The 55,509-nt window shown below is 60.9% G+C and carries 53 protein-coding genes and 2 pseudogenes (1 of these 55 cut by a window edge); 21 read left to right on the plus strand and 34 right to left on the minus strand.

Annotated elements, in window-relative coordinates:
• Positions 1-89: 89 nt before the first annotated feature.
• A complete protein-coding gene (hmpA, locus tag AC1RAC_RS07720; RefSeq protein ID WP_492616469.1) occupies positions 90-1,271 on the minus strand; it encodes an NO-inducible flavohemoprotein in 1,182 nt (393 codons plus the stop codon).
• 147 nt (positions 1,272-1,418) lie between these two features.
• Between hmpA and norR the strand changes: the two genes are divergently transcribed.
• Positions 1,419-2,966, plus strand: a complete 1,548-nt coding sequence (gene norR, locus AC1RAC_RS07725; RefSeq protein ID WP_054921562.1) for a nitric oxide reductase transcriptional regulator NorR — start codon at positions 1,419-1,421, stop codon at positions 2,964-2,966.
• Between the two features lie 52 nt (positions 2,967-3,018).
• On the opposite strand, the gene AC1RAC_RS07730 is transcribed toward norR, so the two are convergent.
• The gene (locus AC1RAC_RS07730; protein WP_236453818.1) at positions 3,019-3,957 is read right to left on the minus strand and encodes a DMT family transporter; all 939 of its coding nucleotides are present in this window, start codon (positions 3,955-3,957) and stop codon (positions 3,019-3,021) included.
• Between the two features lie 136 nt (positions 3,958-4,093).
• Between AC1RAC_RS07730 and AC1RAC_RS07735 the strand changes: the two genes are divergently transcribed.
• Positions 4,094-4,969: a helix-turn-helix domain-containing protein gene (locus AC1RAC_RS07735; protein WP_054896966.1), complete on the plus strand. Its 876-nt coding sequence runs from the start codon at positions 4,094-4,096 to the stop codon at positions 4,967-4,969.
• Here the strand turns inward: AC1RAC_RS07735 and AC1RAC_RS07740 are convergent.
• The 7 genes from AC1RAC_RS07740 to AC1RAC_RS07770 all read right to left on the minus strand — a co-directional run bounded on the left by AC1RAC_RS07740 (position 4,966) and on the right by AC1RAC_RS07770 (position 15,160).
• A complete protein-coding gene (locus AC1RAC_RS07740) occupies positions 4,966-7,461 on the minus strand; it encodes a LuxR C-terminal-related transcriptional regulator (RefSeq protein WP_236453821.1) in 2,496 nt (831 codons plus the stop codon). The two genes, AC1RAC_RS07735 and AC1RAC_RS07740, sit on opposite strands and share 4 nt — an antisense overlap.
• A 697-nt stretch (positions 7,462-8,158) precedes the next feature.
• The gene (locus AC1RAC_RS07745) at positions 8,159-9,517 is read right to left on the minus strand and encodes a DUF1329 domain-containing protein (protein ID WP_492616470.1); all 1,359 of its coding nucleotides are present in this window, start codon (positions 9,515-9,517) and stop codon (positions 8,159-8,161) included.
• Positions 9,518-9,544: 27 nt separating this feature from the next.
• Positions 9,545-11,335 carry a DUF1302 domain-containing protein gene (locus AC1RAC_RS07750; protein WP_014719872.1) on the minus strand — a complete coding sequence of 597 codons (1,791 nt, stop codon included), beginning with the start codon at positions 11,333-11,335 and terminating at the stop codon, positions 9,545-9,547.
• Between the two features lie 479 nt (positions 11,336-11,814).
• Positions 11,815-12,726 carry an SDR family oxidoreductase gene (locus tag AC1RAC_RS07755; RefSeq protein WP_034128734.1) on the minus strand — a complete coding sequence of 304 codons (912 nt, stop codon included), beginning with the start codon at positions 12,724-12,726 and terminating at the stop codon, positions 11,815-11,817.
• Between the two features lie 118 nt (positions 12,727-12,844).
• Positions 12,845-13,747 (minus strand): alpha/beta fold hydrolase, encoded by a 903-nt coding sequence (locus AC1RAC_RS07760; protein WP_054921550.1) that lies wholly within the window; start codon positions 13,745-13,747, stop codon positions 12,845-12,847.
• The gene (locus AC1RAC_RS07765; protein ID WP_054896970.1) at positions 13,747-14,529 is read right to left on the minus strand and encodes a class II aldolase/adducin family protein; all 783 of its coding nucleotides are present in this window, start codon (positions 14,527-14,529) and stop codon (positions 13,747-13,749) included. The genes AC1RAC_RS07760 and AC1RAC_RS07765 overlap by 1 nt, the downstream gene beginning before the upstream one ends.
• A gap of 175 nt (positions 14,530-14,704) precedes the next feature.
• Positions 14,705-15,160, minus strand: a complete 456-nt coding sequence (locus tag AC1RAC_RS07770) for a flavodoxin (RefSeq protein ID WP_014719876.1) — start codon at positions 15,158-15,160, stop codon at positions 14,705-14,707.
• 129 nt (positions 15,161-15,289) lie between these two features.
• On the opposite strand from AC1RAC_RS07770, the gene AC1RAC_RS07775 reads away from it, so the two are divergent.
• The gene (locus tag AC1RAC_RS07775) at positions 15,290-15,757 is read left to right on the plus strand and encodes a PAS domain-containing protein (RefSeq protein ID WP_054896971.1); all 468 of its coding nucleotides are present in this window, start codon (positions 15,290-15,292) and stop codon (positions 15,755-15,757) included.
• 58 nt (positions 15,758-15,815) lie between these two features.
• Positions 15,816-16,421: a hypothetical protein gene (locus tag AC1RAC_RS07780; protein ID WP_198791551.1), complete on the plus strand. Its 606-nt coding sequence runs from the start codon at positions 15,816-15,818 to the stop codon at positions 16,419-16,421.
• Here AC1RAC_RS07780 and AC1RAC_RS07785 read toward each other — a convergent pair.
• The gene (locus AC1RAC_RS07785; RefSeq protein ID WP_127881027.1) at positions 16,375-17,373 is read right to left on the minus strand and encodes a MerR family transcriptional regulator; all 999 of its coding nucleotides are present in this window, start codon (positions 17,371-17,373) and stop codon (positions 16,375-16,377) included. The two genes, AC1RAC_RS07780 and AC1RAC_RS07785, sit on opposite strands and share 47 nt — an antisense overlap.
• 213 nt (positions 17,374-17,586) lie before the next feature.
• Between AC1RAC_RS07785 and AC1RAC_RS07790 the strand changes: the two genes are divergently transcribed.
• The 6 genes from AC1RAC_RS07790 to AC1RAC_RS07815 are packed head-to-tail and all read left to right on the plus strand — an operon-like array spanning position 17,587 to position 20,510.
• Positions 17,587-18,144, plus strand: coding sequence for a putative antibiotic biosynthesis monooxygenase (locus tag AC1RAC_RS07790; protein WP_034128740.1), 558 nt, complete (start codon positions 17,587-17,589; stop codon positions 18,142-18,144).
• A 57-nt stretch (positions 18,145-18,201) separates the two neighbouring features.
• Positions 18,202-18,912 (plus strand): dihydromonapterin reductase, encoded by a 711-nt coding sequence (gene folM, locus AC1RAC_RS07795; protein WP_492616471.1) that lies wholly within the window; start codon positions 18,202-18,204, stop codon positions 18,910-18,912.
• A gap of 20 nt (positions 18,913-18,932) precedes the next feature.
• Positions 18,933-19,493 (plus strand): GTP cyclohydrolase I FolE, encoded by a 561-nt coding sequence (folE, locus tag AC1RAC_RS07800; protein ID WP_003194072.1) that lies wholly within the window; start codon positions 18,933-18,935, stop codon positions 19,491-19,493.
• A gap of 2 nt (positions 19,494-19,495) precedes the next feature.
• Positions 19,496-19,867 (plus strand): dihydroneopterin triphosphate 2'-epimerase, encoded by a 372-nt coding sequence (gene folX, locus AC1RAC_RS07805; protein WP_492616472.1) that lies wholly within the window; start codon positions 19,496-19,498, stop codon positions 19,865-19,867.
• 15 nt (positions 19,868-19,882) lie between these two features.
• Positions 19,883-20,179, plus strand: coding sequence for a DUF1244 domain-containing protein (locus AC1RAC_RS07810; protein ID WP_032879544.1), 297 nt, complete (start codon positions 19,883-19,885; stop codon positions 20,177-20,179).
• Entirely contained in the window at positions 20,172-20,510 is a 339-nt protein-coding gene (locus tag AC1RAC_RS07815; protein ID WP_054896975.1) for a HopJ type III effector protein, read from the plus strand. The genes AC1RAC_RS07810 and AC1RAC_RS07815 overlap by 8 nt, the downstream gene beginning before the upstream one ends.
• Before the next feature lie 167 nt (positions 20,511-20,677).
• On the opposite strand, the gene trxB is transcribed toward AC1RAC_RS07815, so the two are convergent.
• Positions 20,678-21,640: a thioredoxin-disulfide reductase gene (gene trxB / locus AC1RAC_RS07820; protein WP_010206474.1), complete on the minus strand. Its 963-nt coding sequence runs from the start codon at positions 21,638-21,640 to the stop codon at positions 20,678-20,680.
• A gap of 294 nt (positions 21,641-21,934) precedes the next feature.
• Here trxB and cysZ point away from each other — a divergent pair, with 294 nt between their 5' ends.
• On the plus strand, positions 21,935-22,699 hold the full coding sequence (gene cysZ, locus AC1RAC_RS07825; protein ID WP_236453827.1) for a sulfate transporter CysZ: 765 nt from the start codon (positions 21,935-21,937) through the stop codon (positions 22,697-22,699).
• A 54-nt stretch (positions 22,700-22,753) separates the two neighbouring features.
• A complete protein-coding gene (locus AC1RAC_RS07830) occupies positions 22,754-23,956 on the plus strand; it encodes a glycosyltransferase family 4 protein (RefSeq protein WP_034128746.1) in 1,203 nt (400 codons plus the stop codon).
• Here AC1RAC_RS07830 and AC1RAC_RS07835 read toward each other — a convergent pair.
• From AC1RAC_RS07835 to rplU, 7 genes are all read right to left on the minus strand, one after another.
• Positions 23,925-25,028: an NADH:flavin oxidoreductase gene (locus tag AC1RAC_RS07835; RefSeq protein WP_034128747.1), complete on the minus strand. Its 1,104-nt coding sequence runs from the start codon at positions 25,026-25,028 to the stop codon at positions 23,925-23,927. The genes AC1RAC_RS07830 and AC1RAC_RS07835 overlap by 32 nt on opposite strands.
• Before the next feature lie 193 nt (positions 25,029-25,221).
• Complete coding sequence (locus AC1RAC_RS07840) at positions 25,222-25,704, minus strand: glutathione peroxidase (protein WP_054896977.1); 483 nt, start codon at positions 25,702-25,704, stop codon at positions 25,222-25,224.
• 102 nt (positions 25,705-25,806) lie between these two features.
• On the minus strand, positions 25,807-26,271 hold the full coding sequence (locus AC1RAC_RS07845; protein ID WP_003194082.1) for a CreA family protein: 465 nt from the start codon (positions 26,269-26,271) through the stop codon (positions 25,807-25,809).
• Between the two features lie 16 nt (positions 26,272-26,287).
• Positions 26,288-27,406, minus strand: coding sequence for a glutamate 5-kinase (gene proB, locus AC1RAC_RS07850; RefSeq protein ID WP_019817476.1), 1,119 nt, complete (start codon positions 27,404-27,406; stop codon positions 26,288-26,290).
• A 109-nt stretch (positions 27,407-27,515) separates the two neighbouring features.
• A complete protein-coding gene (gene cgtA, locus AC1RAC_RS07855) occupies positions 27,516-28,739 on the minus strand; it encodes an Obg family GTPase CgtA (protein WP_003194084.1) in 1,224 nt (407 codons plus the stop codon).
• A gap of 192 nt (positions 28,740-28,931) precedes the next feature.
• Positions 28,932-29,189: a 50S ribosomal protein L27 gene (rpmA, locus tag AC1RAC_RS07860; RefSeq protein WP_003176049.1), complete on the minus strand. Its 258-nt coding sequence runs from the start codon at positions 29,187-29,189 to the stop codon at positions 28,932-28,934.
• 34 nt (positions 29,190-29,223) lie between these two features.
• Entirely contained in the window at positions 29,224-29,538 is a 315-nt protein-coding gene (gene rplU / locus AC1RAC_RS07865) for a 50S ribosomal protein L21 (RefSeq protein WP_007950961.1), read from the minus strand.
• 239 nt (positions 29,539-29,777) lie between these two features.
• Between rplU and AC1RAC_RS07870 the strand changes: the two genes are divergently transcribed.
• The 3 genes from AC1RAC_RS07870 (at position 29,778) to AC1RAC_RS07880 (ending at position 31,676) form a co-directional block, all read left to right on the plus strand.
• On the plus strand, positions 29,778-30,746 hold the full coding sequence (locus AC1RAC_RS07870; protein WP_003194086.1) for a polyprenyl synthetase family protein: 969 nt from the start codon (positions 29,778-29,780) through the stop codon (positions 30,744-30,746).
• Positions 30,747-30,916: 170 nt separating this feature from the next.
• Positions 30,917-31,258: a zinc ribbon domain-containing protein YjdM gene (locus AC1RAC_RS07875; RefSeq protein ID WP_034128750.1), complete on the plus strand. Its 342-nt coding sequence runs from the start codon at positions 30,917-30,919 to the stop codon at positions 31,256-31,258.
• Positions 31,259-31,418: 160 nt separating this feature from the next.
• On the plus strand, positions 31,419-31,676 hold the full coding sequence (locus AC1RAC_RS07880) for a PA4570 family protein (RefSeq protein ID WP_005791321.1): 258 nt from the start codon (positions 31,419-31,421) through the stop codon (positions 31,674-31,676).
• Between the two features lie 60 nt (positions 31,677-31,736).
• Here AC1RAC_RS07880 and bamJ read toward each other — a convergent pair whose 3' ends face one another.
• Positions 31,737-32,354: a BamJ family beta-barrel-assembly machinery protein gene (gene bamJ / locus AC1RAC_RS07885; protein WP_492616473.1), complete on the minus strand. Its 618-nt coding sequence runs from the start codon at positions 32,352-32,354 to the stop codon at positions 31,737-31,739.
• Between the two features lie 255 nt (positions 32,355-32,609).
• Here bamJ and AC1RAC_RS07890 point away from each other — a divergent pair.
• Both AC1RAC_RS07890 and AC1RAC_RS07895 read left to right on the plus strand, forming a co-directional pair.
• A pseudogene (locus AC1RAC_RS07890) lies at positions 32,610-33,674 on the plus strand (methyl-accepting chemotaxis protein); the annotation flags it as partial.
• A 258-nt stretch (positions 33,675-33,932) separates the two neighbouring features.
• A pseudogene (locus tag AC1RAC_RS07895) lies at positions 33,933-34,529 on the plus strand (methyl-accepting chemotaxis protein); the annotation flags it as partial.
• A 75-nt stretch (positions 34,530-34,604) separates the two neighbouring features.
• On the opposite strand, the gene AC1RAC_RS07900 reads toward AC1RAC_RS07895, so the two are convergent.
• The 5 genes from AC1RAC_RS07900 to AC1RAC_RS07920 form a co-directional block, all read right to left on the minus strand.
• Positions 34,605-34,973 carry a glyoxalase superfamily protein gene (locus tag AC1RAC_RS07900; protein WP_054896979.1) on the minus strand — a complete coding sequence of 123 codons (369 nt, stop codon included), beginning with the start codon at positions 34,971-34,973 and terminating at the stop codon, positions 34,605-34,607.
• A gap of 76 nt (positions 34,974-35,049) precedes the next feature.
• A complete protein-coding gene (locus AC1RAC_RS07905) occupies positions 35,050-37,497 on the minus strand; it encodes a dermonecrotic toxin domain-containing protein (RefSeq protein WP_492616474.1) in 2,448 nt (815 codons plus the stop codon).
• A 113-nt stretch (positions 37,498-37,610) separates the two neighbouring features.
• Positions 37,611-39,089 (minus strand): N-acyl-D-amino-acid deacylase family protein, encoded by a 1,479-nt coding sequence (locus AC1RAC_RS07910; RefSeq protein WP_054921533.1) that lies wholly within the window; start codon positions 39,087-39,089, stop codon positions 37,611-37,613.
• A gap of 1 nt (position 39,090) precedes the next feature.
• Complete coding sequence (locus AC1RAC_RS07915) at positions 39,091-39,951, minus strand: MurR/RpiR family transcriptional regulator (RefSeq protein WP_186527653.1); 861 nt, start codon at positions 39,949-39,951, stop codon at positions 39,091-39,093.
• A gap of 20 nt (positions 39,952-39,971) precedes the next feature.
• Positions 39,972-41,321: a GntT/GntP/DsdX family permease gene (locus tag AC1RAC_RS07920; RefSeq protein WP_232104138.1), complete on the minus strand. Its 1,350-nt coding sequence runs from the start codon at positions 41,319-41,321 to the stop codon at positions 39,972-39,974.
• Positions 41,322-41,564: 243 nt separating this feature from the next.
• Here AC1RAC_RS07920 and AC1RAC_RS07925 point away from each other — a divergent pair, with 243 nt between their 5' ends.
• Positions 41,565-41,939 (plus strand): lysozyme inhibitor LprI family protein, encoded by a 375-nt coding sequence (locus tag AC1RAC_RS07925; RefSeq protein ID WP_054896984.1) that lies wholly within the window; start codon positions 41,565-41,567, stop codon positions 41,937-41,939.
• A gap of 121 nt (positions 41,940-42,060) precedes the next feature.
• Here the strand turns inward: AC1RAC_RS07925 and AC1RAC_RS07930 are convergent, their stop codons facing one another.
• From AC1RAC_RS07930 to AC1RAC_RS07945, 4 genes are all read right to left on the minus strand, one after another.
• On the minus strand, positions 42,061-43,506 hold the full coding sequence (locus tag AC1RAC_RS07930) for a SulP family inorganic anion transporter (RefSeq protein WP_089042347.1): 1,446 nt from the start codon (positions 43,504-43,506) through the stop codon (positions 42,061-42,063).
• A gap of 197 nt (positions 43,507-43,703) precedes the next feature.
• Positions 43,704-44,597 (minus strand): NAD-dependent epimerase/dehydratase family protein, encoded by an 894-nt coding sequence (locus AC1RAC_RS07935; RefSeq protein WP_198791557.1) that lies wholly within the window; start codon positions 44,595-44,597, stop codon positions 43,704-43,706.
• 103 nt (positions 44,598-44,700) lie between these two features.
• Positions 44,701-45,597 carry a LysR family transcriptional regulator gene (locus AC1RAC_RS07940; RefSeq protein WP_057975038.1) on the minus strand — a complete coding sequence of 299 codons (897 nt, stop codon included), beginning with the start codon at positions 45,595-45,597 and terminating at the stop codon, positions 44,701-44,703.
• 42 nt (positions 45,598-45,639) lie between these two features.
• Positions 45,640-46,404 (minus strand): sulfite exporter TauE/SafE family protein, encoded by a 765-nt coding sequence (locus AC1RAC_RS07945; RefSeq protein WP_492616475.1) that lies wholly within the window; start codon positions 46,402-46,404, stop codon positions 45,640-45,642.
• Between the two features lie 185 nt (positions 46,405-46,589).
• Between AC1RAC_RS07945 and AC1RAC_RS07950 the strand changes: the two genes are divergently transcribed.
• A complete protein-coding gene (locus tag AC1RAC_RS07950; RefSeq protein WP_089042344.1) occupies positions 46,590-47,504 on the plus strand; it encodes a LysR family transcriptional regulator in 915 nt (304 codons plus the stop codon).
• Positions 47,505-47,519: 15 nt separating this feature from the next.
• Here AC1RAC_RS07950 and AC1RAC_RS07955 read toward each other — a convergent pair whose 3' ends face one another.
• Together AC1RAC_RS07955 and kynU are read right to left on the minus strand one after the other, a co-directional pair.
• Positions 47,520-48,947: an amino acid permease gene (locus AC1RAC_RS07955; protein ID WP_034128766.1), complete on the minus strand. Its 1,428-nt coding sequence runs from the start codon at positions 48,945-48,947 to the stop codon at positions 47,520-47,522.
• Between the two features lie 132 nt (positions 48,948-49,079).
• Positions 49,080-50,330 carry a kynureninase gene (gene kynU / locus AC1RAC_RS07960; RefSeq protein WP_054896989.1) on the minus strand — a complete coding sequence of 417 codons (1,251 nt, stop codon included), beginning with the start codon at positions 50,328-50,330 and terminating at the stop codon, positions 49,080-49,082.
• A 144-nt stretch (positions 50,331-50,474) separates the two neighbouring features.
• Between kynU and AC1RAC_RS07965 the strand changes: the two genes are divergently transcribed.
• A complete protein-coding gene (locus AC1RAC_RS07965) occupies positions 50,475-50,948 on the plus strand; it encodes an Lrp/AsnC family transcriptional regulator (RefSeq protein ID WP_003176072.1) in 474 nt (157 codons plus the stop codon).
• A gap of 60 nt (positions 50,949-51,008) precedes the next feature.
• Here AC1RAC_RS07965 and catA read toward each other — a convergent pair whose 3' ends face one another.
• The 3 genes from catA to AC1RAC_RS07980 are packed head-to-tail and all read right to left on the minus strand — an operon-like array spanning position 51,009 to position 53,408.
• Complete coding sequence (gene catA / locus AC1RAC_RS07970) at positions 51,009-51,938, minus strand: catechol 1,2-dioxygenase (protein ID WP_492616476.1); 930 nt, start codon at positions 51,936-51,938, stop codon at positions 51,009-51,011.
• Positions 51,939-51,977: 39 nt separating this feature from the next.
• The gene (catC, locus tag AC1RAC_RS07975; RefSeq protein ID WP_054921514.1) at positions 51,978-52,268 is read right to left on the minus strand and encodes a muconolactone Delta-isomerase; all 291 of its coding nucleotides are present in this window, start codon (positions 52,266-52,268) and stop codon (positions 51,978-51,980) included.
• 12 nt (positions 52,269-52,280) lie between these two features.
• Positions 52,281-53,408 (minus strand): muconate cycloisomerase family protein, encoded by a 1,128-nt coding sequence (locus AC1RAC_RS07980; protein WP_034128800.1) that lies wholly within the window; start codon positions 53,406-53,408, stop codon positions 52,281-52,283.
• A 114-nt stretch (positions 53,409-53,522) separates the two neighbouring features.
• Here AC1RAC_RS07980 and AC1RAC_RS07985 point away from each other — a divergent pair, with 114 nt between their 5' ends.
• Positions 53,523-54,398: a LysR family transcriptional regulator gene (locus tag AC1RAC_RS07985; protein ID WP_492616477.1), complete on the plus strand. Its 876-nt coding sequence runs from the start codon at positions 53,523-53,525 to the stop codon at positions 54,396-54,398.
• 143 nt (positions 54,399-54,541) lie between these two features.
• Here the strand turns inward: AC1RAC_RS07985 and AC1RAC_RS07990 are convergent, their stop codons facing one another.
• On the minus strand, positions 54,542-55,509 hold the 3' portion of the coding sequence (locus tag AC1RAC_RS07990) for an AraC family transcriptional regulator (protein ID WP_060764185.1). The gene runs 25 nt beyond the window's last position; 968 of the gene's 993 nt are visible here — the last part of the coding sequence; its start codon lies off the right edge, out of view; the stop codon is at positions 54,542-54,544.

The following is a 55,509-nucleotide window of genomic DNA, read 5'->3' on the forward strand; positions in this document are numbered from 1 at the left end:
GGGCAAGCCCGGCTCCCACATTGGAATGCGATCCTCTGTGGGAGCCGGGCTTGCCCGCGATAATGCCGATAGGGTCAATTGGCCAAATTCTATTCCAGCGCCGCCGCCGGGCCAAAGAACTCATAGCGCGCCTGCTTCTCCGGCACACCCAGCGCCTTGAGATGCCGCTTGATCGCCGCCATGAAGCCCTTGGGGCCCAAGAAGTAGGCATCAATATCACGCTCCTCAGGCAACCAGGCCGCCAGTTGCTCCTGGTTAAGCATCCCGACCTTGTCTGCCGCCGGGCTGATGCCGTCATCCTCGGCGTAGCAGTAGAAACGCTTGAGCTGCGGATGCTTGGCCGCCAGGGTGTCCACCCAGTCACGGAACGCATGCACCCCGCCGTTACGGGCACAATGGATGAAATGCACCGGGCGCTCGGTTGCCAGGGCGGCTTCGAGCATCGGCAGCGTGGGCGTAATGCCTACCCCGCCGCTGATCAGCACCAGCGGTTTATCACTGGCGGCCAGGGCGAACTCGCCCGACGGCGGGAACAGGTCAATGGTCGCGCCGACATTCATCTGGTCGTGCAGGTAATTGGAGACCCGCCCGCCCGCTTCGCGCTTGACGCTGATGCGGTACAGCCCGGTGTCGGTGAGGGCCGACAGGGAATAGTTGCGACGCACTTCCTCGCCATCGAGCACCAGTTTCAGGCCGATGTACTGGCCGGGCGCTGCGGCCAGGATCGGGCCGTTGTCCACCGGCGCGAAGTAGAAGGAGATGATCTCGTCGCTCTCCTCCACGCGCTTGACCAACAGGAACGCCCGCGCCCCCCGCCAGCCGCCGGGCGCCTGGGCTTTTTCGTCGTAGATGGCCGCTTCGGCGCCGATCAGAATGTCCGCCAACTGGCCATAGGCCGCACCCCAGGCGCTCATGACCTCGGGGGTGGCAATCTCGCTGCCCAGCACTTCGGAAATAGCCCGCAGCAGGCAGGCGCCAACAATGGGGTAATGCTCCGGCAGAATCTGCAACGCCACGTGTTTGTTGATGATCTTGGCCACCAGGTCGCCCAGTTGGTCCAACTGGTCGATATGCCGCGCGTACATCAGCACGCCATTGGCCAGGGCGCGAGGCTGGTCACCACTGGCCTGGTGGGCCTGGTTGAACAGTGGGCGGACTTCGGGATACTCGGACAGCATCATGCGATAGAAATGCGTAATCAGCGCTTCGCCGCCGCTTTCCAGCAGGGGCACGGTAGATTTGATGATTGCACGGTCTTGGGCACTAAGCATGGGAGACTCCTGGCTCTTCTTACTGATTGCCTTATAACAGTCAGTAATCATGCCAACTTATAAATCCTTTATTTTCAACAAGTTAAATATTTTGTAGTCAGTATGACCTCCTACACTTTATAGTCATAAGGACTACAAGGAGTCATTATGACTGCACAACCCCTGCTCACCACCTTGCTGCCGCTGGTCGCTGACCTGTCCCGGGACTTGCCCGAAGGCGAGCGCTACCGGCGCCTGCTGCAAGCCATGCGTGCACTGCTGCCCTGCGACGCCGCCGCGTTGTTACGCCTGGACGGCGAGTGGTTGGTGCCGCTGGCCGTGGACGGCTTGAGCGCCGATACCTTGGGGCGACGCTTCAAGGTCAGCGAACATCCGCGCTTCGAGATCCTGCTGAGCAGCCCCGGCCCTACCCGCTTCGACAGTGACAGCCAATTGCCCGACCCCTATGACGGCTTGGTCGCCGGTTTGCACGGCCAGTTGGAAGTCCACGACTGCATGGGCTGCCCGCTGTTTATCGACGACCAGCCCTGGGGGCTGCTGACCCTGGACGCCCTCGATACCGAGCGCTTTGAACGGGTCGAGCTGGACGCCCTGCAAGCCTTCGCCAGCCTCGCCGCGGCCACCGTCAACGTGGCTGAACGCATCGAGCGCCTGGCGCTGCGGGCCGAAGACGAGCACCAGCGCGCCGAGATCTATCGCCAGGCCAGTGGCCAGCAGCCCAAGGAAATGATCGGCCAGAGCAAAGCGCACAAGCGCCTGGTCGAGGAAATCAACCTGGTCGGCGGCAGTGACTTGACCGTGCTGATTACCGGCGAAACCGGGGTCGGCAAGGAATTGGTGGCCCAGGCGATCCACGCCGCCTCCTCCCGCGCCGACAAACCGCTGATCAGCCTCAACTGCGCCGCCCTGCCCGAGACCTTGGTAGAGAGCGAACTGTTCGGGCATGTGCGCGGCGCCTTTACTGGCGCGTCGAACGAGCGCCGGGGCAAGTTCGAACTGGCCAATGGCGGTACCTTGTTCCTGGATGAAGTGGGTGAGTTGTCGTTGACCGTGCAGGCCAAGTTGCTGCGCGTTCTGCAAAGCGGCCAGTTGCAGCGCCTGGGGTCGGACAAGGAGCACCAGGTGGATGTGCGCCTGGTTGCTGCCACCAACCGCGACCTTGCCGAAGAGGTGCGCAATGGCCGCTACCGTGCCGACTTCTACCACCGTTTGAGCGTCTACCCACTGCAAGTGCCAGCGCTGCGCGAGCGCGGGCGTGATGTGCTGCTATTGGCGGGGTTCTTCCTCGAACAGAACCGCTCACGCATGGGCCTGGGCAGCCTGCGCCTGACCGGAGATGCCCAGGCGGCCCTAACGGCCTACAACTGGCCCGGCAATGTGCGCGAGCTGGAGCACTTGATCGGACGCAGCGCGTTGAAAGCCCTGGGCAACTGCCGCGAGCGCCCCAAGATTCTCAGCCTGAGCGCCCTGGACCTGGACTTGCCCGACGTGACTGCGGCTGCGGCCGAAGAGGCACCGGCCCCTGCCCTCCCGGTGGTCAGCGGCGACCTGCGCCAGGCCACCGAGCATTACCAGCGCCAACTCATCAGCGCCTGCCTGGAACGCCATCAGCACAATTGGGCCAGCGCCGCCCGCGAACTGGGCCTGGACCGCGCCAACCTGGGGCGCATGGCCAAGCGGCTAGGCCTCAAGTGATCGGTGATCGTTCCCACGCTCCGCGTGGGAATGCCTCACCCGACGCTCCGCATCATGGCCTCGAGAGCGGACGCGGAGCGTCCCGAGCGGTATTCCCACGCAGAGCGTGGGAACAATCGCGCGCACGGGCCTTACGAAACACCAGCACATTCCCCAGCATCACCAGCACCAGCCCCATCAACGCCGGCGCCGTCCACTGGTAACCCTCGGCCACGGCCGACACATTCAGCGCCACCACCGGAAACAGCACCGTGCAATACGCCGCTTTCTCCGGCCCCATGCGGCCCACCAGGGTGAGGTAAGCGGTAAAACCAATCACCGAGCCTGGGATCACCAGGTACCACAGCGCGCCGATATACCGCGCGCTCCAGTCCATCTCGAAGGGAATACCACGCACTGCGCAATAGGTCGCCAGCATCGCTGCCCCATAGGCCATGCCCCAGGCATTGGTGGTCAGCGGCTTGAGCCCGGCCTTCTGCTGCAGGCTCGATAGCAGGTTGCCCGCCGAGAAGCACAGGGTGCCCAGCAGGGCCAAGCCCAGGCCCAACAAGGTTTGCGGGCTGGCGGTATGCCCAACCAGCTCCGGCCAGAACAAAAAGCCCAGCCCCAGCAACCCAAGCGCCCCGCCCATCAGCACGTTACGCGCCACCCGCTGGCCGAAAAACACCCGGGCATTGAGCGCGTTCCACAAGGTCGCCGTGGAGAACACCACCGCCACCAGGCCACTGGGGATCCATTGGCTGGCGGTGAGAAAGCACATGAAGTTGACGCAGAACAGGCACAGCCCCTGCGCCAGGCAGATCATGTGCCCGCGCCGGTTCATCACCTGCAACTTGCGGCTGAGCAGCAACAGCACGAACAGCACCAGAGCGGCCAGGCCGAAGCGATAGACAATCGACACAGGAATCGCGACCACGCCCAACTGCCATTTGAGGGCGATCCAAGTGGTGCCCCAGATGAGCACCGTGAGTAGATACAGGAAAAGATTCATAGCCGGCTCCGTCGATTGAGCCACAGTGTGGCCTTCAACCCCGTGCAGGCTCTTGCACATTCTTGCGCTTTTGTCGGGCGATGGGCTCACAGCGCCAGCCGTGGAGCGTAGGATGCGGGGTGTCGGAGACCACACCATGCCAGAGCTGCAATCGCTGCACGTCTTCCAAGCCCTCAACCGCTCGCCCCACGCACGCCTGCAAGCCTGCGCCGAGCTCGGTGACGGGTTGGCTGCGGCCGTGTGGAGCAACCACCATGACGCCCAGGATTACCAAGCCCCCAGCCATCACACCTTGTCCTGCTACATCGGGGGTGGCACGGGCACCTTTCGGCGTGATCAGCCGGGCCTCAAGGGCGGCCCCGACAAACTGTGCATCCTGCCGGCCGAGCATCAGTCGGCCTGGGTGATCAATGGCGATATTCGCCTGGCCCACCTGTATTTCAGCCCGGAACAATTTGCCCTCGGCTGCGTCACCCTGCTGGACCGGGAGCCACGGGAGTTGCACTTGCGCGAGGGCACCTTCCTTGAAGACCCATTCCAGGCCCAGCGTTTTCGCCAGTTGGTCAGCCTCAACTGGCACGAGCCCGGCGAGCGCCTGCTGACCAGCAGCCTGGCCCACGAACTGCTCAGCCATACCTTGCTCAACCAGGTCGGCGCCCGCGAAGGCTTGCGCTTGAAAGGCGGGTTGGCCGCGCACCAACGGCGGCGGTTGGTGGAGTACATCGATCAACATATGGAAGACGCCATCAGCCTCGGCCAGTTGGCCGCCATGTGCGCGCTGTCCGAATACCATTTCGCCCGAATGTTCCGCCAAAGCTTCGGCGTGCCGCCCCATCAATACCTGCTGGCACGGCGTCTGGCGCGAGCGAAAAACCTGCTGCGCAGCAGCGTTTTGCCGATCAGTGAGCTGGCCTTGCTGTGCGGTTTTTCCAGCGCCAGTCATTTCAACCAGCGCTTTCGCCACGCCATGGGCGCCACGCCGGGCCAATACCGCCAGGCATTCTGCGCCTAGACCATCAAGCCCAACGTCTTCGCCTTGGCCACCGCCTGGGTGCGTCGCTCTACCCCGAGTTTGCTGTGGATACGCCGCGCATGCGTCTTGACGGTATGTAGGGAGATATACAGGCGATCAGCGATTTCCAGGTTGGAGTTGCCCAGGGCGATCAGTTGCAGCACCTCCAACTCACGCTGGCTCAGCGGGTTCTGCGCCGCCCCGGCAGGCGCGGCCTGGGGCTCCAGGCCCAGCTCACTCAAAAGTCCCGGGGCGCGTAAACGCAACTCGCGGACCGCCTGCTGCACCTGGCAACGCTCTGCCAGCGCCAAGCCAGCTTGCAGCGACCGACGCGCCAACGCCGGGTCGCCAAGCTGCCAGGTCACTTCACCCAGCACCAGGTGCAATTCGGTTTCCAGGCAAAGCATGCCGCGTTGCCGTGAGGTGTCGAGCAAGGCATTGAGCCGTGCGATAGGTTGCTCGGCACAGCCCAGCTTGACCTCGGCCAGTACCAGCAAATATTCCAGGCGCGGGATCAGCTCCAAGGTGGCCGGCGGTGCCTGCTTGGCGCAAGGCCCGCGAAAGTGGCGCAACACCCGGCGCACGGCTTGCACCGTCAATTCGGCGCGGCCTTGCTGCAACCAGAAGTGCCCACTGACCAACAGCAGTACCGCACGGTACACCGTGTCGGGCACATGGCGCTGCTGCATCAGGCGTTCGGCGTCGCGTAATTGAATGAAGGCCTGCGCGTAGTCGCCACGATTGGCCGCCAATAGCGACAGGCCCAGAAAGCCGTACAGAACGCGCTTGTCCTGGCTCTGCAGGCACATGCTCAAGCCGGCCTCGAAACATTCGGCGGCCAGGCCGTCCTGGCCCTGACGCAAGGCCAGATGCCCGCGGCGCAGAACAATACGCCCCACCAACGGCCCGGCGTTGAGCCGTTGCCCGGCCAACATCGCTTGCACCGTTTCCAACAGGCTTTGCGCCCGGTACGGCGCGCCACGCTGCTCCAGCAATTGGGCGTGGTCCAACTCCAGCAGGGCCTCCAATACCAGCGAACCGTGGACCCGGGCCAGGCACAGCGCTTCACGGTTCAAGCGTTGGGCGGCCTCCAACTCACCGCGCAGCAAGGCTTGCTGGGTCAGGCCCGAGAGGCACATCAGGCGCGATGTCCAGGCGCTGTCGGGCAACGCTTGCAGGGCTTCGAGAAAGTGCTCGCGGGAGCGTTCGGCGTCGCCGCTCAAATGCAGCAACCAGCCCCACTGCGCCTGCCAGCGCGCCAGCAGATAGCGCTGCGCGGCGGGCGTCGGTTGCGGGGCGAACCGGGCCAGTTGGTCGATGCACAAGGCCGCCTGTTCGAAGCGCCCGGCAAACAACAACGCGGCCGTGAGCAGCCCCACCAGTTGCGCCGACCCCAACATCAATTCATCGCCCTGCTGTTCATGCAGGCGCAACAGCAACACGGCGTTCTGCTGGCGAAACAAATCCTCGAAACTGAAGTGCTGCAACAGGCTCACCGCCACTTCATATTCCTGCGCCAGCAACGCCTGCTCGAACGCGGCCTGGCAGTCACCCTCGGCGCTGAACCATTGGCACGCGCGTCGGTGCCAGGAGCGTTTGGCCGGCCAGGGTTCGTCGCGCAGCAGTCGCGCCAACGGTGGGAAAATGTGGAGCCAGTCGCTGGTGTCTTCCCAGGGCTGGATAAACGCACCCAGTGCCTGCAATTCGCGCAAATGCTCAGCGCCGTCACCACCACCGAACAAGTACTCACACAGGTTCAGGTTGAAACGCGGCAGATGGGCCAGCACGCGCCAAGCCTCAGCCAATGGCGCCGACAAGGTGTTGAACAGCTCATGCTGCAGGTAATCGAGCAGGGTCTTGTCGGGGTGGCCGTCGCCCAACAAGGCGATACGCACACCGGCGCACCAACCGGCGCTGAACTGCATCACGCTGTCGACGCTATGCCCCGGGGCGAGCAGTTGCTCGACTTCCTCAGCGCTGAAAAACAACTCGCTGCACTCCAGCAACTCATCGTCGAGCAACAGGCGTGGCCAATTGCACAACGGGCGCCGTCGCGCGCCCAGCCACCAGGTCAACTGCGGGCTGCCAGCGGCGAGCAAACGGTCCAGCAGCGCATCCAGCTCAGGCGCAGGCGAGCGACAGAAATCATCCAGAAACAACCACGTGGTGTGTGGCCAACGGCCCAAGTCGAGCAATAACGTGGCTTCATCCACAAACGGCAAGCCAAGCTGCTGCGCCAGCCGTGCGCAGAATTCCAAGGGGCTGAGCGCGGCACCGTTGAGTGGCATCCACACCACCTGACAGCCCTTCGGCGCCTGCAGCGCACACTCGGCGAGCAACGCGCTCTTGCCACTGCCTCCCGGTGCGCACAGCAACCTTACCCGCGCCTGCGCCGTCAGCAGAGGCACAGTCAGCCGCGCACGCAACGCATGGTGGGCGGACAGCCGTGGCATAAATCCAGGACGGTCCAGGCAGCGGGTCATGGCGGTCATTGCTGCATCCTGCTGTTTTTATTGTTGCGTCACCCTAGACCTGTGGTTGGCGGTTGTTGAAGAAGTATTCAGCGGGTTGATTGAAGACCATAAAAACCAAGGTATACGCCCTTCAGTGTGGGAGCTGGCTTGCCTGCGATGACCATAGGTATCTACATAACTCTGTAAGCTCAACGGTAACCACGATGCGAAGCGAGCCGCTCTTGATCTGCTTTTGATCTTAGGCGCCCCGTTAAACCACGCTGGCCGGAATTCGACAGTGATTTGGGGGGGTAAACCGGCAGGGATGCCGGTTTAGCCGCCCCGCGCCATGGATGGCGCGTGGCGGCGGCCCCCCAAATCACTGGCGGATTACGGGCACACCGAGCCTAAGCGAGGTGCCGAGTGGTGGGGCAAGAGCGTTTTGCTTACTTTTGCGCTTTTCAAAAGTGAGCCGCTGTAAAAGCGGAACCCTAAGTGGCCGTTACCGCAGGAATGGATATGTACTCGGTATAGCTGTGTCGGCTGGAAGGCCGTCATCGCAGGCAAGCCAGCTCCCACATTTGGATCCTGGGGTGTCAGGTAGAGATGCGTCTGCTGTCAGGCCGTCACGGGAGCAAGCTCGCTCGCCACAGGTCCAGCGTCGCCCCAAAGTTGTGTAGATACCTATGGCCATCGCAGGCAAGCCACACATTTTCAACCTCACTTAGGTGTGGAATCAGCGAACGCCCTCCGATCTCAGTGCAGCCGGGGTGTAGTCCGCCGCCTTGGCCGCGAAGCCGAACACGAAGCTGCTCTTCTCCTCGTTCTTCATGCCCAGCGCGATGTAGCGCCCTGCAATCAGGTCGTACAGGGTTTCCACGGTGTAGGCCGGCACCTGGTGGTCGTAATAGAACTGCGCATGGCCTTCGGCAACGCGCCACAGTTGGCCGCGGCCGTCGTAGTGGTCCACCAGGGCGACTTGCCAGCTGTCTTCGTCGATGAACATATGGCGTTTGGCATAGATGTGCCGCTCGCTGGGCTTGACGGTGCCGACCACTTCCCACACGCGGTGCAACTCGTAACGGGTCAGGTCCTGGTTGATATGGCCGGCCTTGATGATGTCGTCGTACTTGAGGCTCGGCGAATCGAGCTTGTAGCTGTTGTAAGGGATGTACATCTCCTTCTTGCCCACCAGTTTCCAGTCATAACGGTCGGGTGCGCCGGAGAACATGTCGAAGTTGTCGGTAGTGCGCAGGCCGTCGGAGGCGGTACCCGGGCCGTCGTAAGACACCTGCGGTGCACGCCGCACACGGCGCTGGCCGGCGTTGTAGATCCAGGCCAGGCGCGGTTCCTTCACCTGGTCGAGGGTTTCATGCACCAGCAGCACGTTGCCCGCCAGCCGCGCCGGCGCGGTGACCGACTGCTTGAAATAGCTGAGCACGTTGGCGGCCTTGGCCGGGTCGATATCCGGGATGGCTTGCGGCACCGCTACTTCTTCTTCGAAACGGATCGGCGTGTAGCTGCCATTGGTCTGGGGCGTGGCCTGGGTGATGATGCGCCGCAGGTTGCCGCCGTGGTAACGGGTGATGTGATTCCACAGCACCTCGACGCCATTCTTGGGGATAGGGAACGCGTAGTAACGGTTGCCGGTGAAATTCTCCAGGCCGTTGCCATCGTTGATCGCCTTCACATTCAGGGCGCTTCGCTTGATCGACTCGTAAATGTCCGCCGGCAAGTTGACCGTGCGGTGGCTGGGGTACACCGGGATCTTGTAGGTCTCGGGGTAGCGCTTGAACATCGCCACCTGGCCGTCGGAGAGTTTGTCCTTGTACTTGTCCACCGTGGCGGCGGTGATCACGAACAGCGGTTTTTCGTTAGCGAAGGGGTCGGAGAGGAAGCCCTTGCTGTCCACCGTGCCGGCGTTTTTGGGGATGCCACCGGTCCAGGCGGGGATCGAGCCATCGGCATTGCCGGCTTTTTCGGCGCCGACCGGGGTCAGGGAAGTGCCGAGCTTGGCTGCTTCTTCGGGCGATACCGCCGCCATTACGTTGGCGGCCAATACGCTCAGGGCCAACATTGCAATCATCTTACGCATAGGGTCTTGTCCTTCTTTTAAGCCAGATCAGAAGTTCACGCCAAAGCTGAGGGCGAGGAAGTCGCGGTCGGTCAGGGTGTTGTAGTCACCGCCAAAAAAATCGGTGTAGCTCAGGCTTGCGGTGTAGGTGCTGCGATAGTCCGCATCCACGCCGACGCTGATGGCCTTGGCGCCTTTGTTGAACAGGCCGTTGGGGCCGTAGCCCGCGACGTCATGGGACCAGGACAGGTTGGGCTTGAGGTTCACACCGGCAATCGCGTTGTTGTAGTCAAGGATCGCCCGCGCCCGGTAGCCCCAGGAGGTGGAGGTGACGAAACCGTCGGTGTCACCTTGAAAACCGTAGGCGCCGTACACCGAGTCTCGGCCATAGCGCAGTTTGGTTTTGTCTTCCAGGCCCGCGACGTGCACCACCGCCGCTTCGCCCACCAGGGTCAGGCGCTCGGCGCCCAGTACCTGGTCGAAGAACTGGGTCATGGTGCTCTGGATCTGGGTGATTTCCTTGCGGCGATAGCCTTTGTTGTCATCGCCGAAATTGCTGCGGATGGGTGAGGCGAGTTGGCCCGCAATGGGGTTGACCAGGGCCAGGGTCAGGTCGGTGGTGTTGAGCTGCACCGGCGCATTGGGCCGATAGCTGATTTCGCCGGTCCACGCCGTGCCCGTGGGCAAGGTGGTGGAGAAACTGGCGCCGAACAGGCGGATGTCTTCCGGGTAATCCAGGTAGTACTGGCCGCGGCCGAGCATGGTGCTTTGCGCCAAACCGCCCCCGGAACCGGGCGCCAGGGCGTTAGCGGTGTTGATGATGCGCCCGATGGTGGCCAGGTTAGTATTGGCGGTCAGGGTGCCGACGGTCGGTGTGCGACTGTGGTAGTTCATGAAGTACAGGCCGTATTCAGTGTCATCGCCCAGCCAGCGCAGGGCTGCGCCGAATTGGCCGGAGTCGCGCGCATCGCGGTCACCGGCACGCCGCACAATCACACCTTCATTGGTCACGCCAAACCCTTGGCCAAAGGCAGCCGCCACCGGTTGTAGCGGTCGGATCGCCGGGCTGCCCACGGTGTAGTTATTGGTGCAGCCATCCGCCGCCACGTCCCCGCCGAAGAAGGTGCCGCAGTTGTCGAGCACCGTCTGGTCCCATTCCAGTTGATAGAAACCTTCCACGGTCAGTTGATTGGTCAGGCTCTGGGAGGCAAACAGCATGTTCACCGGGATCAAGCCTTCCTTGATCTCGGCACCGGGCCTGCGGAACGCCGACACGTCGATCGGGTTGATGCTGTTGATGGAGTTACCGATGAAGGTACTTTCGCCCCAACTGACCACCTGCTTGCCGGCGCGCACGGTGCCGGGCAGGTCGCCCAGGGAGTAGTTGTGGTAGACGAAGGCATCGAGGATCTGCGCACCGCTGGACTTGGCGCCTTCCTTGCGGTTGTGGTCGCTGATGGGCTTGAACTCGCGGTCTTCGTCCTTGAGCTCGAAGTCGTACCAATACTTGCCACGCACGAATACCCCGGTGTCGCCGTACTTCAACTCAAGGTCGTGCAGCCCCTTGAAGATCTTGGAGAAGGTCTCGCCCTTCTTGAAGTTGAGGCGCCCGTCATCTCCGGTGGACGCCTGGCCCGTCCCGCCATTGACCGTGCCGACCAGGCTTTTGTCGGCATCGCGCATGCCCCAGCTGGCGCCGACCGACAGCGAGGAGTCGAACTGCCCTTCGATCTCGCCGATGTTGAACGAAACAGCCTGCGCCTGGGCACAGCAGCCCAGCGCAACCGCAGTGGCCAGCGCCTGTGGCGTGAAGATGGCGCGCATTATTGTTTTTGTCATGCGTCTTCCCCGGTGAGTGACAGAAGGCTCCACCCTACTGCCGCCCTTGAGGGGCGATAAGCGCACCAAGGAGGTATTCGTGTTGTCGCTCGAAAGGATGACGGGGTTCTCTGGCCGGCGCTGGACCGGGCCATGCATGCGATGGATGAAGGCTTATCAGAGGCATCGATGGTGCCGGGCAATTATTGTCGATTTGGTAACAGTCCTTGTCCCGAACTGCTATTACTCATTCTGTTACAACCGATTATTCTTGCCTGGCTTTCAGGGCAAACGGCCCGCTCCCGCATTGGGGAGAAAAGCTGATTTATAACGGATTGATCCTGTAATCAGTCTGTTCCCGGTGTTCACTGACGTTGATTTGTCGCTCCTTGATCCAACGTCTTACTTCGGCCGCTGCCTATGCAGCGGCCTTTTTTATGCCTGCAATAAAACGGGGCGTCATCGACGCCCCGTGGGATTCATTGATTTACCGGCAATGATCAGAGGCTGAACTTCTGCAAGTTGGCCATCATTTCCTTCAGCGCCTCAATATTGTCCTTGGGGTGCGCAGCCCCTTCGAAATCGCAGATCTGCTGCCAGTGCGCGGCCACATCCTCCGGCGAAAAACCGGCCTCGGGATCAAAACCCACACCCAGGCTGCGCTCCCAACGGGTCTTGCCGATCCAGCCGCCACCCACTTCAAACAAGCCTGCGGTTTCCTCACAGGCGTCACTGCCCAGGTACACCACCAGTGGGCTGACCAGTTCCGGCTTGAGGCGCTCGAACACCTGCGGCGGGATCAGCCCTTCGGTCATGCGTGTGCCACCGGTGGGGGCAATCGCGTTGACCAGGATGTTGTTCTTGCGCCCTTCCAGCGCCAGGGTACGCGTCAAGCCATACAGGCCCAACTTGGCCATGCCGTAGTTGGACTGGCCGAAGTTGCCGTAGATACCGGACGTCGACGCCGTGAAGATCACCCGGCCATAACCCTGCTCGCGCAAATGCGGCCAGGCGGCGCGGGTGACTTTGTAGGCGCCTTCGACGTGCACCCGGTAAACCAGGTCCCAGTCGCTGTCATCCATTTTATGGAAGGTCTTGTCGCGCAGGATGCCGGCGTTGTTGACCACCACGTCGACCCGGCCGAAGACATCCAGTGCGTTCTGTACGATCTTGTCGCCGTCGGTGACGGAGTCATGGTTGGCTTCCGCAATGCCGCCCGCCGCGCGGATCTGCGCCACCACCCGGTCGGCCGCCGAGGCGTTGGCGCCCTCGCCTTGGGTTGACCCCCCCAGGTCGTTGACCAGCACTTTGGCCCCGTGCCTGGCGAACAGCAGCGCATGGGCCTGGCCCAAGCCACCACCGGCGCCGGTGACGATCACCACCTTATCCTGGAACTGCACTGACTCACTCATACCGAACTCCGCTGGCGACAATGGGAATAGGCAGAGTGTCACGCAAGCAGCCTTTGGTCACAATAAAGACGGCCAGGGCTGAATGGTGCTTGATAAGGCAGCGGGATGATGCGCAGGCTCAGGAATAGGCCGCGCGCGGTGAAGGCTGGCTGATGCGCTCACGAAACGCCTGGTAATGCTTGAGCACCTGGACCGGCGCCTCGATCTGCGGGTAATGGCCGATATTGGCCAGTCTTATCGTGTCGGGCTGGGGCACCAGTTGGCGATAGCGCTCGACCATATGAGCCCCGGAAATCGGGTCCACCTCGCCGTCGATCACCCGTAAAGGTACTTCGCCTCGCTGCATGGCCGTGAGCCAGCGCTCGCGCAGACGACGGCGCTGGGGGATGTAGGCGATCAGTTTGTGCAGGATACGCGGGCCGTCGTTGCAACTGATCAAACTCCAGAAATCATCCAGCACGCTTTCACTGGGCCGCGTCTGGGGGCCGAAGATCTGGTTGAAACTGCTGGCCAAGGCATTGCGCCCAAAGGCCCGACCGATCATCCAGCCCAACGGGCTGAGCAGCAGCTTTTGCACCAGCGCCGGCCGATGGGTTTCCGGAAACAGCCCGCCGTTGAGAAATACACAACTCGCCATCTGGAACCGGCCCTCGTAATGCCGAGCCAATAATTCCTGGGCGACACTGTCGCCGTAGTCATGAGCCAACACATGCACCGGCTGCTCTACGCGCAGGTGCTCAAGCAACGCCTGTTGCAGATCGGCCTGTTCCAACAGGCAATAGTCGTGGTCCAAAGGTTTGGCCGAGTCGCCAAAGCCGAGCATGTCGCAGGCAATCACCAGGTTGCGCTGGGCCAGGGGTTGCCACAGGTAGTGCCAGTCCCAACTGGCCGTGGGGAAACCATGAATCAGCAGCAACGGCTCGCCCTGCCCGGCCACCCAATACCGCACGGTGTGGCCACGAAAGACGAAGTCCTGGCCGCGCTTGCGCCAGGCTCTGAGCGGTATCTCGGCGAGTGGCATCAGCTTTTATACCCGGGGTCCTGATTATCCAATTTGCGCAGCAGTGCCGGCCAGGCCAGAGCACCGCCCATACCTTGGGCGCTTTTTGTGACAGCTGCCACCATCGCCTTGGCACCGGCGAGAATCTGCGGCTCGATGGCGATCAACTCAGTGCCGCCGCTTTGGGCCAGTACCTGAATCTCGCAGGCGCGCTGGAAGGTAAACATCATCAGGAAGGTGTCGGCGATGGTGCCGGCGCAGGTCAGCAGGCCGTGGTTGTGCAGCATCAGGAAATTGTTCGGACCCAGATCCGCTTGCAACCGGGCCTTTTCCTCATGATTGAGCGCCACACCTTCATAGGCGTGATAGCCCAGGCTGGAGAGCACAAACAGCGATTGCTGGCTGATGGGCAATACACCCTGCTTTTGCGCACACACCGCCACGCCGGCAGCGGTGTGGGTGTGCAGCACGCAGGTCACGTCGTGGCGCACTTCGTGGATGGCGCTGTGGATGGTGTAGCCCGCAGGGTTGATCTCGTAGGGGCTGTCCATTTGCTTATTGCCGGCCTGGTCAACCTTGACCAGGCTCGACGCGGTGATCTCATGGAACATCAGCCCATAGGGGTTGATCAGGAAATCTTCAGTGCCCGGCACCTTGGCCGAAATATGCGTGAAGATCAGGTCATCCCAGCCGTGCATGGCCACCAGGCGATAGCAGGCCGCGAGGTCCACGCGGGTTTGCCATTCGGCGGCGCTGACCTGGGCTTTGACGTTTTGTGGCGATGGTGCAGGGGCTAGGCTCATGGCAATGACCTCCTTGGCGCACTTCTTATGGTGTCTAAAGTGAGAGCCAGTCTAGTCAGACGCCGAGGTGCGAGGAGTTTCCTTGGCAGCCAGCTTGATGACTGAGCGAGTCAGTCAAGAGAATAGTACAAATACGTGTCAAACAAGCGCCGTCAATAACGGCGCTCCCTGGGGTTCAACCGCGCAGCGCGGTGATCAAATCGGCCAGCCAAGGCTCGGCGTCAGCTTCCGGAGTGACGCTTTCGCTGGCGTCCAGGCGCAGCATCGGCTGCACTTCGCGGATGCCCAGTTCGGCGAACAATTCGCGCATTTGTTCACCGCCGCCACAGAAAGTATCGCCATAGCTGGCGTCGCCCAGGCCGATGACCGCTCCCGGCAGGCCGCGCCAGGCGGCGGGCAGTTGGTCGCGGATGGTTGAGTACAGAGGCTGCAGATTGTCGGGCAGCTCGCCCATGCCGGTGGTCGAGGTCACTGCCAGGAATGCATCGGGAGCAAAGGCCTGCACGTCTGCCAGCGTGGCACGTGCGTTATGCCAGGCGTTGAAACCTGCGTCCTTGAGGATTTCTTCCGCGTGGCGAGCGACTTCTTCAGCCGTACCGTAGACCGAGCCGGAGAGGATGGCGACTTTCATCAATCTGATCCTGTAGTTGAGTGAAAGCGTGGGATATTAGCAGCCCGTGCCAATATTTCAGTGCGCACCGTGCAACATTCCAGACTTGCCATAAACTGGCAAGGTCAAAACCAGGCCATGGACCGCTCTATGATTAACGCCAAACTGCTGCAAATGGTCGTCAATGCGTCCAACGACGGAATCGTTGTTGCCGAGCGCGAAGGCCGGGAAAAACCACTGATCTACGTCAACCCGGCCTTCGAAAGGATGACTGGCTACACGCTGGACGAAATCCTCTATCAGGACTGCCGCTTCCTGCAGGCGGGCGACCGCGACCAACCGGCCTTGATCGCCATTCGTGATGCGCTCGACAGCGGCGGCACCTGCCGAGAGATCCTGCGTAACTACCGCAAGGACGGCACGCCTTTCTGGAACGAGCTATCGCTTTCGACCGTGTACAACGAGGTCGACAAGCAAACCTACTTCGTCGGTGTGCAGAAAGACGTCACCACTCAAGTCAAGGCACAACAGCGTGTCGCCCAACTGGAAGCCCAGTTGGCCGAGCTCAAGAGCGAGCTCGCCGCACTCAAGGCGACGAGTGGATTTAACAAACTGTAAAAAATGCGGTCTTTAGAGCGATAATGGCTTTTTAATGCCTCAGCCTTGAGCCAGATCAATGCAACGCGACACGCTATTGACGCAGGACGAGCTGGATTTTATCCAGGACATGACGCACAACCCGCAGCTCAACCTGCGGGATGCATGGTCGAGCCTGACGGTTAATGGCGGGGCACAGATTCGCGATCTGCTCACGCGGCTAGCGGCTCACGACCAGGTCACCATCCAGGCGCAGTTCGACAACCAGCAACTCACCTTCCCGTTGCACCTGGTGGAAGATGAGTTTCATGCCGTGCATTTGCGCCTGGGCGTACCGAGCATTTTTGAAGATGGGCCGATGATCCGCCCGTGGCGCCTGGCACTTGAAACGCCGGTGGCGCTGGAAAACATCAAGGGCTACTCCAGCGCGCTGTGGGTGCACGAAGTGTCATTCAAAGGGGTGCTGGTAGAAGTGCGTGGCCGGGTCAAACCGCCCAAGACGTTTTCCCTGTGGTTCAGCCCTTCCGGCTACGAACGCATCGCCCTGCGCGGTACGCTGGAGCGGGTAACCGCCCGCGGCCTGTTCGCCTACCGCCTGAGCCAAAGCAATGCTGATGAGATCGAACGGTTACGCCAGTTCATCCTGCACCAGCATCGCCTGGTGCATCCTCACGTTCATGCCTGAGACGCCAGGTGCCGCTGAGCAGTTGCTGTAAGCGGCGCGGCATCCAGCGTCCGTCATTGCCCAGGCAACCAATCGACGAACCTGCCAGGCTGTGTCCCGCCAGGTCCGACGCCTCTCCAGCCAGCAACAACGGGCAATCGAGGGTGAAGGCCAGGCGATTGAGCCGTGACGCCAACTCTGCGCCAGGGGCATGGTTGGAAAACAGCACCAGGGCTTGCGGTCGAGTGCGCTCGCAGATCAGCGTCAACTCATCCAGTGGCTGGCCAACGCCCAGGACCTTGACCGCCAGTTTCTCGCTCGACATCAACAAGCCCGCCACCAGCAACTCCAGCTCACGGCACTCTCCGGCAATGGCTGAGAGCAACACCCTGGGCACTGGCGAGGCACAGGCCATTTGCAGGCACCGTGCGACGCGCGAGCGCAGGAAATTGTCGAAGAACAGCCACTCGCTGGCTTGGCCAAAGCGGCCTTGGTGACGTAACAACTGCTGCCACAGCGGGACCAAAATGTCCTGGAACACCACGGTCGTCGAATAGACGCTGAAGATCTGGCCGTACAACCGGTCGAGCTCACGATCATCAAAGGCACTGATGGCCTGCCGCAGTTGCGCCTGCCATTGGCGCCACTCCAGCTCGGTATCGCTGCGTGACGCTGTAGCCGGCTCGTTGGGCTGTGGGTCGCGCGCCAAAAGCTTGCCGACTTTGCTCACCGCTACGCCACGCTCGATCCAGTCGAGGATGCGGTGCACGGTTTCGATATCGGTGCTTGAGTAAAGCCTGTGCCCACTTTCGGTGCGTACAGGCTGGATCAAACCGTAGCGACGCTCCCAGGCACGTAGCGTTACCGGGTTCACGCCTGTGAGTCTTGCCACTTCACGAATCGGAAACAGGCCCTCGCAGTCAGTGTGGCTGTCGGGTGTCGTTTCGCGAAGAGGCGCAGTGATTTCAGGCATCAGCAGTCAAAAAACTTGTATGAATTTGGATCCTATTTAACGCCGATTGAACTGCATGATTCAAGATCTACGGCGATCCATCCGAAGTTTCTGGCGTATTTGGGCAAAACCGGAATAATCCTTGCCTGTTCTTTTGCGTCGCTGCACCACCCCGCAGCTTCGTTCGTGCGCCGCCTACCCGGCTCGGCGCACTTGCTGATTTGGAGATATACGATGTCTACCTCACCCGTCACCTTGATGGTTGCGCGCCGCGTGGCCAAAGGTCGCTACGAAGAACTGATGGCCTGGCTGCGCGAAGGCGAGCAATTGGCGACTGACTTCCCCGGTTACCTGGGCTCCGGCGTGCTGGCGCCACCACCCCATGATGATGAATTCCAGATCATCTTCCGCTTCGCCGATGAAAAGACCTTGCACGCATGGGAGTTCTCCGCTTCGCGCAGCGCGTGGCTGAGCCGTGGCAGCGAGCTATTTGCCAACCCGTCGGAACACCGTGTCAGCGGTATCGATGGCTGGTTCGGCGCAGCGGGTGCCCGCCCGCCACGCTGGAAACAGGCGGTGGCCATCTGGTTGGCTTTTTTCCCGGTATCGTTGCTGTTCAACTTCGGCCTGGGGCCGCTGCTCAGCGAGTTGGACCTGTTCAGCCGCGTACTGGTCAGCACCGCAGCCCTGACCCCGCTGATGGTTTACCTTTTTATACCGCTGTCGACCCATCTGCTGGCGAACTGGCTGCACCCTTCGCCCCCTCGCAAAGTCACTGAAGCCGCCGCTTGAGTACAGGGAGGCCGGGGCGCTGGTATAGTTTGAGCCTGCCAGCGACTTGAGCCTCCCATGAATGCAAACAACGCTCCGATCCTGATCACCGGTGCCGGCCAGCGTGTCGGCCTGCATTGTGCCCAGCGCCTGTTGGATGAAGGCCAATCGGTGATTTTCAGCTACCGCAGTGAACGTCCCGGCGTGCAGGCACTGCGTGAGCGGGGCGCCATCGGCGTGTTTGCCGACTTCTCCAGCGAAGCCGGCGTACTGGCTTTCATCGCCGCAGTGAAAACCCATACTCAAAGCCTGCGAGCGATCATCCACAACGCTTCAGCCTGGGTCGCCGAAACCCTGGGCGACGAAAGCCGTGCCTTTATCGACATGTTCAGCGTGCACATGCTTGCGCCGTATCTGATCAACCTGCATTGTTCACCTTTGCTGCAACGCTCGACACCCGCCGATATCGTGCATATCAGCGATGACGTGGTGCGCAAGGGCAGCCAGCAGCACATCGCCTATTGCGCCACCAAGGCCGGGCTCGACAGCCTCACGTTATCGTTTGCCGCACAGTTCGCGCCGCTGATCAAGGTCAACGGTATCGCACCGGCGATGGTGATGTTCAACGAAGGCGATGACGCGGCCTATCGCGCCAAGGTCCTGGCCAAGTCGGCCCGGGGCATCGAACCCGGGCCCGAGGTGATCTACCAGAGCGTGCGTTACCTGCTGGACAATCCCTATGTCACCGGTACCACCCTGACCGTCAACGGTGGGCGGCATATCAAGTAAGCCGTTTACGAGGATGTTGTATGACCTTATCCCTGCCCCACCACTACCGCGAGATCCTCAAGGGCCTGGGCGAAGACCCGCAGCGCGAGGGCCTGCTCGATACGCCCAAGCGTGCCGCCAAGGCCATGCAGTACCTGTGTCATGGCTATGAGCAGAATCTGGAGGAAATTGTCAACGGCGCGCTGTTCGCGTCCGACAATGACGAGATGGTGATCCTCAAGGACATCGAGTTGTACTCGTTGTGCGAGCATCACCTGCTGCCCTTCATCGGCAAGGCCCATGTGGCCTATATTCCGACCGGCAAGGTGCTGGGCCTGTCAAAACTGGCGCGCATTGTCGACATGTTCGCCCGGCGCCTGCAGATCCAGGAGAACCTCACGCGGCAAATCGCCGACGCCATCCAGGACGTGACCCAGGCCGCCGGCGTGGCGGTGGTGATCGAAGCCAAGCACATGTGCATGATGATGCGCGGCGTGGAGAAACAGAATTCAACCATGAACACCTCGGTGATGCTCGGCGCCTTTCGCGAGTCGAACACCACCCGCATGGAGTTCCTGCAACTGATTGGACGGAGCAAGTAGCAATGCCACAACTTCAACCAGGCATGGCGCGTATCCGGGTCAAGGACCTGTGCCTGCGCACCTTTATCGGCATCAACGAGGACGAAATCCTCAACAAGCAGGATGTGCTGATCAACCTGACCATCCTGTATGCCGCCCAGGAAGCCGTGAGTGACAACGACATCGACCACGCCCTGAACTACCGCACCATCACCAAGGCCATCATCGCTCACGTCGAAGGCAATCGCTTTGCCCTGCTGGAGCGCCTGACCCAGGAATTGCTGGACCTGGTGATGAGCAACGAATCGGTGCTGTACGCCGAAGTCGAAGTGGACAAGCCCCACGCGCTGCGCTTTGCCGAGTCGGTTTCGATCACTCTGGCCGCCAGCCGCTGATACTAAGTGAGCCCTATGAACGACCAACAACGCCTCGAACTCGAAGCCGCCGCCTTTCGCCGATTGGTGGCCCACCTGGACAGCCGCAAGGATGTGCAGAATATCGACCTGATGAACCTCGCCGGCTTCTGCCGCAACTGCCTGTCCAAGTGGTACAAGGCCGAGGCCGACGAACGCCAGATCGAGGTCAGCCTCGATGACGCCCGTGAAGTGGTGTACGGCATGCCGTACGCCGAGTGGAAAGCCCAATACCAGCAAGAAGCCAACGCAGACCAACAGGCCGCGTTCGCCAAAGGAAAGCCTCATGACTGATTTGAACACCCTGCGCGCCAGCCTCAACAGCGGCGAACACGCCTTTGCCGATACCTTGGCGTTCGTCGCGGCGGGTTACGACTACCAGCCGCAAGCCTTCATCAACGGCGGTGTGGAAAATGCCGCTGGGCAGAATGAAGGGTCGTGCAAGACCCTGGGTTTGGCGCTGCTGGAAGGGTTGAGTGATAAGGAAGCACTGCTGGCGTTTGGTGAGCATTACCGGTCGGTGGTGGCGACGCCTGAGGGCAGTGACCATGGCAATATCCGAGCGTTGATTGCCCATGGACTGGCCGCAGTGAAGTTTGCTGAACAGCCTCTGACTCGCCGCTGATTTAATAACCAACCCCGCTCAATGTGGGAGCCGGGCTTGCCCGCGATGGCGGTGGTGACTATCACACCGCTATCGCAGGCAAGCCAGCTCCCACATTTGTTTAGCGGTGTAGGTTAGATCGCAGGCATAAAAAAACCGGCTTTCGCCGGTTTTTTGAGTCAACGGGTTTAGAACGAAGCGTCCTTCAAACCGTCGAGGTAACGCTCGGCATCCAGGGCCGCCATGCAACCGGCGCCGGCCGAGGTGATGGCCTGGCGGTAAACGTGGTCTGCCACGTCGCCGGCAGCGAAGATACCTTCGATGTTGGTCGCAGTTGCATTGCCTTCACGGCCGCCCTGCACCACCAGGTACCCGTCCTTGGCTTCCAGTACGCCTTCGAACAGTGAGGTGTTCGGAGTGTGGCCGATAGCGATGAACACGCCGTCGACTTTCAGCTCGTCGAAACTGCCGTCGTTGTTTTTCAGACGGGCACCGGTCACACCCATGTTGTCGCCCAGGACTTCATCCAGGGTGGCGTTGAGCTTGAGGATGATCTTGCCTTCAGCGACACGGGCGTGCAGCTTGTCGATCAGGATCTTCTCGGCGCGGAAGGTCTCGCGGCGGTGAACCAGGGTCACGGTGCTGGCGATGTTGGCCAGGTACAGCGCCTCTTCCACGGCAGTGTTGCCACCGCCGACCACGGCAACCGGCTTGTTGCGGTAGAAGAAACCATCGCAAGTGGCGCAGGCGGAAACACCCTTGCCCATGAACGCTTCTTCCGACGGCAGGCCCAGGTAACGCGCACTGGCACCAGTGGCAATGATCAGTGCATCGCAGGTGTACACACCGCTGTCACCGGTCAGGCTGTAAGGCTTTTTCGAGAAGTCGACCTGGTTGATATGGTCGAAGACGATCTCGGTTTCAAAGCGCTCGGCGTGCTCTTTCATGCGTTCCATGAGCACCGGGCCAGTCAAGCCATGGACATCGCCCGGCCAGTTGTCGACTTCAGTAGTGGTGGTCAACTGACCGCCCGCCTGCATGCCGGTGATCAGCAACGGCTTGAGATTGGCCCGGGCAGCGTAGACAGCGGCGCTGTAACCGGCAGGGCCGGAACCGAGAATAATCACTCGGGAATGACGGGTATCAGACATGACTCACTCCTACCGACCGCCCGGACCACAGGGCGGCGGGAATAAAAAAGGACCGCGAAGCACTTGGGGAAGGCTTTGACTCGCCAGGTCCTGAAAAATAATGGGTGCAGCGTATCGAGGGGGGCAAGATTAAGGAAATACGCAATAACAATCCAGCTCATAGGTGTTCTCTATGCGTGCAATCAAGCTAATCGACACCTTTGTAACCCTGGATGTCGCCTACCTGCCCGCGCTTTCACATCAGGTGCAAAGCCGGTAAGGTCGGCGCGTTCGCCATTTTGCTCGGAGTACCCCATGCCCGCCCCTGCTCTTTCCGGCCCGCAATACCTGCGTGAAGGCCTCAAACTGGTGTTGAGCCCAGGCCTGCGCCTGTTTGTGCTGTTGCCGTTGGCGATCAACCTGGTGCTGTTCGTCGGATTGATCTATTTCGCCGGCCATCAGTTCAGCCTGTGGGTCGACAGCTTGATGCCGACGCTGCCCCACTGGCTAGGCTTTTTGAATTACCTGTTGTGGCCGCTGTTTGTCGTGCTGGTGGTGCTGATGGTGTTTTTCACCTTCACCATGCTCGCCAATATTATCGCCGCGCCGTTCAACGGGTTTCTCGCCGAGAAGGTCGAGGTCGTGGTACGTGGCACCGACGACTTCCCGCCGTTCAGTTGGGGTGAGCTGGCTGCCATGGTCCCGCGCACCCTGGCGCGGGAGATGCGCAAGCTGGGTTACTTCCTGCCGCGCGCCATCGGCCTGTTCATCCTGTCGTTCATCCCGGTGGTCAACCTGATCGCAGCGCCGTTGTGGCTGCTGTTTGGCGTGTGGATGATGGCGATCCAGTACATCGACTACCCGGCCGACAACCACAAGCTGGGCTGGAACGAAATGCTCGCGTGGCTGCGCCAGAAACGCTGGCAGAGCATGAGTTTTGGCGGCATTGTCTACCTGGTACTGCTGGTGCCGGTGGTCAACCTGTTGATGATGCCAGCGGCGGTGGCCGGGGCGACGTTGTTCTGGGTGCGGGAGCAAGGCGCCGAGGCGATGACGCAGCCGGCGGTGGCCAAGTCATAAATCCATCATCGCCCTGACACAATGACGACATGGCCCACGCAGACACTGTGGGTCATGACGACAGCCTCGCTTCACATCACCCTCATTACCGAAACCTTCCCGCCGGAAATCAACGGGGTGGCCAATACCCTTGGCCGCCTGTGCGAGGGTTTGCGTTCACGCGGCCATCAGGTCGAGCTGGTACGCCCACGCCAGAGTGCCGACCAAAACCGCTCCAGCGACGATGAACTGCTGCTGTGCCGCGGCTGGCCGCTGCCGGGCTATCCAGGCTTGCAATGGGGCCAATCGTCAATGCGCAAGTTGCTGCGCCGCTGGACGCGGCAACGCCCGGATGTGCTGTATATCGCCACGGAAGGGCCGCTGGGGCTCTCGGCGCTGCGCGCTGCGCGGCGCCTGGGGATCGGCGTAGTCAGCGGCTTTCATACCAACTTTCAGCAGTATTCGAACCAGTATGGCTTGAGCCTGTTGAGCCGCGTGGTCACCCATTACCTGCGCTGGTTTCATAACCGCTCGAGCCTGACCCTGGTACCGAGCGCCAGCCAGCGCCTGGAGCTGGAGCGCCGGCATTTTGAGCGTCTGGATATGTTATCCCGGGGTGTCGACAGCCAATTGTTCCACCCGGCCAAACGCGATAACGCCATGCGTGAAAATTGGGGGTTGGAGAACCACGATATTGCCGTGCTGCATGTGGGACGCCTGGCCCAAGAGAAGAACCTGAGGCTGCTCAAGCGCTGCTTTGATGCCTTGCAGGCTGCCTATCCAATGCGGCGGATGAAGCTGATTGTGGTCGGTGATGGCCCCCAGCGCTCGTCGATGGAACACGATTTGCCCGATGCAGTGTTCTGCGGAACGCAGCGCGGCGAAGAGCTGGCAAGGCATTACGCCTCAGGGGATTTGTTCCTGTTCCCCAGCCTGACCGAAACCTTCGGCAATGTGGTGCTTGAAGCGATGGCGTCTGGCCTGGGCGTGGTGGCTTACGACCAGGCCGCCGCGAGCCAGCATCTGCGCCATGGCTATAGCGGCGCACTGTCGATGCCTGGGGATGAAGACGCATTTTGCGACGCGGCCATCTGGCTGCTGGAGGAGCGCGAAACGTTGCGCAGAGTGCGCTTGAATGCCCGACAACATGCCAGCCGTCAGGGCTGGCCGGCGATTATCGAGCAGTTCGAGCGCCAGTTGCGCGGGGTATGCGAGGACGGCCAACCGGTGCCCGCCCTCTTACCGCTCACACCAGAGTCATCAACGCCTCACGACTGAAGGGCAAGATGTCACTCTCGCGCCCTTCGCGCACCTTCACCGCCCAATCCGGGTCCACCAGCAAGGCACGGCCCACTGCCACGAGGTCGAACTCATCGTTGTTCAGGCGCTCCAGCAGTTTCTCCAGGCTGGCAGGCTGGGCAACTTTGTCGGTGTTGACCATGAACTGCAGGAACTCGCCATCCAGGCCCACGCTGCCTACCGTGATGGTTGGCTTACCGGTTAGCTGACGCGTCCAACCGGCGAGGTTAAGGTCGGAGCCTTCAAATTCCGGCTCCCAGAAACGACGGGTGGAGCAGTGGAAAATATCCACGCCAGCGTCAGACAGTGGCTTGAGAAACTCACCCAACGCCTCAGGGGTTTGCACCAGGCGCGCGGTGTAGTCCTGCTGCTTCCACTGGGAGAAACGCAAGATGATCGGAAAGTCCGGGCCGACAGCGGCGCGGGTGGCCTGGATCAGCTCAATGGCGAAGCGCGAACGGTTGGCCAGGCTGCCACCGTATTCGTCGGTGCGCTGGTTGCTGCCTTCCCAGAAGAACTGGTCCACGAGGTAGCCGTGGGCACCGTGGATTTCCACGCCGTCCATGCCGATGGCCTGGGCATCCTTGGCGGCCTGGGCGAAGGCGTTGATCACGTCCTTGATGTCCTGTTTGGTCATGCCGTGCACAACGACATTGCCGTCCTTGAGCTTTTCCATCGGGCCATAAGCCGGCACGCTGGCATCAGGCTCAGTGCCCATACGGCGCACACTGCCCACATGCCACAGCTGCGGAACAATCTTGCCGCCTTCGGCGTGGACTGCATCGACCACTTTCTTCCAGCCAGCCAAGGCGGCTTCACCGTAGAAATGCGGCACGTTGGGGTAGCCATTGGAGGCTGGGTGCCCGACCACGGTGCCTTCAGTGATGATCAAGCCCACACCGGCAGCGGCACGGCGGCGGTAGTACTCAATGACTTTGGAATTGGGTACGCCGCCAGGGGAGAACGAGCGGGTCATGGGCGCCATGACCACGCGGGTCGACAGTTGCAATGCACCGAGCTGGAAGGGTTTGAACAAGGCTTGGACGGGCATGGAACGCTCCACGGGAGAGTGAATTTATGATGCGGATAATATGGAGAGCCTGCAGCGCTGAGTAGCACTATTGATCTAAATGATTAAGGAGTAAAAGCGGGACGCGGAGCGCCCAGGGTGGCATTCCCACGCAGAGCGTGGGAACGATCAACGATCAACGCAGAGCGTAGGAACGATCAGGCCTTCACTGACGTCAGCTCAAGGCTTTTTCGATGGCCTGGATGATGGAGGGGTCTTCCGGGGGCGTGCGTGGTGAGAAGCGCGCAAGTACACGGCCATCCTTACCCAACAGGAATTTCTCGAAGTTCCAGGTGATATCCCCGGGGAATTCAGCGCCCTCGCCCGCCAGCAAACGGTACAACTGGTGCCGATCAGGCCCGTTGACCTCGATCTTGCTGCCCAGTGGAAAGGTCACGCCGTAGTTCAGGCTGCAGAACTGCTGAATCTGCTCCTCGGTGCCCGGCTCCTGGCCTGCAAACTGGTTGCATGGCAAGCCGAGCACTGTGAACCCTTGGTCCTTGTACTGCTGATAGAGGTTTTCCAACGCCGCGTATTGCGGGGTCAAACCACACTTGGACGCAACATTGACCACCAGCACAACTTGGCCCTTGAAAGGCGCCAGCGGTAGCGCTTGTCCGTCCAGGGCTTTGAGTTTCAGATCGTGGAAAGCACTCATGACGAACTCCAGATATCCCATGTTCTTTGCATTGCAGCCCTTCGGAGCTTACAACCGGCAAAGCTGCAATCATAGACGCCGGTGACAAAACTCGCCTGCAGGTTACTGAGCGGTCGGCCAGGGCAAAATCGGAATCGCCGTCACCGCATTCTGCGGGCTGCCTTCGATCAGGCGGTCGCTGTAGACCAGATACACCAAGGTGTTGCGCTTCTTGTCGAGGAAACGCACGACCTGCATGGTCTTGAACACCAGGGAGGTGCGCTCCTTGAACACTTCGTCGCCGTCCTTGAGCTCACCCTTGAAGTGGATAGGGCCCACCTGGCGGCAAGCGATCGAGGCTTCGGCACGGTCTTCGGCCAGGCCCAGGCCGCCCTTTACCCCGCCGGTCTTGGCACGGGACAAGTAGCAGGTCACGCCATCGACCTTGGGGTCGTCAAATGCTTCAACCACAATCCGATCGTTGGGGCCGACGAACTTGAACACCGTCGACACCTGGCCGACCTCTTCGGCCGAGGCCAGCAGCGGCATGGCCAGCAGCAGGCCGAGCAATCCCTTCATCACGCGCATCGTGTATTTCCTATGGTTAGACCAGGATCAGGTTGTCGCGGTGAACCAGTTCCGGTTCCGCCATATAGCCCAAGAGTCCGACAATGGCGTCGGAAGATTGTCCAATAATCTTCTGTGCTTCCAGGGCGCTGTAATTGGCCAGGCCGCGCGCTATCTCGCGACCGTCTGGCGCAACGCACACCACCATCTCGCCACGGCGGAAGCTGCCCTGCACCAACTTCACACCCACCGGCAGCAAGCTCTTGTTGCCTTGGGACAAGGCCGATACGGCCCCCGCATCCAGCACCAGCGTGCCACGGGTTTGCAGGTGCCCGGCCAACCATTGCTTGCGCGCCGCCAGCATGCCGCGTTCCGGCGACAGCAGCGTACCGATGCGCTCACCGGCCTTGAGGCGATCAAGCACGCGCTCCAGGCGCCCGCCGACGATGATGGTGTGGGCACCGGAACGCGCGGCCAGGCGAGCGGCGCGCAGTTTGGTCTGCATGCCGCCACGGCCCAGGGCACCACCGACACTGCCGGCGACCGCATCCAGCGCCGGGTCGTCGGCGCGGGCTTCATAGATAAGCTGGGCATCGGGGTTGTTGCGCGGGTCGGCGTCGAACATGCCATCGCGGTCGGTGAGGATCACCAACAGGTCAGCCTCTACCAGGTTGGCCACCAGGGCGGCCAGGGTGTCGTTGTCACCGAAGCGGATTTCGTCGGTGACCACAGTGTCGTTCTCGTTGATGACCGGGATGACCTTGAGCTCCACCAGCGCGCGCAAGGTGCTGCGGGCGTTGAGGTAACGCTTGCGGTCGGACAGGTCGTCGTGGGTCAGCAACACCTGCGCCGTGTGGCGGCCGTGCTCGGCAAAGCTGGACTCCCAGGCTTGCACCAGGCCCATCTGGCCGATGGCGGCAGCGGCTTGCAGTTCATGCATCGCGCTGGGTCGCGCGGTCCAGCCGAGGCGGCTCATCCCGGCGGCAACCGCTCCGGACGACACCAGCACCAACTCAACGCCTGCTTCATGCAAGGCCACCATCTGCTCGACCCAGACGCTCATGGCTGCGCGATCCAGACCTTTGCCATCCGCCGTCAACAGCGCACTGCCGATTTTCACGACCCAGCGCTGCGCACCTGTCACTTTGCTCCGCATCATCTTCAACCTTAGAGTGAGGGCCGCGCGACCCAGCGCTGCCCATAACGTTATACCCGGATACCAAAACGCCGCTCCAGAGAGCGGCGTTCAAGTTTATCGCAACGGATCAGTCACGCACGTAAATGATTTCCGGACCGTCTTCATCATCCACGTCTTCTTCGTCCCAATCATCGTCGCCGATGTCGTGGACCGACTTCACGCCGCTGCGGCGCAGAGCACGCTGGTCGTCCAGGGCCTGCAACTGGGCGCGGGCTTCGTCTTCGATCTGCTGGTCGAGTTCGGCGAGTTCGGCCTTGTACACCGGGTCGGCCGCCAGGCGGTCGGCACGGTCTTCCAGGTAACGCATGATGTCGCGGGTCAGGCGCTCGGTGCCTTCTTTGGCGATGGCCGAGATGACGTAGACCGGACCTTCCCACTCCAGGCGATCAACGATCTCCTTGACGCGCTCTTCGTGCTCTTCTTCAAGAATCTGGTCGCACTTGTTCAGTACCAACCAGCGATCGCGCTCGGCCAGGGCCGGGCTGAACTTGGTCAGCTCGCTGACGATGACTTCGGCGGCGTCTGCGGCGCTGGTGTCATCCAGCGGCGCCATGTCGACGAGGTGCAGCAGCAAACGGGTGCGGGACAAGTGCTTGAGGAAGCGAATACCCAGGCCCGCGCCGTCGGAAGCGCCTTCGATCAAGCCAGGAATGTCGGCGACTACGAAGCTTTTCCAGCGGTCGACGCTGACCACACCCAGGTTTGGCACCAGGGTGGTGAACGGGTAGTCGGCGACTTTCGGCTTGGCAGCCGACACCGAGCGAATGAAGGTACTTTTACCCGCGTTCGGCAGACCCAGCAGGCCCACGTCCGCCAGTACTTTCATTTCCAGCTTCAGGTCGCGCTGCTCGCCCGGCTTGCCCGGCGTGGTCTGGCGCGGTGCACGGTTGGTACTGGACTTGAATCGGGTGTTACCCAGACCGTGCCAACCGCCCTGCACAACCATCAGCTTCTGGCCGGCCTTGGTCAGGTCGCCAATCACTTCCTGAGTCGCAGAGTCGATGATCGTGGTGCCGACCGGTACGCGCAGTACCAGATCTTCACCTTTTTTACCGGTGCAGTCGGTGCTGCCGCCGTTGGAGCCACGCTCGGCATCGAAGTGCCGGGTGTAACGGTAGTCGACCAGGGTGTTGAGGTTTTCGTCGGCCATCATGTAGATGGAACCGCCGTCACCGCCGTCACCGCCGTTTGGACCACCGTTTTCGATGAATTTTTCGCGACGGAAACTCATGCAACCGTTACCGCCGTCGCCTGCTTTTACTCGGATGGAAACTTCATCAACGAACTTCATAACAAAACGCCTCTCGCCGCATGGACGAGCTTAAGAAACCAAGACATAAGACTCTTGCAAAAATGAGCGCAGCGACCTCAATCAGCGACCGCAAACCTGCGCCTGAGCTCATCACAAACAGCTTTGCAAGAGACTCACTCCACAAACGAAAAAGCCCCGTCGCAAGACAGGGCTTTTCCAGCGATCTCGCAATTAAGCTGCGACAACGCTCACGTAACGGCGGTTGAACGCGCCCTTTACTTCGAACTTGATCACGCCTTCGATTTTAGCGAAGAGGGTGTGATCTTTACCCATGCCAACACCGTAACCGGCGTGGAATTGGGTGCCGCGCTGACGCACGATGATGTTGCCCGGAATGATTTTCTGGCCGCCATACATCTTCACGCCAAGGCGTTTGGCTTCTGAGTCGCGACCGTTACGGGTACTACCACCAGCTTTTTTGTGTGCCATGAGTCAATTCTCCTAGTGAGGAATTAGGCTGAAATTAAGCCTGAATACCGGTGATTTTGATCTCGGTGTACCACTGGCGGTGGCCCATACGCTTCATGTGGTGCTTACGACGACGGAACTTGATGATGCGGACTTTATCGTGACGACCTTGGGAGATCACTTCAGCCACAACGGTAGCGCCAGCAACAACTGGAGCGCCGATGTTCACGTCATCGCCATTGGCGACCAACAGAACGCGATCAAAAGTAACGGATTCGCCAGTAGCGACTTCCAGTTTCTCGATCTTCAGGTATTCACCTGGGGCGACTTTGTATTGCTTGCCACCAGTAACAATTACTGCGTACGACATGGTATTTCTCCGATAATCCTGCTCACCCAGCGCTTTATAAGAAGAGGTATTGGCTGGCATGGCTGCATGGGATGGACGTCCCGAATGCAATTGCGTAAGGCAGGTGCTGCCCAGGAAGTTCAGGGTGCGCGATTGTACGCAAGCTATGGGAGGCTTGCAAGGGGCCGTCTATCGCGCCTTGACACCCGGGGGTCAGGGTCCTAGCATGCCGCGCAACCCTTCTGGAGCGACTGTCGCTGATGCAACCCCAAGCTTTCTACCGCGCGGTCGCGGACGATTTTAGCGCCGTCGACGGCATCATCAAGCAGCAGCTGACGTCTAAAGTGCCGCTGGTCTCCAAAATTGGCGACTACATTACGTCGGCGGGCGGCAAACGCCTGCGTCCTTTATTAGTGTTGCTGTGCGGCAAGGCCCTGGGCCGTCAAGGCGATGACCTGCGCCTGCTGGCCGCCACGATCGAATTCCTGCACACCGCCACCCTGCTGCATGACGACGTGGTCGACATGTCCGGCATGCGCCGTGGTCGCGAGACCGCAAACGCGATGTGGGGCAATGCGCCCAGCGTGTTGGTGGGCGACTTCCTGTATTCGCGCTCGTTCGAAATGATGGTGGAGCTGGGCTCGATGCCCGTGATGAAGATTCTTTCACAGGCCACACGCATCATCGCCGAAGGCGAAGTGTTGCAACTGTCCAAAGTCCGCGATGCCAGCACCACTGAAGAAACCTATATGGAAGTGATTCGCGGCAAAACCGCGATGCTCTTCGAAGCCTCTACCCACAGTGCAGCCGCGCTGTGTGGCGCCACCGCCGAACAGGCCGAGGCCCTGCGCACGTTCGGTGATCACCTGGGCGTGGCGTTCCAACTGGTGGATGACCTGCTCGACTACAAGGGCGACGCTGAAACCCTGGGCAAGAACGTCGGTGACGACCTGGCCGAGGGCAAGCCGACCTTGCCGCTGATCTACACCATGCGCGAAGGCACGCCGGAACAGGCTGCCCTGGTGCGCAAGGCGATCCAGAAAGGCGGGATCGAAGACCTGGAAGCCATCCGTGCCGCCGTAGAAGCCTCGGGCTCCCTGGAGTACACCGCGCAACTGGCGCGTGACTACGTGGCGCGGGCGATCACATGCCTGGAAGCGCTGCCGGCCAGTGAATACCGGGATGCCCTGGTTGAGCTGAGTGAGTTTGCGGTCGCCCGTACTCACTGATTCCGCGCTGTTTAATGTGGGAGCTGGGTTGCCTGCGATGACGGGAGTGAATTCACTGCCGCTATCGCAGGCAAGCCAGCTCCCACATTAGGTCGAGTCCAACCCCACCCGCGTTTAAAACCCTATATAATGTGCGACTTTTAGCCATCCCTGACTTTCTAGGAGCTTTAGTGAGCACGTTGCCACCCTGCCCAAAATGCAATTCCGAATACACCTACGAAGACGGCGCCCAACTGGTCTGCCCGGAATGCGCCCATGAGTGGTCCGCCAACGGCGAGGCCGAAGTGGTCGGCGATGAGACCGTGAAGAAAGACTCTGTGGGCAACGTCCTGCAGGATGGCGACACCATCACCGTGATCAAGGACCTCAAGGTCAAGGGCACTTCCCTGGTGGTCAAGGTCGGCACCAAGGTCAAGAACATCCGCCTGTGCGACGGCGACCACGATATCGACTGCAAGATCGACGGGATCGGCCCGATGAAACTCAAGTCCGAGTTCGTGCGCAAAGTCTGAACCTGCTGCATTCCATCCCGCGCCCGCCGCGGGATGGCGTTTCGCCCTCTGCGTTGATCGAACGCAATACCCACACAGAAAAACCCAGAAATTGCCAATAGACGCTTGCTATTCTACGAATAAGAATTATTCTCATTGAAACCCATCAAGGAGAACGACCATGACTTATTTGATAGATGCCTGGCTGGATCGCCCCCACCCTTACCTGCGAATCCTGCATCGGGAAACCGGTGAAGTCTGTGCGGTGCTTGAGGAAGAAGCGCTGAACGAGCTGCAGGACCAAGGCGATCTGGACGTGAATGGCCTGAGTTCCAGTGAGCCTGGTGTGCTGAAGGAAGTGGTGAGGAATCTGTTTCTGTTCTGCTATGCACGAGCGTTGCGCCCGGCGACCGACTTGAATGGCAAGTTCCATCCATGAAGAAACTGGCAAATACCTGTTGGGGCGAACGCGTTCGTCCCAACAGGTAACCAGCAGGCCTTACAGAACGTCGAGCAGCTCGACGTCGAATACCAGAACGCTGTGCGGCGGGATGCTGCCAACGCCTTGAGCGCCGTAAGCCAGTTCGCTCGGCACGTACAGGCGCCATTTGCTGCCGGCATTCATCAGTTGCAGGGCTTCGGTCCAGCCGGCGATCACGCCACCCACCGGGAATTCTGCAGGCTGGCCGCGCTCGTAGGAGCTGTCGAACACAGTGCCGTCGATCAGGGAGCCGTGGTAGTGAGTACGCACTTGGTCTTCACGGGTCGGCTTGGCGCCGGTACCGGCCGTCAGCACTTCAAATTGCAGGCCGGAAGCCAGGGTGGTGATGCCATCACGCTTGGCGTTTTCTGCCAGGAAAGCCAGGCCAGCGCCCGCTGCAGCTTCAGCCTTGGCAGCGGCTTCGGCTTGCATGATTTCGCGGATCACCTTGAAGCTGGCCGCCATTTGCTCTTGGTCAACACGGCTTGGCGAGCCTGCGAATGCGTCGGTCAGGCCGGCCAGGATCGCGTCCAGGCTGACGCCCGGTGGCGGGTTGTCGCGCAGTTGGTCGCCCAACTGACGGCCGATACCGTAGCTGACGCGGGTTTCGTCGGTGGACAGATTAACTTCGGACATGAAGAGGCTCCGCTGTAGGACGCCACGGTTTCCCGCGCCGCCCAGAACTAAAAGGGCCCGCAGACTAGCACACATGAGCGGGCCGTGATCAGCCCCACCCCGGCATCGCCGTTGCGCGCCGGCGACCCTTCGTCGACGGACAATAAAAGTATTTCAGAATCATCCTTTCCCGCCGATACAGCCCTACACATCTTGGCTGGCTCAAACAAAAACACACCGTCCAGCAGACAGACATCACTCTTCAAGGAGCTTTCGATGAACAGCTGGTTCGGTAACATCAGCGTCAATCTCAAACTCGGCCTGGGCTTCGGCCTGGTGCTGGTCCTCACCTCGATCCTGGCACTCACTGGCTGGACCAGCCTGGGCGGCTTGATCGACCGTAGCAATTGGATGAGCGACATCACCCAGCTCAATGCCTCGCTGACCAAGCTGCGTATCGTGCGCTTGCAATACATGCTGGCCAATGGCGACGAAGCTGTGGCGCAGAACGTGCAGACCAGCCTCGATGCCTTCGCCGCCCAGCAACAGAAGCTGCTCGACAGCTTCAAGAGCCCGGAAAACCTCAAGCTGCTCAATGAGCAGAAAGCCGTCATTACCGCTTACCGCCAGTCCCTGAACAAAATGCGCGAGGCCTACCGCAATGGCAACGCTGCGCGCGATGTCATGGGCGCCAAGGCCGACATTGCGAACGCGCAAATCAATGCGCTGGAAACCAGTGTGCAGCAGTCATCCGACAGCCCGGAACGCTTCACGCAGTTCCTGGCCGTGACCCAGGCCAAGAACGAATTCATGCAGGCTCGCTACGAAGTGCGCGGCTATACCAATAGCCCCAACGCAGAAACCGAAGCCCGCGCGGCTACACAGCTGGAAAAAGCTGTCGCCGGTTTGAAAGGCCTCAGCGTTGCCTTCGGTACTGGCCAGCAAAGCGCATTGTCCGCACTGGAAACCGCGCTAGGCGCCTACCGCAGCGCCGTGCAGAGCTACAAGGCGGCCAATGCCAATATCGTCACCGCCCGTGCCGAAATGACCACCCAGGGCGCCGACATCGTGACAATCAGCGACAAGCTGTACGACATCCAACTGGAACGTCGCGACGCCGAAAGCACCCAGGCCCGCAGCCTGCAACTGATCAGCACCTTGCTGGCCCTGTTGGTCGGCGTGATTGCCGCGTGGGTAATCACCCGCCAGATCACCCGCCCGATCCAGGACACCCTGGCCGTGGTGGAGCGCATCGCTTCGGGCGACCTGAGCCACAATATCCAGGTGACCCGTCGCGACGAACTGGGCGTGTTGCAGCAAGGCATCCAGCGCATGGGCACCACCCTGCGCGAGCTGATCAGCGGCATTCGCGACGGCGTCACTCAGATCGCCAGCGCCGCCGAAGAATTGTCAGCGGTGACCGAGCAGACCAGCGCCGGCGTGAACAGCCAGAAGATCGAGACCGATCAGGTCGCCACCGCCATGCATGAAATGACCGCCACCGTGCAGGAAGTTGCGCGCAATGCCGAACAGGCTTCCCAAGCCGCTTCCGACGCTGACGGCCAGGCCCGCGAAGGCGATAAAGTGGTGGCTGAAGCCATCGCACAGATCGAACGCCTGGCGGCCGAAGTGGCGCGCTCCACCGACGCCATGACGCACCTGCAACAAGAGAGCAACAAGATCGGCAGCGTGATGGACGTGATCAAGGCCGTGGCCGAACAGACCAACCTGCTGGCACTTAACGCCGCCATTGAAGCTGCGCGTGCCGGGGAAGCTGGTCGAGGCTTTGCCGTGGTCGCCGACGAAGTGCGTGGCCTGGCGCAGCGTACACAGAAGTCCACCGAGGAAATCGAAGGCCTGGTGGCCGGCTTACAGAACGGCACCCAACAAGTCGCCAGCGTGATGAACAACAGCCGCAGCCTCACCGACAGCAGCGTCGAACTGACGCGCAAGGCCGGGGTATCCTTGGAAAACATCACCCGCACCGTGTCGAATATCCAGTCGATGAACCAGCAGATTGCCGCAGCCGCCGAACAACAGAGCGCCGTGGCGGAAGAGATCAGCCGCAGTATCGTGAACGTGCGTGACGTGTCTGAGCAGACCGCTACGGCCAGTGATGAGACAGCCAAATCGAGTGTTGAACTGGCACGCCTGGGTAGCCAGTTGCAGCAGATGGTCAGTCATTTCCGGGTGTAGCCCCACAACTATTGTGGCGAGGGAGCTTGCTCCCTCGCCACAAGGGCCTTACCTGCGAACAGCCCAATGGGAGAATCAGCCCTCGCTCTCCTCAACAAACACCAACCGATTCCCAAACGGGTCTCTGATGCTCATCTCCCGCGTCCCCCACGGCGTGTCTTCAACCCCAGGCTTGGCATACCGGTATTCCTTGCCCAGCAATTGCTGCTGATACGCATCGACCCCTTGGGCCTGGACCCGCACAGCCGCCCCTGGCGAAGCATCGCCATGATGCTCGGATAAGTGCAGCACACACTCCCCCAGCGACACTTGCACGTACAACGGAAAATTCGCCTCGAAGCGATGCTGCCAATCGACCTTGAACCCCAGGAAATCGACGTAGAACTCCAACGCCTTGGCCTCGTCGAAAATCCGCAGGATGGGGGTGACTTTTCCTAAGTGCATTTAACTCTCCAAGTGCCGGTCGCTCGTTGCTGGCGAGCGACCACCCTAGCTCAGCAAGCGCTCAAAGTGAACACGCTCAATGATGGTGAATTTCCCTGATCCTTGCGCTCGACAGTTGATCATTGTCCACATGCACTTCATCGAACTCATAGGAACTTTCTTCAAACTGATTCAAGTGGCCCGACTTGCGCATCCGCTCGATGGTGCCAGGCGCCACACACTGGCGAGCCTCGACGAACTGCGGGTTTACCTCGATATTTTCGTTGAAAGAGACGACGGGAACACCGCGACTGTCGATTTCGTAAAGGTGGTACTTGCCGCCGAGTGCAGTATCACCAAAATGTATCGCCGCCGCCTTTGAGCGAGACGCCATCACGACATTGCCGTCCATCATTTTTGCAGGCCCGGAAAAGAAGTTTGAGTCCCGGAAACCATAATTTGCCGGATCACCGCGACGCTCTACGCGATCCGCCTTTTCGACGCGGTACAACTTGGGTATATCGGTACGTTCAATCATGCCTCGACTGTTGAAATACCCACCATCAGGCACCTGGACGCCGGCCTTGAACGGATTGACCTTGAGCACGTTGCTATCGTCGTACGGCTCGTAATCCCCGGAGGACGTGGCATCGGAAACCACCGAAGACGGCGACTCCTCATTCTCCGACAGTTCGTTTTCCGAGTTCTCGAGTTTGGGCTTCTTCGCCGTAGACGGGCCCTCCTCGACGATCTCATAACGGGGCTGCACTGAGGGACGCTTGGCCCCCCCTTGCAGGTAAATCTCCATGGATGGGTCCCACGCAGGATTCAACCCGTTTGCTGGTTTTTCGGGTAGCCGCGCAGGTTCGGTCGGACTCATCAGTACACCGATCTGCCCGTTCACGCGGCGATAGTTGAAAAACGGTTTTTGCGCCGTCGTCGGTTGAGCGCCGGACTCGACAGCGGGGTCGGCCGTGGAAGGGCCGGCCTTGCCGAGGGCGTGAAAAAAAGCCATCGTCGCGACGTCCATCACCGCCGAATGCAGCCCGTTCTTGCGCTCGGCCTGAGTGTCACCCTCCACGGCCTGGTCGATTTCCATTCCTACCTGTGCCGTATAAGAGACGGCGCCAAGCGCCAGACCAATAGGCCCGAGCAAGGCCATGGGGATGGAGAATATTGCGTTGCCGGCTTGCAACAGAGCCAGTGCGTCGTCCTTGCGCACTTCGGCGTTGGATTTCATTTCGGTGTCTGCATCATTGTCGATGCGTTGGCGTGTCTGGCTGGCCATGAAGGAAAACACGTCCCCGCCGATTGGATAATTCAAAGTATCGATAACACTGTCATTCGCTGCCTGGGTGCCTGCACCCAGCTTGGCCAGGGTGACGTCCACGCCGTTGGCACTCAGGGCGCCAAACACGCCCTGCTGACGATCACGCAGCGAGAAATGTTCCTCCAGCACCTTGGCTTTGGCGGGGTCCTTGCTTTGTTCGAGCACCCACTGGTCCACGGCGGCTCGGTCTTTGAAAGTCTGGATCGCGGGTTTTGCGCCGGGGACATAGAGGGTTTCGGTACCACTCTTGGAGATGAAGCGCAGGATGTCATTGGACTTATAACCATTGATATCGAAGCAAAACACCCTGGTGTCCGGACCCGGCGTCGTCTGCGCCTGTAACTGGGCCTTGGACATCGGCCCCTCGAGCGGTACACCTGACGCCGCCGCTTTCATCACCTCGGCATAAGCCTGCGGGCTCAGGCCCTGGCTGGAGTCTTGTTGGTTGAGGGCGCGCGCGGCACGGGCCTCCATCACAAACTGTTGCTTGGCCAGCATCCGCCACTCGTCGCCGTGCTGCATCCAAAAATCGTCCAGCCTGGTCATTACCTTTTTCTGCAGGTCCCCCTCACGCACCAGGTTCAACAGCTCGCTGGGCTTCATGCGCAGTTGGTTGCCGGCGTCGTAGGTGCCCTTTCCCGGCCCATCCAGGTACAGGCCATAGGCGGCGTCCAGATCACGCCAGGTCTCCACGGCGTTGGGCACGTCATCGTGAATTTTCGAGTAGAGGAATCCCGGCCCCGTCCGGTCGAAAATGAACTTGCCCAGCCGGCTGAAAAAATCCGGCACACTTTCGCTGTCCAGCAACGAAAACGGGCTGGTATTCGAAGACACGAAATGCGCCAGCGCCTGAGCCTTGCCGGCCGTGCCGTAGCGTTCCGCCGAGAAAAAATCACTGGCCACGGCATCGGTCAGCGTCATGGACGACTCGGGAACTCCGCGATGTTCCCACCCGGTCACGGCGCTGCCAGTGTGGGTACTGTTGGCAGGAGAAAACTGATGCAGGTATACCTTGTCGGGGTCGATCCATTGATTGGTCAGGTTCCAGACTTTTTCCTGGATCCAGCCTTTGATCGTGTCACGCGGAAAAGGGAACGCCGACATCGCATCGACGCCCTCATTCACCGCGGCGTCAGGCGACGTGACGGTAGATGAAATGACGGCGTTGCCGGCCCGGTTAGCGAGTTGGCTGGGGCTTACAGGCTGAGTGTTCATACAGGCTCTCCGTAATAAGACCTGCACATGCTAGAGAGCCGTCCTTTGCAATCAATTAGCTTTTTGTAAGCGCTGATTGGCCATATTCAGACACGCTATCGGGCCGAGCACTGTCAGATCGCATCCCGCGCACCAAGCTGAAAACCTCGGCGCAAATCACCGCTGCGCGCCAGAAAACGACCCGCACGCCGTGTGTTCGACTGCCCTTCGCTGTAGCTCAAGACGCCGTTTACCCACACACGCTCAATCCCTTCGGCCGCACGCTGAGGCGTCTTGAAATCCGCCATGTCACGCACCCGCGCAGGGTCGAAGAGCACCAGGTCAGCCCAGTGCCCCTCGCGAATTTCTCCTCTTTGGGCCAAGCCGAAACGCGCCGCCGACAGCCCGGTCATTTTGTGTATCGCCGTGTACAACGGGAACAATCCGACATCCCGGCTGAAATGCCCTAGCACCCGTGGGAAAGCGCCCCACAAGCGCGGATGAGGAAACGGATCTTCAGGCAACCCATCCGACCCCACCATCGACAATGGGTGCGCAAGAATGCGCCGTACATCCGCCTCATCCATGCCGTAGTACACCGCCCCCGCAGGTTGCAAACGGCGGGCGGCATCCATCAGCGAAACGCCCCACTCGGCGGCAATCTCCTGCAAATCACGCCCGCCCATTTGCGGGTGCGGTGTGGACCAAGTGATGGTGATGCGAAACGCGTCAGTCACCTGCTTGAGGTCCAAGGTCGAGGAGCTGGCGGCATAGGGGTAGCAATCACAACCCACCGGATGATCTTTTGCCGCTGCTTCCAGGGCCGCCAACAGCTGCGGGCTGCGCCCCCAGTTACCGGCACCGGCGCATTTAAGGTGGGAAATGATCACCGGCACCCTGGCGTGTCGACCGATCAGAAACGCCTCATCCATTGCTTCCAGCACTGGTTCGAACTCACTGCGCAAATGCGTGGTGTACACCGCGCCGTAGGCCGTCAGCTCCTCAACGAGCTGCAGCACTTCATCGGTCTTGGCGTTGAAGGCGCTGGCGTAGGCCAGGCCTGTGGATAACCCCAGGGCACCGGCCTCCAGGCTCTCTTGCAACTGCACGCGCATGGCCGCGATTTCATACGGTGTGGCGGTGCGATGCAGGTCGTCCATATGGTTGCTGCGCAGCGCCGTGTGACCGATCAATGCCGCGACGTTCACTGCCGGATGGGCGCCCTGCACCGCGTTGCGATAATCGCTGAACCGCGGATAACAGAACTGCTCACGGTTGCCCAATAAGTTCATCGGGTCCGGCGGGTCGCTGCGCAAACTGACCGGTGAAGCGCTGATGCCACAGTTGCCGACAATCACCGTGGTCACGCCCTGGCTGAGCTTGGGCAGCATCTGCGGCTGGCGAATCACTACCGTGTCGTCGTGGGTGTGCACGTCGATAAAACCCGGTGCCAATACCCGGCCATGGCCGTCGATGATCTGCTCCGCCTGGGCTGTGGACAAGTCGCCAATCGTACGGATGCGCCCTGCCTGCACGCCCACATCGGCGACATACCCTGGGGTGTTACTGCCATCGATGATCAGCGCCTGGCGAATCAGCGTGTCGTACTTCATATCAATCTCCAAGCGGCAGGCTACCAGGGCCGCCGCGGTAATCGTCCAGCGCCAGTTTGATCCGGCGCAGGCGTTCCTGGTTGTCGTCCGGCAGGGCCAGCGCCAACTCGGTGGCGAGCAGGTCGATAGCCAGCAGCATGCCGTAGCGGGCCGCAGTGGGCTTGTAGATAAAACTGGTTTCCGCCGATTGCAGCGGCAGCACGACATCCGCCAACTGCGCCAGCGGCGAATCGGCAAGGGTGATGGCAATGATCCGCGCGTCGTAGTTGCGCGCCAGCGTCACTACCTCCAGTAACTCCGGGGTCAGGCCCGTGAGTGAGCAGGCGATCACGGCATGTTCGGGCCCCAGGGTCGCCGCCGTGACACGCATCATCACAGGGTCGTGGCTGGCGGCAATCGGATAGCCCAGACGCACCAGGCGCACCTGCAACTCATCGCTGCACAGGCTCGACGGCCCGCCCATGCCGAACGCATGGATCATCCGGGCCTTACCCAATAGCTTGACCGCATCGCCAAAGCTGCGCTGATTGAAACCCGAAAGGTGCTGACGCAACGTCGCCTCGATATCCCCCAGAATCTGCCGATGAAACGCTGACTGTTCTGGCTTGCCCGCCGGGTCCAGGAAGCGGCTGCCCACGCCGTTGGCCTGGGCCAACTGCAGGCGCAAATCGCGCAAGTCACGGCAGCCCACGCTGCGGGCGAAGCGTGACAAGGTGGCGGTACTCACCTCAGCCCGTTGCGACAGTTCCTCCAGGCTGGCGGACGCGGCAAAGCCCACATCCTCAAGCATCAGCTTGGCAATACGCCCTTCGCCGGCACTGAAAGTGTCCTGGCGGGCGCGGATCTGATAGAGGATGTCCATGGGGGCTCCGGGTTACAGGCTCATAACACAAGGGACAGACCGTAGGTCAGGCCGAAGGCGACCAGCGAAATCAGGGTCTCGAGTACGGTCCAGGTCTTGAAGGTCTGGATGACCGTCATATTGAAGTATTCCTTGATCAGCCAGAAGCCGCCGTCGTTCACGTGGGAAAAGATCACCGAGCCTGCACCGGTCGCCAACACCAGCAATTCAGGGTGTGGATAACCCAGGCCCAAGGCGACCGGCGCGACCACTCCGGACGCGGTGGTCATGGCAACCGTGGCCGAGCCCGTGGCGATACGCATCAACGCCGCGAACAGCCAGCCCATTACCAGCGGCGACAAGTGAAACGCATGGGCCAGGCCGAGGATTTCATTGGTCACGCCTGCGTCCACCAGGATGCGATTCAAACCACCGCCCGCGCCCACCAGCAAGGTAATGCTGGCGGTCGGCGCCAGGCATTCGTTGGTGAACTTGAGGATCGACTCGCGGTTGAAGCCCTGGGCCAGGCCCAAGGTCCAGAAACTCACCAGGGTCGCCACCAACAGGGCGATCACCGAGTTGCCGATAAACAACAGGAACTGGTTGAAACCGCTGCCCGGCGTAGAAATCACGTTGGCCCAGCCGCCGATCATCATCAGCACCACCGGCAACAGGATGGTGCCTATGGTCAGTGCAAAGCTGGGCAGGCGCGTACGCGGTTCACGCTCGATGAACTGGCGCTCCAGCGGGTTTTCCGCTGGCAAATGAATGTGCGGCACGATGAACTTGGCGTAGACGGGCCCGGCAATGATCGCCGTGGGGATGCCAATCAAAATCGCATACAGCACCGTCTGCCCGACCGAGGCGTTATAGGCCAGCACCGCCATCATCGCCGCCGGGTGCGGCGGCACCAACGCATGCACCACCGACAGGCCGGCGACCATCGGCAGCCCAACCATCAGGATCGACACGCCCACGCGTCGCGCCACGGTAAAGGCAATCGGCACCAGCAGTACAAAGCCGACCTCGAAAAACAGCGGCAGCCCCACCAGAAACGCAATACACACCATCGCCCAGTGGGCATTGCGCTCACCGAAGCGGTTGATCAGCGTGCGCGCCACCTGTTCGGCGCCGCCCGACTCGGCCATCATCTTGCCGAGCATGGTGCCCAGCGCCACCACCAGGGCGATATGCCCCAGGGTCTTGCCGACACCCGCCTCGTACGAGCCCATGATGGTGTCCGCCGGCATCCCGGCCATCAGCGCCAGGCCGATGGACACCAGGGTAATCACGATAAAGGGGTTGAGTCGGTAGCGTGCGATCAGCACGATCAATGCAATGATGGCGATGGCAGCGTATGCCAACAGCCCGAAGCCCGGTGATGCGGCCATGCGGTACTCCTCGGAAAGGGTCACGTCGAATTGGTTGTGAAACTCATAAATCATTCCCGAGGAGCATTTTCAATTTTCATGAAAGTAATTTTCGCCCACGGATAAGCGCTGTCGCTTGGGGATATGCCCGACATGGGTGGATGAAAATTCGGGGGGTGTTCTTACATGAAGATCAGAGAAGGCGGAAACTCAGTCGCTGCCCTTGAGTCATAGAATGCGCATCCATTGCCCAGGAACCCGCTCATGATTCGCACCACAATTGCCGCCAGCGTCCTGCTCTTGTGCAGCAGCGCTTATGCCGCCGACAACCCTGCCTTGAAAAAATGCATGGACAGCGCCAATACCACCGCAGACATGGTCAATTGCAACGCCCGGCAAACCAAGGTGCAGGACGACCGCCTGAACCGCGCCTACAAGACCGCCCTCGCCGCCCAGGAAGGGCCGCGCAAACAGCAACTGCAAGACGTGCAGCGCCTGTGGATCAAATACCGCGACGCCAACTGCGCCTTCGCAGGCAGCGCCACCGGCGGCACGATTGATCAGGTAAACGGCTCAGGCTGCGTGCTGGACATGACCCAGACCCGCGCCCAGGAGCTGGAAGACCTGGTCGGCCCGTAACTGCTACAGCTCTCCCCCTGTGGCGAGGGAGCTTGCTCTCGCTGGGCTGCGCAGCGGCCCCAAAATCCTGGGCGCGCTTCGCACGCCAGCGGGAGCAAGCTCCCTCGCCACAGGGGCTCAATCAGTCGTGATGAACCTTGGCGCGCTTGAGCAGTTTTTTGCAGCGCTCGGATAAATGCAGCACCCGCAGGTGCTTGCCAGCCTTGGTGTAGCGCTCGCGCAGGGTCATCAGGGCGGCAATCGCCGAATAGTCGACAAAGCTCAGGTGACGGCAATCCAGTGTGACCTGGGCCGGGTCGTTGGCCGGGTCGAACTGATTCAAAAACGGCGTGGTCGAGGCGAAGAACAACGTGCCATGCAGCCGATAGAGCTTGCTGCCATCGGCCTCCAGGTGTTCATCGGCGTACAGTTCCCGCGCCTGCTGCCAGGCGAAGTTCAGCGCGGCGATGACGATACCGCACAGTACGGCGGTGGCCAGATCGGTGAACACCGTAATGATCGTCACCGCCATGATCACCAGCACATCATTGAGCGGCACCTTGTTGATCACCCGCAACGACGCCCAGGCGAAGGTCTGTTGCGACACCACGAACATCACGCCCACCAACGCCGCCAGCGGGATCCGCTCGATCAGTGGCGACAGAAACAGAATGAACAATAGAATCATCACCCCGGCAAACACCCCGGAGAAGCGCCCACGCCCGCCGGAGCTGAGGTTGATCACGGTTTGCCCGATCATCGCGCACCCCCCCATGCCGCCAAACAGGCCCGAGACCATATTCGCCGCGCCCAGGGCCACGCTTTCGCGGTCAGGATAACCACGGGTCTCGGTGATTTCGTCGGTGAGGTTGAGGGTCAGCAAGGTTTCCAACAGGCCAACCATCGCCATCAAAAACGCGTAGGGCGCGATGATGCCGAGGGTTTCCAGGGTCCAGGGGATCTGCGGCAGGGCGAAAGTCGGCAAGCCACCGGCGATGTGCGCCATATCGCCCAAGGTGCGCGTCGGCAGGCCAAGCAGGTACACCGCCAGGCCCACACCGAGAATCGCCACCAGCGCGGGCGGTACAGCACGGGTCAGACGAGGCAACAGATACACAATGGCCATGGTTGCCGCCACCAGCCCGGTCATCACGTACAACGGCGTGCCGCTGAGCCAGGTTTCACCGCTCTTGAAATGCTCCAGTTGCGCCAGCGCAATGATGATCGCCAGGCCGTTGACGAAGCCGAGCATCACCGAATGCGGCACCATGCGCACCAGCTTGCCCAGGCGCAGCAGGCCGAAAGCGACCATGATCAACCCGCCCAGCAGTACCGTCGCCAGCAAATACTCCACGCCGTGTTGCACCACCAGCGCGACGATCACCACCGCCATCGAACCGGCGGCGCCCGAGACCATGCCCGGGCGGCCGCCGAACAACGCGGTGAGGGTGCAAATGATGAAAGCACCGTAGAGGCCCATCAGCGGGTTGAGATGAGCCACCAGCGCAAAGGCGATGCATTCGGGCAGCAAGGCGAAAGACGTGGTGAGGCCGGCCAGAGCGTCGGCGCGCAGACGGGTGAGGTTCATGGAGTACCAGGGAATTGCGGGGGATAAGGCGGGGAATGGTACGGAATTGCGGCGGGTGGGGCTAGTGAAGTGTCAGGTCCGATATACCGAGTCGCCCCTTTCGCGAACAAGCCCGCTCCCACATTTGGATCTGTGAATAGATTCAAATGTGGGAGCGGGCTTGCTCGCGAAGGCCGCACCGCGGTGCTAAGCGAACATCACACCATCTCGTCGCGAATCCACTCCACCACCGAAGTACGCTTGGGCACCCAACCCAACAGCTCACGAGCGTGCTTGCCGCGCACTCGGCTATTGGAGCCCAAGCCATAGTTGGCCATTTCATACCCCCACTCGGCCTCAGCCTCGGCCAATGGCCAATCCTGCGGCTCGCCCAGGTTCAGCGCTTGGGCAATCGCCGTGGTCATGTCGATGAATGCTGCTTCGCTGCTTTCCACAAAGTAGAAAGTACCCGGGACGTTTTTGGTCAGCGCCAGCAGATACAGGGCGACCACATCTTCAATATGCACATTGGACCAGATGTTTTGCCCGCTGCCCACATGGCGCACTACCCCGCTTTTGCGCGCCTGCTTGAGCAAGCGCGGCAATTGCACGCTGTCACGCTTCACGCCCAGGCTGTGGCCGTAGATCAGGGTGTTGCAGATCACCGCCGAATTCACGCCGTCATTGGCCGCCGCGAGGATCAGGTTGTCGATGGCCACGCGGGCAGCCTTGTCGACGGTCGGCTCAGGCAGGTTGTCTTCAAAGTAGATGACTTCACTGGCTTTACCGCCCGACGCATCGCCGACGATGCTCGAACCGCTGGTATGCAGGAACGGCTTGTTCGAGCCTTTCAAGGCGGCCAGCAAAGTTTGCACGGCGCCGCGGTGGTCGCTGCTGGCGGCGTTGATCACCGCATCGGCCTTCTGCGCCTGCTCGGTCAATACCGCTGCGTCGTCGAGGGTGCCGACCACCGGCGTGATGCCCAGCGCGGTCAGTTCAGCGGCTTGTTCGGCGCTGCGCACCAGGCCGGTGACGTGATGGCCGGCGTTGACCAGGCCGGTGGCGATCGAACCGCCGATAAACCCTGCTGCACCGGTAACGAATACATTCATGGAGGTTGCTCCTGACTGGGTAAGTGATGCGCCCAGTATCCAGCCCCCACGGCTGCCGAATAAGCCCGTGCGGCCCAATTCACTCTTGCGCTCAGGTCACGAATCAGCGCGCATACCGCGCCAGCTTGGCCTGAATAAAGTCCAGGAAGCACTGGATGCGTAGCGCCAATTGCGAGTTGCGATAGAACACCGCGTGGATCGGCTGGCGATAACCGCTGTTGAACACCTCCAACATGGGCACCAGGCGGCCGGCGTCGATGTCAGCGACGGTCATGAAATTCGACAGGCAACAAATGCCCTGCCCCTGCAGCGCTAACTGGCGCACGGTTTCGCCACTGGAGGCGCTGACGCTGGGCTGAATCAGCCAGCGGTCACCTTCACCGTGACGCAGCGGCCAGTGGTTGAGGGTCTCGGTGTGGGTGAAGCCCAGCAAGGTGTGATCAGCCAACTCGGCAACGGTCGTCGGCGTGCCGTATTGCTTGAGGTAGCCGGGGCTGGCCAGGACATGCAGCGGCGTGCTGCCCAGGAAACGCGCATGCAGGGTCGAGTCGGCAAGGGCGCCGATGCGAATGGCGATGTCGGTGCTTTGCTCTAGCAGGTCGATGATCAAATCATCGCTGTTGAGCTCCAACTGGATATCCGGGTAGAGGCTGCGAAATTCGGCAATGTACGGCACGACCCCATGCAGCATGAACGGCACGGCGGCATTGATACGCAGGCGGCCGGCCGGTTTTTTCTGGCGCGATGACAGACGCTCTTCCAGCTCATCCATCTGCGCCAGGATCAGCTTGGCCTGCTCGAAGAAGTACTTGCCCTCCTCGGTCAGGTCCATGCGCCGCGTGGTGCGGTTGATCAAGGTGGTGTCGAGTTTGGCTTCCAGGCGCGACAAGGTGCGGCTGACTGCCGATGGCGTTTGCCCGACCTTTTCGGCGGCGGCCGAAATCGAGCCGCATTCAATCACGCTGACGAAGATCTGTAGCTCATCGGAACGGGCTTTCACGGGCGGTCCTTCATTTATCGGCTGACACGTGCCCGCTCATTATTAACCAGCCAGCAACAAATGGCCTCCCAGCAACGCCATGCCGGTGAAAAATCCACGTTTGAACCACAGCGCACTGATGCGTCGGCGCACCACCTGACCCAGCCACATCCCCAGCAATGCCGGCACCAACGCCAGCAATGACGCGCCCATTTCACCGCCGCCCAGTGCCCCGCGCCAGGCCAGCCCGACGGCAAGTGCCAACGTCGACACGGTGAACGACAGCCCCAGCGCCTGCACCAACTGATCACGGCTCAAGCCCAGCGCTTGCAGGTACGGCACCGCCGGGATCACGAAGACACCGGTGGCCGAGGTAATGATGCCGGTGATCACCCCGCACAAGGGGCCCAGCCAGCGCTCGGTTCGAGGCGCAACCTTGAAGGTTGGCAGGAATAACCCGCTCAGCGCATACACCAGTAAAGCCGCGCCCAGGGCACGCACCACCCAAGGTCCGCTACCCATGCCCAGCCACAAGGTGCCCAGCCCGGTGCCGAGGAAGATCAGCAACAGCATCGGCCACAGGCGTTTGAGCAAGGCACCCAAGTGCCCGCCAAAGGACAGTTGCCAGAGGTTGGTCACCGTCGAAGGAATGATCAGCAATACCGCAGCCTGCGCCGGCAGCATAGCCAGGCCAAGCATGCCCATGGCTACAGTGGGCAAGCCCAGGCCGATGACGCCCTTCACCGTACCGGCCAGCAGGAAGGTGGTGATGACCAGCGCTGTCAGGGCGGGGCCGAGGTTTTGGTAGAACGCGAGGAAGGTATTCATGCACCGATTGTGCAGGGCTGGAGAGTGGCTGAAAATTCGCCATATACTGAGCCAGCCTCTTGTTTTGTGTGAGGCTGATGTCGCTATCGCGGGCAAGCCAGCTCCCACATTTGGAATTGTGAATACATTCAAGTGTGGGAGCTGGCTTGCCTGCGATGAGGCCCTTCCAGTCACTGGGAAACTTCATGCACTTTGACCTCATCGACCTGCGCCTCTACCTGCACATCCTGGACACCGGCAATATCACCGCCGGCGCGGCCCGCAGCCACCTGTCCCTGGCTGCCGCCAGCGCACGCATCCGAGCCATGGAGTCTTCACTGGGCATCGCGTTTCTCGAGCGCGGCCGCCGTGGCGTGACCCCGACACCCGCGGGCAAAGCCCTGGCGCGGCATGCCCGCCTGCTGTTGCAGCAGGCCGACCATCTGCAGCAAGACCTGGCCGAATACGCCAATGGCGTCAAAGGCCAGGTACGCCTGCTGTGCAATACCACCGCTCTAAGCGAGTACCTGCCTGAACTGCTCGCTCAGTTTTTGCGCGAGCACCCCAACCTCGATATCGACCTGCAAGAATTGCCCAGCCTGCGCATCACCCACGCCTTGCGCCAGGGCACCGCCGAGCTGGGGATTATTTCCGATGCGGTAGACACCCACGGCTTGCAGACCCTGGCGTTTCGCGACGACCCGCTGGTGCTGATCATGCCCCTGGACCACCCGTTGACCAGCGCGAGTTTTATCGAGAGCTTGCAATACGACTACGTGGGCCTGGCGGCCAACAGCGCGTTGGCGGTTTACCTGGAAGAACAGGCACTGCACGCGGGCTTTCGCTTGCAGACGCGCATTCGCGCCGACGGTTTTGATGGGGTGATTCGCATGGTCGCCGGCGGCGCGGGCCTGGGCATCGTGCCTCAGGCCGCCTTGGACCGTTGGCCACCTGCACGGCGCTTCAAAGCCCACCCCCTGCAAGAAGAATGGGCCTGCCGCAAACTGTTGTTATGCGCACGCTCGTTCGAGCAACTGCCCGGTTACGTCAGCACATTACTCGCTGCGCTCACCGCCCCCCCTTGTAGGAGCGAGCTCGCTCGCGAAGATCGCCAACGATAACGCGAGCTATCAGGTTTAACGCGGCGCTCTCGGGTTCTTCGCGAGCAAGCTCGCTCCTACAGATGATGCGCGTTTGTGGAAGAAGGTGTAGTAAACCGCCGACAAGATCAGCAGGAACGGCACGCCAAACACCAACGTCATCTTGAAGGCGTCGGTGAAATAGGTGGTGATCATCACCGCCCCCATCAGCACCAACCCCAGCAACGTGCTGTAGGGAAACAGGCGCAACTGGAACGACAACTTCGCCCCGCCATGACGCTTGCGATAGCGGCGGAAAAACAGGTGAGTGAGGAAGATCATGAACCAGGTGAAGATTGCGCCAAACATCGAGATCGCCATCATCAGGGTGAACGAGCTTTCCGGGTACACCACGTTGAGCAACGTCGCCAGGGCAATGCCCGAACTGGACAGCAGCAATGCGTTGAGCGGGATGCCGTTCTTGCTCAGCGCGCCCATGGACTTGGGCGCAAAACCAGCGCGCGACAGGCTGAACATCATGCGCGTGGTGATGTAGAGCTGACTGTTCATGGCCGACAGCGCCGCGATCAGGATCACGAAATTCATCACCCCGGTGGCACCGGGAATGCCGATGGTCTGCATCACTGTGACAAACGGGCTCTGGGCCTGGCCGGCCTGGTTCCACGGTACGATGGCGAGCATCAGCGCCAGGGTCAGCAGATAGAACACCACCAGCCGCACGATGGTAGCGCGGAAGGCTTTCTTCACTGCCTGCTCCGGGTCGGCGGCTTCACCGGCGGCCACGGCGATCATCTCGACACTGAGGTAGCTGAAGATCGACACGATCACCGCGATCCACATGCCACTCAAGCCATGGGGGAAAAAGCCGTCGTGGGCCGTGTAGTTCTGCACCCCGTAGTCAGGGTTACCGGAGCCGAACACCACATACACCGCCAGGATGATGAAACCGACAATGGCGCTGATCTTGATCGTCGAGAACCAGTATTCGAAGTTGCCGAAGGTCTTCACGCTGATCGCATTGAGCAGGATCAGCACACTGGAAAACGACACGATCCACACCCACTCCGGCACGTTGGCGAACCAGTACTTCATGTACATAGCCACCGCCGTGACCTCGGCCCCCACCGCCAGCACAATCGCCGCCCAGTAGGCATAGCGCACCAGGAACCCGGCCAACGGGCTGATGTAGAACTCGGCGTAAGCGCCAAAGGAGCCGGAGGTGGAATGGGCCACCGTCATCTCCGCCAGGCAGCCCATCAGCAGCAAGGTGATCAAAGCGCCGATGGCGTAGCTCACCAGCACGCTCGGCCCGGCATAACCGATGGCGTAGGCGCTGCCCATGAACAGCCCGGTGCCGATGGCGCCACCGATGGCGATCATGCTCATCTGGCCGGAAGTGAGCTGGCGCCTCAGGCCCAGTTCACGGTGGGTAATCTCTGCAAAGCCGTTGTCTGGCGTGGTCACTGGTGTGCCCCTTTATTATTGTGATAGTGGCTGACGCTGAACCTGTGGGAGCTGGCTTGCCTGCGATAACGGTAGTGAATGCACCGACGCTATCGCAGGCAAGCCAGCTCCCACATTTGATCTGTGTTGCCCTTAAGTAACGCTGTTGCGCACTTTGAATTGCGCTTGGTCCCACGTAGCGTTATCGAGAATTTCACCGAGAATTTCCACGGCGTCCCACACTTCGGTAAAGCTGGTGTACAACGGCGTGAAACCAAAACGCATGATCCGCGGCTCACGGTAATCGCCGATCACGTCTCGGGCGATCAAGGCCTGGATCACCGCGTAACCTTCGGGGTGTTCAAAGCTGACGTGGCTGCCGCGCCGGGTGTGTTCACGCGGGGTGATCAGCTCCAGGCCGTGGGCGGCGCAACGACTTTCGACCAACGCAATGAACAGGTCAGTCAAGGCCAGGGACTTAGTCCGCAGGCGCACCATGTCGGTCTGGGCAAAAATCTCCAGGCCACATTCCACCATGGCCAACGAGGTAATCGGCTGCGTACCACAGAGGTAGCGGGCAATGCCGGCGCTGGGGGCGTAGGTGGACTCCATGGCGAACTGCCGGGTATGCCCGAACCAACCCGATAATGGCTGGCGCACCACATCCACCAACGCCGGGTTGACCCACACAAACGCCTGGGAGCCCGGTCCGCCGTTGAGGTATTTGTAGGTGCAGCCAATCGCATAATCCGCATTGGCCTGATGCAGGTCGACAGGCACCGCGCCCGCCGAATGCGCCAGGTCCCAGATGCTCAGCGCGCCGCACTCGTGGCTCAGCGCGGTCAGGGCCGCCATGTCGTACATATAGCCGGTCTTGTAGTTGACGTGGGTGAGCATCACCACCGCCACGTCCGCATCGATAGCCTGGGGAAGTTCCGCCGGGCTGTTCACCAGGCGCAAGGAATAGCCTTGTTGCAGCAATTCGGCCAAGCCTTCGGCGATGTACAAGTCGGTGGGAAAGTTGCTCGCTTCGCTGACGATGACCTTGCGCGCAGGTGTACGTTGGCGCTGCACACTCAAGGCGGCGCTGAGCACTTTGAACAGGTTGATCGAGGTGGTATCGGTGATCACCACCTCGCCCTCACGCGCACCAATCAATGGCGCCAGGCGATTGCCCAGGCGCTGGGATAAATCCGCCCAGCCGGCGCTGTTCCAGCTACGAATCAAGCCATTGCCCCACTCCTCGGCGATCACCTGTTGTGCCCGCTCCAGCGCCGCCACCGGGCGAGCGCCGAGGGAGTTGCCATCGAGGTAGATCACGCCTTCGGGCAAGGCGAATTGGGCACGCAGGTGGGCCAACGGGTCCTGGGCGTCGAGGGCTTGGCAATGGCTTCGAGTGGTCATGGGTCGTCCTGGTTTTTATAAGTGAGGATGGACCAAATAATGAACGAACTTTTAGAGAATTTTCGTGCAAAGTGGTGGGCAAACGTCTATTTAAGCTGTAGAAAATTCGAATTTAACCTCCAAACACGCGGATATCTTCCAAGCATGATTCTCGACGCTACCGACCTGCGCCTCCTGCATTTCCTGCAACAGGATGGCCGCATCAGCAACCAGGAATTGGCGGAAAAAGTCGCGCTGTCGCCGTCTGCATGCCTGCGCCGTTTGCGCCTGCTGGAGAGCGAGGGAATCATCAGCGGTTACCGCGCGGTATTGAACGCCGAACAGCTGGGAATCGAGCTGGAAGCCATCGTGCACCTGTCGCTGCGCCAGGATGTGGAGGACTGGCATGAGACGTTTATCAAGAAGGTGCAAGGCTGGCCGGAGGTGGCGAGCGCCTATGTAATCACCGGCGCCAGCAACTATGTGCTGCGGGTGCAGGCGCGCAACCTCAAGCACTTTTCGGACTTTATCGTGAACCATCTGAACCGCACGGCGGGGGTGATGGATATCCGCTCGGAGATAGTGCTGCAGAAGATCAAAGACCGGGATGAGGTGTTGGACCTGGTCGTGCGCAAATAACTAAATCACCAAAAAACCAATGTGGGAGCTCGCTTGCTGTGGCGAGGGAGCTCCCACAGATCAGTCTTCGAGGGCGCGGACTCGTTGCATGCGCTGCTGCTCTATTGGCGCATCCGCCACCTGCAACTCAAAGTCAAAATCAATCTGCGCAAACCGCCCTTGCACGCCAAATTCGCGCGCCAGTTGCGGATCGTCGCTGAAGCGAATCTCGGCAATCAGTTCATCCCGGGTGGCATAGGCAAAGTCATCATGCAGGTACGGGTCATCCGACAGGTTGATCTGCGTGGTCAGGTGCCGGTGCCCCGGCGCCGAGATGAAGAAGTGGATATGCGCCGGCCGTTGCCCGTGGCGCCCCAGCTGGTCGAGCAACTGTTGCGTCGGCCCGCTCGGTGGGCAGCCGTAGCCTGAAGGCACGATGCTGCGAAAACGGTAGTTGCCCAGGGCGTCGGTCTCGATGCGCCGACGCAGGTTGAATTCCGATTGCGCCGGGTCGAACCACGAATAGGTCCCGCCCGTGTTGGCCTGCCACACATCGACAATCGCCCCTGCCAACGGCTTGCCCTCGGTATCGCGTACTTGCCCGCGCATGAACAACGGCACCGCGTCGTCCCTACCATCATCCAGCCGCGCCTCGTACTTGGACAGCGGCGCACCGGCCACGTACAACGGGCCTTCGATGGTGCGCGGCGTGCCGCCAGACTTGCCCGCCTCCTCGTCAGCGGCATCCATCAACAGGTCCAGGTAATGCTCCAGGCCCAAGCCGGCGGCAAGCAGGCCGGCCTCCTGGTTTTTGCCCAGTTCATTGAGGTAGTTGACCGCCTTCCAGAATTCTTCCGGGGTCACTTCCAAGTCTTCGATGATGTTCACGGTGTCGCGCAGGATTCGGTAAATCAGCGCCTTGGTGCGCGGGTTGCCCGCGTCATTGAGGTTACCGCTGGCTTCTTCGAGAAACTGTTGGGCGTGGGCAGTCTGGGACAGGCGGATGGACATGGTGCATTCCTCATCTTGTAGTTATAGGTGGAAGCCGGCTCAGCGGTCGTCCGCATGGATCGACGACGGATGGCGGCACAGCGCGTTCACTTCGATGGCCATGTAGGGGAACAACGGCAGTTGCATCAGCAGGTCGTGCAGCTCCTGCACGCTGTCGACATCGAACACGCTGTAGTTGGCGTAATGCCCGGCGATGCGCCACAGGTGGCGCCATTTGCCCTCCTCTTGCAGGCGCTGAGCCAAGGCTTTCTCCTCGGCCTTGAGGCTGGCGGCACGCTCGGGGTGCATATCGAGGGGAAGGTTCACGGTCATTTTTACGTGGAACAACATGGCAGAGGCCTCTTAGTGTTTGTCACGGCGAAAGAACGCCAGGCGCTCTTCATCGAGCGCCAGGCCCAGGCCCGGCGCGCTGGAAACGTGCAGCTGGAAATCGCGGTACACCGGTGGCTCGGTGAGGATGTCTTCGGTGAGCAACAGCGGGCCGAACAATTCGGTGCCCCACGCCAGGGTGTTCAGCGTGAGAAAGGCATGGGCCGAAGCCAGGGTGCCAATGCCGCCTTCGAGCATGGTGCCGCCGTACAGGCCGATGCCAGCCGCTTCGGCAATCGCCGCCGTGCGCAATACAGCGCGAGGGCCGCCATTCTTGGCGATCTTGAGGGCGAACACTGTGGCCGAGCCTTCACGGGCCAGGTTGAATGCATCCTCGACACACTCGATGGACTCATCGGCCATGATCGGCACCGGGCTCGACAGGTTGAGCCGAGTCATACCACCACGGTTGTTGCGCGAGATCGGTTGTTCGATCAGGTCGATACCGTTGTCGCCGAGCACCTTGCACGCCCGCAGGGCCACGGCTTCATCCCAGGCCTGGTTGACGTCGACGCGCACACTGGCGCGCTCGCCCAGGGCTTTTTTGATCGCGATCACATGGGCCAGGTCGCGGTTGACCTCCCCCGCGCCGATCTTCAATTTGAAGAGACGGTGGCGGCGCAGGTCGAGCATCTTCTCGGCCTCGTTGATGTCCTGTTCGGTATTACCGCTGGCCAGGGTCCAGGCCACCGGCAACGCATCACGCACACGCCCGCCCAGCAGCTCGCTGACCGGCAGCCCGAGGCGTTTGCCGAGGGCGTCGAGCAAGGCGCTTTCGATACCGGACTTGGCAAAGGTGTTGCCGCGAATACTGCGCTCCAGGCGCAACATCGCCGCGTTGACGTTACTCGCGTCCTGGCCGATCAACAGCGGCGCGAAGTGACAGTCGATGTTGACCTTGATGCTGTCGGGGCTCTCGTTGCCGTAGCTCAGGCCGCCGATGGTGGTGGCTTCACCGATGCCTTCGATGCCGTCGGTGCAACGCAGGCGAATGATGACAAGGGTCTGGTTTTGCATCGTGTGCATCGCCAGCTTGTGCGGGCGAAGGGTGGGCAGGTCGACGATGACAGTTTCAATCGACTCGATGGTGCAAATCGGCATGGCAATACCCATTGGGTTCTTTATAAATTTACGTCGATTCTGTTCCGCATTTTTTCGGGCTTCCAATATAGAATTGGTCTCGTGCGATACCCTCAAGGTATGAAAGGAGTCGATATGGAACTGCGTCACTTGCGCTATTTCCAGGTGCTGGGCGAGACCCTCAACTTCACCCGAGCTGCCGAACGCTTGCATATCGCCCAGCCGCCTTTGAGCCGGCAGATCCAGCAACTGGAGGACGAACTGGGGGTGGTGCTGCTGGAGCGCAGCCGGCCCTTGCGGCTGACAGAGGCCGGACGGTTTTTCTATGAGCATGCCAATATGCTGCTCGAACAACTGGGCAAGGTCTGCGACACCACCCGGCGCATCGGCCAAGGCGAGAAAACCTGGCTGGGCATCGGCTTTGCGCCGTCGACCTTGTATGGCGTGCTGCCGGAGCTGATTCGGCGCCTGCGCACTCACGAGGCCCTGGAGCTGGAGCTGGGTTTGTCGGAGATGACCACTTTGCAGCAGGTCGAAGCGCTCAAGGCTGGCCGCATTGACGTAGGCTTCGGGCGGATTCGCATCGACGATCCGGCCATCGTCCAGCGCGTACTGGTGGAGGACCGCCTGGTAGCAGTGCTGCCCAGTGGTCACCCGTTGCTGGGCGCCCCGGCCACCCTCGCCCAGTTGGCCGGCGAACCCTTTGTGCTCTACCCCGGCAACCCGCGCCCCAGTTATGCCGACCATGTGATCGCGCTGTTCGACGCCCATGGCTTGAGCCTGAAGGTGGCGCAGTGGACCAACGAATTGCAGACCGCTATTGGCCTGGTGGGCGCAGGTATGGGGGTGACGTTGGTGCCGGCGTCGGTGCAGGTGCTGCATCGGGCGGATATTGGCTATACGCCGATTGTGGAGACCACTGCGACTTCGCCGATCATTCTGAGCCGGCGGGTGAATGACCAGTCGCCGGGGCTGACTCATTGCCTGCAACTGGTTGAAGAGTTGATCTGAGATTTTCCCAAACACCGCAATTCCCTTGTAGGAGCGAGCTTGCTCGCGAAAAACTCACAGGCGCCGCGTTCATCCAGCAAGCACGCGTTATCGTTAACGTTTTTCGCGAGCAAGCTCGCTCCTACATTTGATCTTCATTGGTTTCAAAGGCTGCGCAGGCGCTTGCGTTGCAATGTCTGGCTGGGCGACTCATCGAACAACTTGCGGTATTCCGCCGAAAACCGCCCCAGGTGCGTAAACCCCCAGCCCAGGGCGATTTCAGAAATAGTGCGCATTGAGCCCTGCTCCAGAATCTCCTGGCGCACCGCCCCCAACCGATGCTTCTTCAGATACGCCATGGGCGACAGTGCGAAGTACTTGCGAAACGCATCGAACAGTTTGAACCGCGACACGCCCGCTGCCGCTTCCAGGTCTTCCAGGTGCAGCACTTCACGGGCGTTGTCGTGGATGAATTGCCGCGCACGGATCAAGTAGTGCGGCAGTTTCACCCCCAGAACCTCGCGCAGTTCTTCAGAGTAGTTATTGGGTTGGGCCAGGATCAGCCCCTTGATCAGCGAGCTTTCCAGGTCACGGGTAAACGCCGCCTGCTCGTACAACTCGCTGCTGCATTCCAGTTCGGCGATGAAGTATCGCGCCATGCGCCACCACGAGGCCGGTGCTCCGTCCACAGCATCCATCACCGACTCAAACCGCAGCGGTGCATCGATGGGCCGTTGCAGCAAACCTTCCAGTGACTCGCTCATCGCCGCGCGGGTGATCACCACCTGCAACTTGCGGCAGTCACCGGAAATCGCCAGCACCTGATGCTCATTGGGTGAAATGATCACGCCCTGGTCGCGGTTGGAACTGAGGCGCTCACCGTTCTTGCTCAGCTCCTGCTCGCCCACCAGCGGCAGGCTCAAGCTGTAGCTGCTGAAGTGCTCGGCGTCTTCGATGTCGATGGTCACATCGGTACCGTACTCGATCACGCCCAGGGTGGTGGCGCGGGATTTGAACACGTTGGCGCTGTGGTGAAAGCGCAGGCGTTCGGGGGTGGCCGTCGCCAGGCGATGGGGCCCGCAGATGCCGGACATCCAGCTGCGCGCGCCTTCCAGGTCGAAGCGTTGAATAT

Source organism: Pseudomonas sp. GW823-FHT02F05 (genome assembly GCF_058797315.1).

Excerpts from the sequence above, each read along its gene's own strand:
- hmpA (WP_492616469.1), bottom strand. The coding sequence starts at position 1,271 with ATGCTTAGTGCCCAAGACCGTGCAATCATCAAATCTACCGTGCCCCTG.
- norR (WP_054921562.1), top strand. The coding sequence starts at position 1,419 with ATGACTGCACAACCCCTGCTCACCACCTTGCTGCCGCTGGTCGCTGAC.
- AC1RAC_RS07730 (WP_236453818.1), bottom strand. The coding sequence starts at position 3,957 with ATGAATCTTTTCCTGTATCTACTCACGGTGCTCATCTGGGGCACCACT.
- AC1RAC_RS07735 (WP_054896966.1), top strand. The coding sequence starts at position 4,094 with ATGCCAGAGCTGCAATCGCTGCACGTCTTCCAAGCCCTCAACCGCTCG.
- AC1RAC_RS07740 (WP_236453821.1), bottom strand. The coding sequence starts at position 7,461 with ATGACCGCCATGACCCGCTGCCTGGACCGTCCTGGATTTATGCCACGG.
- AC1RAC_RS07745 (WP_492616470.1), bottom strand. The coding sequence starts at position 9,517 with ATGCGTAAGATGATTGCAATGTTGGCCCTGAGCGTATTGGCCGCCAAC.
- AC1RAC_RS07750 (WP_014719872.1), bottom strand. The coding sequence starts at position 11,335 with ATGACAAAAACAATAATGCGCGCCATCTTCACGCCACAGGCGCTGGCC.
- AC1RAC_RS07755 (WP_034128734.1), bottom strand. The coding sequence starts at position 12,726 with ATGAGTGAGTCAGTGCAGTTCCAGGATAAGGTGGTGATCGTCACCGGC.
- AC1RAC_RS07760 (WP_054921550.1), bottom strand. The coding sequence starts at position 13,747 with ATGCCACTCGCCGAGATACCGCTCAGAGCCTGGCGCAAGCGCGGCCAG.
- AC1RAC_RS07765 (WP_054896970.1), bottom strand. The coding sequence starts at position 14,529 with ATGAGCCTAGCCCCTGCACCATCGCCACAAAACGTCAAAGCCCAGGTC.
- AC1RAC_RS07770 (WP_014719876.1), bottom strand. The coding sequence starts at position 15,160 with ATGAAAGTCGCCATCCTCTCCGGCTCGGTCTACGGTACGGCTGAAGAA.
- AC1RAC_RS07775 (WP_054896971.1), top strand. The coding sequence starts at position 15,290 with ATGATTAACGCCAAACTGCTGCAAATGGTCGTCAATGCGTCCAACGAC.
- AC1RAC_RS07780 (WP_198791551.1), top strand. The coding sequence starts at position 15,816 with ATGCAACGCGACACGCTATTGACGCAGGACGAGCTGGATTTTATCCAG.
- AC1RAC_RS07785 (WP_127881027.1), bottom strand. The coding sequence starts at position 17,373 with ATGCCTGAAATCACTGCGCCTCTTCGCGAAACGACACCCGACAGCCAC.
- AC1RAC_RS07790 (WP_034128740.1), top strand. The coding sequence starts at position 17,587 with ATGTCTACCTCACCCGTCACCTTGATGGTTGCGCGCCGCGTGGCCAAA.
- folM (WP_492616471.1), top strand. The coding sequence starts at position 18,202 with ATGAATGCAAACAACGCTCCGATCCTGATCACCGGTGCCGGCCAGCGT.
- folE (WP_003194072.1), top strand. The coding sequence starts at position 18,933 with ATGACCTTATCCCTGCCCCACCACTACCGCGAGATCCTCAAGGGCCTG.
- folX (WP_492616472.1), top strand. The coding sequence starts at position 19,496 with ATGCCACAACTTCAACCAGGCATGGCGCGTATCCGGGTCAAGGACCTG.
- AC1RAC_RS07810 (WP_032879544.1), top strand. The coding sequence starts at position 19,883 with ATGAACGACCAACAACGCCTCGAACTCGAAGCCGCCGCCTTTCGCCGA.
- AC1RAC_RS07815 (WP_054896975.1), top strand. The coding sequence starts at position 20,172 with ATGACTGATTTGAACACCCTGCGCGCCAGCCTCAACAGCGGCGAACAC.
- trxB (WP_010206474.1), bottom strand. The coding sequence starts at position 21,640 with ATGTCTGATACCCGTCATTCCCGAGTGATTATTCTCGGTTCCGGCCCT.
- cysZ (WP_236453827.1), top strand. The coding sequence starts at position 21,935 with ATGCCCGCCCCTGCTCTTTCCGGCCCGCAATACCTGCGTGAAGGCCTC.
- AC1RAC_RS07830 (WP_034128746.1), top strand. The coding sequence starts at position 22,754 with ATGACGACAGCCTCGCTTCACATCACCCTCATTACCGAAACCTTCCCG.
- AC1RAC_RS07835 (WP_034128747.1), bottom strand. The coding sequence starts at position 25,028 with ATGCCCGTCCAAGCCTTGTTCAAACCCTTCCAGCTCGGTGCATTGCAA.
- AC1RAC_RS07840 (WP_054896977.1), bottom strand. The coding sequence starts at position 25,704 with ATGAGTGCTTTCCACGATCTGAAACTCAAAGCCCTGGACGGACAAGCG.
- AC1RAC_RS07845 (WP_003194082.1), bottom strand. The coding sequence starts at position 26,271 with ATGCGCGTGATGAAGGGATTGCTCGGCCTGCTGCTGGCCATGCCGCTG.
- proB (WP_019817476.1), bottom strand. The coding sequence starts at position 27,406 with ATGCGGAGCAAAGTGACAGGTGCGCAGCGCTGGGTCGTGAAAATCGGC.
- cgtA (WP_003194084.1), bottom strand. The coding sequence starts at position 28,739 with ATGAAGTTCGTTGATGAAGTTTCCATCCGAGTAAAAGCAGGCGACGGC.
- rpmA (WP_003176049.1), bottom strand. The coding sequence starts at position 29,189 with ATGGCACACAAAAAAGCTGGTGGTAGTACCCGTAACGGTCGCGACTCA.
- rplU (WP_007950961.1), bottom strand. The coding sequence starts at position 29,538 with ATGTCGTACGCAGTAATTGTTACTGGTGGCAAGCAATACAAAGTCGCC.
- AC1RAC_RS07870 (WP_003194086.1), top strand. The coding sequence starts at position 29,778 with ATGCAACCCCAAGCTTTCTACCGCGCGGTCGCGGACGATTTTAGCGCC.
- AC1RAC_RS07880 (WP_005791321.1), top strand. The coding sequence starts at position 31,419 with ATGACTTATTTGATAGATGCCTGGCTGGATCGCCCCCACCCTTACCTG.
- bamJ (WP_492616473.1), bottom strand. The coding sequence starts at position 32,354 with ATGTCCGAAGTTAATCTGTCCACCGACGAAACCCGCGTCAGCTACGGT.
- AC1RAC_RS07900 (WP_054896979.1), bottom strand. The coding sequence starts at position 34,973 with ATGCACTTAGGAAAAGTCACCCCCATCCTGCGGATTTTCGACGAGGCC.
- AC1RAC_RS07905 (WP_492616474.1), bottom strand. The coding sequence starts at position 37,497 with ATGAACACTCAGCCTGTAAGCCCCAGCCAACTCGCTAACCGGGCCGGC.
- AC1RAC_RS07910 (WP_054921533.1), bottom strand. The coding sequence starts at position 39,089 with ATGAAGTACGACACGCTGATTCGCCAGGCGCTGATCATCGATGGCAGT.
- AC1RAC_RS07915 (WP_186527653.1), bottom strand. The coding sequence starts at position 39,951 with ATGGACATCCTCTATCAGATCCGCGCCCGCCAGGACACTTTCAGTGCC.
- AC1RAC_RS07920 (WP_232104138.1), bottom strand. The coding sequence starts at position 41,321 with ATGGCCGCATCACCGGGCTTCGGGCTGTTGGCATACGCTGCCATCGCC.
- AC1RAC_RS07925 (WP_054896984.1), top strand. The coding sequence starts at position 41,565 with ATGATTCGCACCACAATTGCCGCCAGCGTCCTGCTCTTGTGCAGCAGC.
- AC1RAC_RS07930 (WP_089042347.1), bottom strand. The coding sequence starts at position 43,506 with ATGAACCTCACCCGTCTGCGCGCCGACGCTCTGGCCGGCCTCACCACG.
- AC1RAC_RS07935 (WP_198791557.1), bottom strand. The coding sequence starts at position 44,597 with ATGAATGTATTCGTTACCGGTGCAGCAGGGTTTATCGGCGGTTCGATC.
- AC1RAC_RS07945 (WP_492616475.1), bottom strand. The coding sequence starts at position 46,404 with ATGAATACCTTCCTCGCGTTCTACCAAAACCTCGGCCCCGCCCTGACA.
- AC1RAC_RS07950 (WP_089042344.1), top strand. The coding sequence starts at position 46,590 with ATGCACTTTGACCTCATCGACCTGCGCCTCTACCTGCACATCCTGGAC.
- kynU (WP_054896989.1), bottom strand. The coding sequence starts at position 50,330 with ATGACCACTCGAAGCCATTGCCAAGCCCTCGACGCCCAGGACCCGTTG.
- AC1RAC_RS07965 (WP_003176072.1), top strand. The coding sequence starts at position 50,475 with ATGATTCTCGACGCTACCGACCTGCGCCTCCTGCATTTCCTGCAACAG.
- catA (WP_492616476.1), bottom strand. The coding sequence starts at position 51,938 with ATGTCCATCCGCCTGTCCCAGACTGCCCACGCCCAACAGTTTCTCGAA.
- catC (WP_054921514.1), bottom strand. The coding sequence starts at position 52,268 with ATGTTGTTCCACGTAAAAATGACCGTGAACCTTCCCCTCGATATGCAC.
- AC1RAC_RS07980 (WP_034128800.1), bottom strand. The coding sequence starts at position 53,408 with ATGCCGATTTGCACCATCGAGTCGATTGAAACTGTCATCGTCGACCTG.
- AC1RAC_RS07985 (WP_492616477.1), top strand. The coding sequence starts at position 53,523 with ATGGAACTGCGTCACTTGCGCTATTTCCAGGTGCTGGGCGAGACCCTC.